The 57,671-nt window shown below is 30.2% G+C and carries 56 protein-coding genes (2 of these 56 cut by a window edge); 27 read left to right on the top strand and 29 right to left on the bottom strand.

Annotated features, from left to right (window positions below):
• The 3 genes in view from ACFSSB_RS04475 to ACFSSB_RS04465 are tightly spaced (at most 22 nt apart) and all read right to left on the bottom strand, a layout consistent with a single transcriptional unit that may run on beyond the window.
• Positions 1 to 623 carry the 5' portion of a polysaccharide biosynthesis/export family protein gene (locus tag ACFSSB_RS04475; protein ID WP_379901408.1) on the bottom strand. 166 nt of this gene lie to the left of the window's left edge, so only the first 623 of its 789 coding nucleotides appear in the window; the start codon lies at positions 621 to 623; its stop codon lies beyond the left edge, outside the window.
• A 22-nt stretch (positions 624 to 645) separates the two neighbouring features.
• Entirely contained in the window at positions 646 to 2,544 is a 1,899-nt protein-coding gene (locus tag ACFSSB_RS04470) for an SDR family NAD(P)-dependent oxidoreductase (protein ID WP_379901406.1), read from the bottom strand.
• Positions 2,531 to 3,679, bottom strand: a complete 1,149-nt coding sequence (locus tag ACFSSB_RS04465; protein ID WP_379901404.1) for an aminotransferase class I/II-fold pyridoxal phosphate-dependent enzyme — start codon at positions 3,677 to 3,679, stop codon at positions 2,531 to 2,533. Before ACFSSB_RS04465 ends, ACFSSB_RS04470 begins: the two co-directional genes overlap by 14 nt.
• 332 nt (positions 3,680 to 4,011) lie before the next feature.
• Here ACFSSB_RS04465 and ACFSSB_RS04460 point away from each other — a divergent pair, with 332 nt between their 5' ends.
• Complete coding sequence (locus ACFSSB_RS04460; protein WP_379901402.1) at positions 4,012 to 5,244, top strand: GNAT family N-acetyltransferase; 1,233 nt, start codon at positions 4,012 to 4,014, stop codon at positions 5,242 to 5,244.
• Here the strand turns inward: ACFSSB_RS04460 and ACFSSB_RS04455 are convergent.
• Genes ACFSSB_RS04455 through ACFSSB_RS04440 form a run of 4 tightly spaced genes read right to left on the bottom strand, consistent with a single transcriptional unit; the run spans position 5,241 to position 9,107 of the window.
• Positions 5,241 to 6,218 (bottom strand): polysaccharide deacetylase family protein, encoded by a 978-nt coding sequence (locus tag ACFSSB_RS04455; protein ID WP_379901400.1) that lies wholly within the window; start codon positions 6,216 to 6,218, stop codon positions 5,241 to 5,243. The two genes, ACFSSB_RS04460 and ACFSSB_RS04455, sit on opposite strands and share 4 nt — an antisense overlap.
• A complete protein-coding gene (locus ACFSSB_RS04450) occupies positions 6,215 to 6,805 on the bottom strand; it encodes a sugar transferase (protein ID WP_379901397.1) in 591 nt (196 codons plus the stop codon). Before ACFSSB_RS04450 ends, ACFSSB_RS04455 begins: the two co-directional genes overlap by 4 nt.
• On the bottom strand, positions 6,802 to 8,007 hold the full coding sequence (locus ACFSSB_RS04445; RefSeq protein WP_379901395.1) for a DegT/DnrJ/EryC1/StrS family aminotransferase: 1,206 nt from the start codon (positions 8,005 to 8,007) through the stop codon (positions 6,802 to 6,804). Before ACFSSB_RS04445 ends, ACFSSB_RS04450 begins: the two co-directional genes overlap by 4 nt.
• Before the next feature lie 5 nt (positions 8,008 to 8,012).
• Complete coding sequence (locus ACFSSB_RS04440; RefSeq protein ID WP_379901393.1) at positions 8,013 to 9,107, bottom strand: glycosyltransferase; 1,095 nt, start codon at positions 9,105 to 9,107, stop codon at positions 8,013 to 8,015.
• An 82-nt stretch (positions 9,108 to 9,189) separates the two neighbouring features.
• On the opposite strand from ACFSSB_RS04440, the gene ACFSSB_RS04435 reads away from it, so the two are divergent.
• Both ACFSSB_RS04435 and ACFSSB_RS04430 read left to right on the top strand, forming a co-directional pair.
• Positions 9,190 to 10,143: an ATP-grasp fold amidoligase family protein gene (locus ACFSSB_RS04435; protein WP_379901391.1), complete on the top strand. Its 954-nt coding sequence runs from the start codon at positions 9,190 to 9,192 to the stop codon at positions 10,141 to 10,143.
• A 2-nt stretch (positions 10,144 to 10,145) separates the two neighbouring features.
• Positions 10,146 to 11,072: an ATP-grasp fold amidoligase family protein gene (locus ACFSSB_RS04430; protein WP_379901389.1), complete on the top strand. Its 927-nt coding sequence runs from the start codon at positions 10,146 to 10,148 to the stop codon at positions 11,070 to 11,072.
• Here the strand turns inward: ACFSSB_RS04430 and asnB (ACFSSB_RS04425) are convergent.
• From asnB (ACFSSB_RS04425) to ACFSSB_RS04380, 10 genes are read right to left on the bottom strand one after another with little or no spacing between them, the layout of a single operon-like run.
• Complete coding sequence (gene asnB / locus ACFSSB_RS04425; protein WP_379901387.1) at positions 11,069 to 12,958, bottom strand: asparagine synthase (glutamine-hydrolyzing); 1,890 nt, start codon at positions 12,956 to 12,958, stop codon at positions 11,069 to 11,071. The genes ACFSSB_RS04430 and asnB (ACFSSB_RS04425) overlap by 4 nt on opposite strands.
• A complete protein-coding gene (locus ACFSSB_RS04420) occupies positions 12,946 to 14,097 on the bottom strand; it encodes a glycosyltransferase (RefSeq protein WP_379901385.1) in 1,152 nt (383 codons plus the stop codon). Before ACFSSB_RS04420 ends, asnB (ACFSSB_RS04425) begins: the two co-directional genes overlap by 13 nt.
• Positions 14,090 to 15,025, bottom strand: coding sequence for a hypothetical protein (locus ACFSSB_RS04415; RefSeq protein ID WP_379901383.1), 936 nt, complete (start codon positions 15,023 to 15,025; stop codon positions 14,090 to 14,092). Before ACFSSB_RS04415 ends, ACFSSB_RS04420 begins: the two co-directional genes overlap by 8 nt.
• Positions 15,026 to 15,030: 5 nt before the next feature.
• Positions 15,031 to 16,440 (bottom strand): MBOAT family O-acyltransferase, encoded by a 1,410-nt coding sequence (locus ACFSSB_RS04410; RefSeq protein WP_379901381.1) that lies wholly within the window; start codon positions 16,438 to 16,440, stop codon positions 15,031 to 15,033.
• On the bottom strand, positions 16,430 to 17,524 hold the full coding sequence (locus ACFSSB_RS04405; RefSeq protein ID WP_379901379.1) for a glycosyltransferase: 1,095 nt from the start codon (positions 17,522 to 17,524) through the stop codon (positions 16,430 to 16,432). Before ACFSSB_RS04405 ends, ACFSSB_RS04410 begins: the two co-directional genes overlap by 11 nt.
• Positions 17,524 to 19,368 carry an asparagine synthase (glutamine-hydrolyzing) gene (asnB, locus tag ACFSSB_RS04400; RefSeq protein ID WP_379901377.1) on the bottom strand — a complete coding sequence of 615 codons (1,845 nt, stop codon included), beginning with the start codon at positions 19,366 to 19,368 and terminating at the stop codon, positions 17,524 to 17,526. Before asnB (ACFSSB_RS04400) ends, ACFSSB_RS04405 begins: the two co-directional genes overlap by 1 nt.
• Before the next feature lie 2 nt (positions 19,369 to 19,370).
• Positions 19,371 to 20,486 (bottom strand): O-antigen ligase family protein, encoded by a 1,116-nt coding sequence (locus ACFSSB_RS04395; protein WP_379901375.1) that lies wholly within the window; start codon positions 20,484 to 20,486, stop codon positions 19,371 to 19,373.
• Positions 20,483 to 21,820 carry a murein biosynthesis integral membrane protein MurJ gene (gene murJ, locus ACFSSB_RS04390; protein WP_379901373.1) on the bottom strand — a complete coding sequence of 446 codons (1,338 nt, stop codon included), beginning with the start codon at positions 21,818 to 21,820 and terminating at the stop codon, positions 20,483 to 20,485. Before murJ ends, ACFSSB_RS04395 begins: the two co-directional genes overlap by 4 nt.
• 6 nt (positions 21,821 to 21,826) lie before the next feature.
• Positions 21,827 to 22,774, bottom strand: a complete 948-nt coding sequence (locus tag ACFSSB_RS04385; RefSeq protein ID WP_379901371.1) for a glycosyltransferase family 2 protein — start codon at positions 22,772 to 22,774, stop codon at positions 21,827 to 21,829.
• A gap of 4 nt (positions 22,775 to 22,778) precedes the next feature.
• Complete coding sequence (locus ACFSSB_RS04380; protein ID WP_379901369.1) at positions 22,779 to 23,870, bottom strand: glycosyltransferase family 4 protein; 1,092 nt, start codon at positions 23,868 to 23,870, stop codon at positions 22,779 to 22,781.
• 438 nt (positions 23,871 to 24,308) lie between these two features.
• Between ACFSSB_RS04380 and ACFSSB_RS04375 the strand changes: the two genes are divergently transcribed.
• Entirely contained in the window at positions 24,309 to 25,835 is a 1,527-nt protein-coding gene (locus tag ACFSSB_RS04375; RefSeq protein ID WP_379901366.1) for a T9SS type A sorting domain-containing protein, read from the top strand.
• Positions 25,836 to 25,888: 53 nt separating this feature from the next.
• Here the strand turns inward: ACFSSB_RS04375 and ACFSSB_RS04370 are convergent, their stop codons facing one another.
• The 6 genes from ACFSSB_RS04370 to porX form a co-directional block, all read right to left on the bottom strand.
• Positions 25,889 to 26,257 carry a hypothetical protein gene (locus ACFSSB_RS04370; protein WP_379901364.1) on the bottom strand — a complete coding sequence of 123 codons (369 nt, stop codon included), beginning with the start codon at positions 26,255 to 26,257 and terminating at the stop codon, positions 25,889 to 25,891.
• 2 nt (positions 26,258 to 26,259) lie between these two features.
• The gene (locus ACFSSB_RS04365; RefSeq protein WP_379902137.1) at positions 26,260 to 27,459 is read right to left on the bottom strand and encodes an alanine dehydrogenase; all 1,200 of its coding nucleotides are present in this window, start codon (positions 27,457 to 27,459) and stop codon (positions 26,260 to 26,262) included.
• A gap of 64 nt (positions 27,460 to 27,523) precedes the next feature.
• A complete protein-coding gene (locus ACFSSB_RS04360) occupies positions 27,524 to 28,018 on the bottom strand; it encodes a hypothetical protein (protein ID WP_379901361.1) in 495 nt (164 codons plus the stop codon).
• Entirely contained in the window at positions 28,011 to 28,154 is a 144-nt protein-coding gene (locus tag ACFSSB_RS04355; RefSeq protein ID WP_379901359.1) for a hypothetical protein, read from the bottom strand. Before ACFSSB_RS04355 ends, ACFSSB_RS04360 begins: the two co-directional genes overlap by 8 nt.
• Positions 28,155 to 28,353: 199 nt before the next feature.
• Complete coding sequence (gene tsaE / locus ACFSSB_RS04350; protein WP_379901356.1) at positions 28,354 to 28,758, bottom strand: tRNA (adenosine(37)-N6)-threonylcarbamoyltransferase complex ATPase subunit type 1 TsaE; 405 nt, start codon at positions 28,756 to 28,758, stop codon at positions 28,354 to 28,356.
• A gap of 96 nt (positions 28,759 to 28,854) precedes the next feature.
• A complete protein-coding gene (gene porX, locus ACFSSB_RS04345; protein WP_379901354.1) occupies positions 28,855 to 30,408 on the bottom strand; it encodes a T9SS response regulator signal transducer PorX in 1,554 nt (517 codons plus the stop codon).
• Between the two features lie 35 nt (positions 30,409 to 30,443).
• On the opposite strand from porX, the gene ACFSSB_RS04340 reads away from it, so the two are divergent.
• From ACFSSB_RS04340 to ACFSSB_RS04295, 10 genes are all read left to right on the top strand, one after another.
• Positions 30,444 to 31,673: an HD domain-containing protein gene (locus ACFSSB_RS04340; RefSeq protein ID WP_379901350.1), complete on the top strand. Its 1,230-nt coding sequence runs from the start codon at positions 30,444 to 30,446 to the stop codon at positions 31,671 to 31,673.
• A 60-nt stretch (positions 31,674 to 31,733) separates the two neighbouring features.
• Positions 31,734 to 32,762 (top strand): UDP-3-O-(3-hydroxymyristoyl)glucosamine N-acyltransferase, encoded by a 1,029-nt coding sequence (gene lpxD, locus ACFSSB_RS04335; RefSeq protein ID WP_379901348.1) that lies wholly within the window; start codon positions 31,734 to 31,736, stop codon positions 32,760 to 32,762.
• A complete protein-coding gene (locus ACFSSB_RS04330) occupies positions 32,749 to 34,155 on the top strand; it encodes a bifunctional UDP-3-O-[3-hydroxymyristoyl] N-acetylglucosamine deacetylase/3-hydroxyacyl-ACP dehydratase (protein WP_379901346.1) in 1,407 nt (468 codons plus the stop codon). The genes lpxD and ACFSSB_RS04330 overlap by 14 nt, the downstream gene beginning before the upstream one ends.
• 11 nt (positions 34,156 to 34,166) lie before the next feature.
• On the top strand, positions 34,167 to 34,952 hold the full coding sequence (lpxA, locus tag ACFSSB_RS04325) for an acyl-ACP--UDP-N-acetylglucosamine O-acyltransferase (protein ID WP_379901343.1): 786 nt from the start codon (positions 34,167 to 34,169) through the stop codon (positions 34,950 to 34,952).
• A 43-nt stretch (positions 34,953 to 34,995) separates the two neighbouring features.
• Entirely contained in the window at positions 34,996 to 35,562 is a 567-nt protein-coding gene (gene efp / locus ACFSSB_RS04320) for an elongation factor P (RefSeq protein ID WP_379901341.1), read from the top strand.
• Between the two features lie 81 nt (positions 35,563 to 35,643).
• Entirely contained in the window at positions 35,644 to 36,579 is a 936-nt protein-coding gene (locus tag ACFSSB_RS04315; protein ID WP_379901339.1) for a UDP-3-O-(3-hydroxymyristoyl)glucosamine N-acyltransferase, read from the top strand.
• 300 nt (positions 36,580 to 36,879) lie between these two features.
• Entirely contained in the window at positions 36,880 to 37,752 is an 873-nt protein-coding gene (sucD, locus tag ACFSSB_RS04310; protein ID WP_379901337.1) for a succinate--CoA ligase subunit alpha, read from the top strand.
• 155 nt (positions 37,753 to 37,907) lie between these two features.
• Entirely contained in the window at positions 37,908 to 38,654 is a 747-nt protein-coding gene (fabG, locus tag ACFSSB_RS04305; RefSeq protein ID WP_379901335.1) for a 3-oxoacyl-[acyl-carrier-protein] reductase, read from the top strand.
• 70 nt (positions 38,655 to 38,724) lie between these two features.
• Complete coding sequence (locus ACFSSB_RS04300) at positions 38,725 to 40,758, top strand: VWA domain-containing protein (RefSeq protein ID WP_379901333.1); 2,034 nt, start codon at positions 38,725 to 38,727, stop codon at positions 40,756 to 40,758.
• Between the two features lie 9 nt (positions 40,759 to 40,767).
• On the top strand, positions 40,768 to 41,580 hold the full coding sequence (locus ACFSSB_RS04295) for a prohibitin family protein (protein ID WP_379901331.1): 813 nt from the start codon (positions 40,768 to 40,770) through the stop codon (positions 41,578 to 41,580).
• 72 nt (positions 41,581 to 41,652) lie between these two features.
• On the opposite strand, the gene ACFSSB_RS04290 is transcribed toward ACFSSB_RS04295, so the two are convergent.
• Positions 41,653 to 42,069, bottom strand: coding sequence for a hypothetical protein (locus tag ACFSSB_RS04290; protein ID WP_379901330.1), 417 nt, complete (start codon positions 42,067 to 42,069; stop codon positions 41,653 to 41,655).
• A gap of 100 nt (positions 42,070 to 42,169) precedes the next feature.
• Between ACFSSB_RS04290 and ACFSSB_RS04285 the strand changes: the two genes are divergently transcribed.
• From ACFSSB_RS04285 to ACFSSB_RS04250, 8 genes are all read left to right on the top strand, one after another.
• Entirely contained in the window at positions 42,170 to 42,952 is a 783-nt protein-coding gene (locus ACFSSB_RS04285) for a tRNA pseudouridine synthase A (protein WP_379901329.1), read from the top strand.
• 33 nt (positions 42,953 to 42,985) lie between these two features.
• On the top strand, positions 42,986 to 44,071 hold the full coding sequence (gene corA / locus ACFSSB_RS04280) for a magnesium/cobalt transporter CorA (RefSeq protein WP_379901327.1): 1,086 nt from the start codon (positions 42,986 to 42,988) through the stop codon (positions 44,069 to 44,071).
• 123 nt (positions 44,072 to 44,194) lie between these two features.
• Positions 44,195 to 44,695, top strand: coding sequence for a Dps family protein (locus tag ACFSSB_RS04275; protein ID WP_379901324.1), 501 nt, complete (start codon positions 44,195 to 44,197; stop codon positions 44,693 to 44,695).
• A 61-nt stretch (positions 44,696 to 44,756) separates the two neighbouring features.
• On the top strand, positions 44,757 to 45,662 hold the full coding sequence (locus ACFSSB_RS04270) for a mechanosensitive ion channel family protein (RefSeq protein ID WP_379901322.1): 906 nt from the start codon (positions 44,757 to 44,759) through the stop codon (positions 45,660 to 45,662).
• Between the two features lie 60 nt (positions 45,663 to 45,722).
• Entirely contained in the window at positions 45,723 to 45,887 is a 165-nt protein-coding gene (locus tag ACFSSB_RS04265; protein WP_379901320.1) for a DUF1328 domain-containing protein, read from the top strand.
• A 55-nt stretch (positions 45,888 to 45,942) separates the two neighbouring features.
• Complete coding sequence (locus ACFSSB_RS04260) at positions 45,943 to 46,143, top strand: hypothetical protein (RefSeq protein WP_379901318.1); 201 nt, start codon at positions 45,943 to 45,945, stop codon at positions 46,141 to 46,143.
• Positions 46,144 to 46,194: 51 nt separating this feature from the next.
• A complete protein-coding gene (locus tag ACFSSB_RS04255; protein ID WP_379901316.1) occupies positions 46,195 to 46,746 on the top strand; it encodes a hypothetical protein in 552 nt (183 codons plus the stop codon).
• A gap of 113 nt (positions 46,747 to 46,859) precedes the next feature.
• Positions 46,860 to 47,537 (top strand): DUF2461 domain-containing protein, encoded by a 678-nt coding sequence (locus tag ACFSSB_RS04250; RefSeq protein ID WP_379901313.1) that lies wholly within the window; start codon positions 46,860 to 46,862, stop codon positions 47,535 to 47,537.
• On the opposite strand, the gene ACFSSB_RS04245 is transcribed toward ACFSSB_RS04250, so the two are convergent.
• Positions 47,534 to 47,950, bottom strand: coding sequence for a glyoxalase (locus ACFSSB_RS04245; protein WP_379901311.1), 417 nt, complete (start codon positions 47,948 to 47,950; stop codon positions 47,534 to 47,536). The genes ACFSSB_RS04250 and ACFSSB_RS04245 overlap by 4 nt on opposite strands.
• A gap of 129 nt (positions 47,951 to 48,079) precedes the next feature.
• On the opposite strand from ACFSSB_RS04245, the gene ACFSSB_RS04240 reads away from it, so the two are divergent.
• From ACFSSB_RS04240 to ACFSSB_RS04230, 3 genes are all read left to right on the top strand, one after another.
• Complete coding sequence (locus ACFSSB_RS04240) at positions 48,080 to 48,967, top strand: DUF72 domain-containing protein (RefSeq protein WP_379901309.1); 888 nt, start codon at positions 48,080 to 48,082, stop codon at positions 48,965 to 48,967.
• A gap of 3 nt (positions 48,968 to 48,970) precedes the next feature.
• Entirely contained in the window at positions 48,971 to 49,360 is a 390-nt protein-coding gene (locus tag ACFSSB_RS04235) for an acyl-CoA thioesterase (protein ID WP_379901307.1), read from the top strand.
• 190 nt (positions 49,361 to 49,550) lie between these two features.
• Positions 49,551 to 50,846 (top strand): T9SS type A sorting domain-containing protein, encoded by a 1,296-nt coding sequence (locus tag ACFSSB_RS04230; RefSeq protein WP_379901305.1) that lies wholly within the window; start codon positions 49,551 to 49,553, stop codon positions 50,844 to 50,846.
• Positions 50,847 to 50,848: 2 nt separating this feature from the next.
• Here ACFSSB_RS04230 and ACFSSB_RS04225 read toward each other — a convergent pair whose 3' ends face one another.
• Together ACFSSB_RS04225 and ACFSSB_RS04220 are read right to left on the bottom strand one after the other, a co-directional pair.
• Entirely contained in the window at positions 50,849 to 52,021 is a 1,173-nt protein-coding gene (locus ACFSSB_RS04225; protein ID WP_379901303.1) for a thioredoxin-like domain-containing protein, read from the bottom strand.
• A 28-nt stretch (positions 52,022 to 52,049) separates the two neighbouring features.
• Complete coding sequence (locus ACFSSB_RS04220; RefSeq protein ID WP_379901301.1) at positions 52,050 to 52,337, bottom strand: DUF3817 domain-containing protein; 288 nt, start codon at positions 52,335 to 52,337, stop codon at positions 52,050 to 52,052.
• Positions 52,338 to 52,420: 83 nt separating this feature from the next.
• On the opposite strand from ACFSSB_RS04220, the gene ACFSSB_RS04215 reads away from it, so the two are divergent.
• Positions 52,421 to 55,264, top strand: coding sequence for a M16 family metallopeptidase (locus ACFSSB_RS04215; protein WP_379901299.1), 2,844 nt, complete (start codon positions 52,421 to 52,423; stop codon positions 55,262 to 55,264).
• 79 nt (positions 55,265 to 55,343) lie between these two features.
• Here ACFSSB_RS04215 and ACFSSB_RS04210 read toward each other — a convergent pair whose 3' ends face one another.
• A complete protein-coding gene (locus ACFSSB_RS04210) occupies positions 55,344 to 56,198 on the bottom strand; it encodes an OmpA/MotB family protein (RefSeq protein ID WP_379901297.1) in 855 nt (284 codons plus the stop codon).
• Between the two features lie 140 nt (positions 56,199 to 56,338).
• Positions 56,339 to 56,635, bottom strand: coding sequence for a hypothetical protein (locus ACFSSB_RS04205; RefSeq protein ID WP_379901295.1), 297 nt, complete (start codon positions 56,633 to 56,635; stop codon positions 56,339 to 56,341).
• Between the two features lie 144 nt (positions 56,636 to 56,779).
• Between ACFSSB_RS04205 and ACFSSB_RS04200 the strand changes: the two genes are divergently transcribed.
• Positions 56,780 to 57,671, top strand: the 5' portion of a protein-coding gene (locus tag ACFSSB_RS04200) for a class I SAM-dependent rRNA methyltransferase (protein ID WP_379901293.1). Its footprint extends 335 nt past the window's final position; only the first 892 of its 1,227 coding nucleotides appear in the window; it begins with the start codon at positions 56,780 to 56,782; its stop codon lies beyond the right edge, outside the window.

Raw genomic sequence — 57,671 nt, 5'->3', positions numbered from 1 at the left:
GAGGTTAGGTCAAACTGTGCATATTGTTTTTTACCATTATTATCTCTAATAAGTAAAACGTTGTCTCTTCTTCCGTGAATAGTTAAATCTCCTGCGTAACCTAAGGCTTCTGGTAAAGATATTTTTTCATCTTCAAGAACAAATGTTCCAGGATTACGTACTTCACCCAGTATAGTAACTGTAAAGTTTATAAGTCTAATATTAACAATTGGGTCTTTTAGGTATTCTTTTAGTCTTTCTTTTATGAGTTGTGTAGCTTCTGTTCTGCTTAAACCTCCAACTTTTAGTTGTCCAAGAACAGGAAACTCAATGTTTCCAAACTTGTCTACTAAATAGGTTTGCATTTTAGTACTTCCTTGGGTAACAATAGCAGATTGTCCTTCAGAAATTGTTGGTAAATTAAAAGGTCTTGCAGCTTCAGGATCTATAGAAGACACAATAATAGAGAGTTTATCATTGGTTTTGTAGATAACATCTGTGTTAAAATCTACTTCTTCAAAGTTGTCTAGTGGTTCGTCTTGAAAGTAGGCAATATCTTGTCTTGTAGCACAAGATGTAACTAGTAAAAATACAATACATGCTGCAAGTAAGCTGCTTTTTGGTTGGTTAAAAATTGGTTTCATGATTAATAGCGTTTTTTAAATTTTATTTTACGTTTAAAACATCGTATTTAGTGTTATTAGGGTTGTATTCTGGTACTATTTCTTTTATTAAGGAAACGATTTCAATATTAGAGGATGTAGAATCGTGCATTAATAATTTTTTAATTTTTTCTAGTTGGTCATGGGTTACGTCTTTACATTTTGCGATCATTATTTTTTCATTATAGGTAGGTTTTGTGTTTTCTCCATCAATTAAAAGTTCTTCAAATATTTTTTCTCCAGGTCTTAGTCCTGTTATTTTAATATCAATATCTTCAGGATAGTTTAAGCCAGAAAGCGCGATCATGTTTTTTGCTAGGTCTATTATTTTTATAGGTTTTCCCATATCAAAAACAAATATTTCTTCACCTGTTCCCATAGCAGCAGCTTCTAGTACTAGTTGGCTGGCTTCAGGAATTGTCATAAAAAAGCGAATAATGTCTTTGTGTGTAACGGTTAAAGGTCCGCCTGTTTCTATTTGTTTTTTAAATAGAGGGATTACAGAGCCGTTAGAACCTAATACATTACCAAATCTAGTGATGATGAATTTGGTTTTTCCTTTCACTATTTTTTTCTGACAGAATATGCTTATTTCTGCAATTCGTTTTGTGGCACCCATTACATTTGTTGGGTTTACAGCCTTGTCTGTTGAAATTAATATAAATTTATCTGCACCATGTTTCATGGCTAATTCTGCAACATTATAGGTACCAAATACATTTACACTAACAGCTTCAAACGGATTTTTCTCCATTAAAGGAACGTGTTTGTAGGCTGCTGCATGAAATATAATTTCAGGTTTGTAGGTGTTAAAAACTTGATCTAATCGTTGTTTGTTTCTAACGTCTGCAATAATGGTTTCAATATTGGTAATTTTGTTTCTTTTAAGTTCTTGTTGTAAATCGTATAAAGCAGATTCCGAATTATCAATAATTACTAATTTTTTAAATTTATAATGGCTTAGTTTTCTAACTAACTCGCTACCAATAGATCCTGCAGCTCCTGTTACTAAAAGCACTTTGTTGTTGTACTCGTCTATTAGTAAAGGGTTGTTAATGCGTATAGGTTCTCTTCCTAAAAGATCTTCAATTTTAATGTCTTTTATTTGTCCTATACTTAAATCGCCATCAATCCAATGTTGTACGTCTGGTACAATTTTTACTTTTAAGTTTAAGGCGAAAAAAGATCCGGAAATTTCTAGTAACCTATTAGAGTTTATGTTTTGAATAGAGATGATTACTTCGTCTATTTTGTTTTTTTCTACAAACTCTTTATCTATTTTTTTAGGATTATAAACATCAAGCATGTTTATTTTTTTTCCAATTTTTCCTTCTTTATCGTCTAAGAATCCAAAAACTTTAATATTGCTTTTGGCATCGTTTGTAATGGCGTCATAGGTGACCATTCCAGAGTTTCCTGCTCCATAAATAAGTACTGTTTTAAATTTATCAAAATCATGAAACAGGCTTCTATACATAGATTTAATGAAAAATTTTGTTCCTATTATAAAGAAGATGTTTAGTAGCAAATGAATGTAAATAATAGAACCAGGAATATCAAAAACAGTATCAAAATTATATTTTCTACTTACGTAGGTAGAGATAATTAAAATAGTTGCTAGAATGTTTAAGCCAATAACAACGTTTACAACATCTTTAACTCCTGTAAATCGTACCACACCTTTGTGTGAGTTTACAATTAAGAAACTAATAATGGTAGCAATAAATACAAAAGGCAGTTGTTTTAAAAACGTGTAAAAATTAAAATCTATTTCAAAATTATACCTAATTATATAGGCAATAAAGAAAGTGAAAATTACAATACAAGAATCAAACAAAAGCACAAGCCATTTGGATGCGTATCTCTCGGTTAATTTTCTTAATATGTCATTATAATTTATCAAAGTACGATATAATTAGTTTTGTTATTCTGTTTAGGTCTGTTTCGGTTAGGCTTGAGCCACTAGGTAGGCAAAGGCCTTTGTTATAAATGTTTTCTGAGACTTGGTTTAAGTACGCAGGAGCATCTTTAAATAATGGTTGTAAATGCATGGGTTTCCAAGATGGTCTGGCTTCTATGTTATTTTTGTTTAACCATTGAAGTAAGTTGTCTCGTGTTTGCTTTGTATCTAGTAAAATACAGGTTAACCATCTGTTAGAGGTGTAGCCTTCTGGTTCTTCTAGAAAACGAATGGCTTTAATTTTTTTTAAGTGTTTGTAATAGTGGTTGTAGTTTCTTCTTCTTAAAGCTACGTAATTGTCTAATACTTTTATTTGTCCTCTACCAATTCCAGCTATAATGTTAGACATTCTATAGTTGTAGCCAGTGGTTTTGTGTGTATATGTTATTCCGTCTTCTTTAGCTTGAGTGGCTAAAAAAATGGCTTTTTTCTTTAAAGCTTCGGTTTTACAAATTAATGCACCACCACCAGAAGTGGTTATTATTTTGTTTCCATTAAACGAAAGAACAGAGAAATCGCCAAAAGTACCGCATTTTTGTCCGTTAACCTCACTACCAAATGCTTCTGCGCTATCTTCAATTACAGGAATACTGTATTTGTTAGATATGGCATGTATTTGTTTTACGTTATATGGCATTCCGTATAAATTAATGGTTATAATTGCTTTTGGTTTTTTTCCTTTACTAATTCTATCTTTTATTGTTTTTTCTAATAAAACAGGGCATATATTCCATGTTTCTTCTTCGCTATCTACTAAAATAGGTGTTGCTCCTAAGTATACCACAGGATTTACAGATGCTACAAACGTTTTTGTTTGGCATATAACTTCATCCTCTTGTTTAACACCTAAAAGTATTAAAGCAAGATGTATTGCTGCTGTACCTGAACTTAAGGCTGCTGCGTAAGTGTTTTGTTTTAGATATGTTTCTATATCCTTTTCAAAACCGTTTACGTTTGGTCCTAAAGGTGCAATCCAATTTAATTTAAATGCTTCTGTTATGAATTCTTGTTCGTGTCCACTCATGTGTGGTGGAGATAACCAGATTTTAGAATTCAGTTTAGATTCATTAATAGCCATATAAATATTATTGTTTTTAAAGTATAAATCAAAAAAATACGACAAAGAACTTATTTAAACGTTCTTTGATTTAAATATTAAAGGTATTAAGTTTTATCTAGATTTATGTATGCTTTTAACTTAATTAATTTATATAACAATAATATGGTTTTGTAATTGCATTTTGTTTAATCAATATGTTGTTAGGAGGAGTGCGTAATAGTCTGTTGCTCTTATGCTTAAATATACAAAATTATAAGATTAAAGCTACGTTATTTTTTTGGTTTAATATTGTATTGGGTTAGGATATGTACTTAATAAGTAATAATTTAGTACAAGCTATTAATTTATTTATGAAAAATAACCCGTTTGTTTCAAAGACCTTTACTACTATTTGGTCTACGTTTTTTAATGCTTCAAAACCAGGTTTAAACTTTAAATTTATTAAGGATGTTGCCTTTGTAAAAAGCAAATGGCTTCCTTTATATTATAATGTTGGTAAAAATATTACCAATGGTATGTCTTATGTTTTAGATCTTGAAGAAAAAGATTTTAAAGGAAAAGTATTTTTATTGCATGATGTTCCTTCTTATTTTAATTTAGAAGCACCAGATTCTTCAAGATTAAAAGGTTTTAAAGTAAAACAGTATAAAGGTTTTTTAGCAAAGCTAGATGCTTTTGAAAGTTATGATGCTTTTGCTAAAAACCAATTTAAATCGAATACAAGATATAAGTTTAGACGTAATCAAGAACGATTAGAAGCTTGTTTTAATATTAGCTATTCCATTTATAATGAAAGCATAGAAAAAGACAAGTATATTACTATCATGAAGGGTTTTAAAACCTTGTTAACAAAGCGATTTAATGAATTACAAAAGGATAATGATATACTAGATACTTGGGATTATTATTATGAATTAATCTTTAAAATGCTTCAAGAAAAACGAGCATTATTAATAACTATTTGTAATAATGATAAACCCATTGGTGTTTCTTTAAGTTTTTTGTCTGATACTACTATGTTTTATGCAATTACCTCTTTTGATACGGATTATTATAGGTTTAACTTGGGGCATACAACCATTATTAAGCTTTTTAATTGGTGTTTTGATAATGGATATACTATTTATGATTTTTCAAAAGGTGAATATGAATATAAAAATAGATGGACTAATATGGATTATGTTTATGAAAACCATATTCTGTATGATTCTAAAAGCGTAGTAGCTTCTGCTGTAGCCAAAATGGTAAAGTCTAAATATGCCTTGAAGCAGTATTTAAGAGATAAAAACATGAATGAAAAGTATGTAAAATTTAAGTTTTTATTAAAAGGAAAAAAAGCAAAAGTTGTACCTAGAAGAAAATATACAATTGAAAAATGCAAAGAAAAAGAAATGCTAGATGCTAAGGATTTAATTGATTTAAATCATAAAAATTATTCTTTTTTAAAACCCATTATTTTTGATGAATTATATAGAAACCCGGAAGCTATTTCAGGATTAAATATATATGCAATTAAAAATTTAGATAAAGAAGTGTATTATGTAGTAGGAGAGAAGAATAACTATAAAATAATTCTAGATTAACTAGTGCAGTTTTCTGCTAATTCTTTCATGGTTTTACATTGAAAGTTATAGGTGTTTTTTAACGCGTTATAATGTATAAAAAGAGTTTCTAAAGCTTTAAAGTTTTCTTCTGTATTACTACCAAAATTATGAGGATGCCACCATAAATGATATACTTGTTTATGTTTTGCGGCAAAGGTCATTCCTCTTTTAATTCTTTGAATTTTTAAGTTTTCTAAAAAACGTAATTTAGTACTATATCCTCTTAAAAATCTACTAGAAGCAATATTTACTACACCATGCTGCATTTCAGGAATGTGTGTGTTAAATCCAGAAATATTAAGGTAAGCATCTAGTAATCTATAAATTCTATTTTTGGTCTTGCCTAATTTTTTTGTGTTTTCAGTATTGTACATCCAATGGTTTTCTGTTCCTCTATAGCTTAAAACACCATGTTTTGCACAAATTCTTAAATAGTTTTGGTTTATTTGGTTTCTAGGAAAAACAATACTTTTTATTGCAATACCATGTTTTTTAGCAATTTTTATGTTTGCTACTAAATCTGCTTCAAACTCTTCTGCTGTTTGGCCTACTTCGTTACAGAAATAATGGCAAAAAGTATGGCTTCCTATTTCGTGATTTCCGTTTTGTTTTATTTGTGTAATTAACGATGCAGCGTAATGATAAGGATCTTCGGTTTCATTATTGCCAATAGAATCAATTAATCTATAAGGACTAAAATTAGCATTTGTATAACTAGGTTTCTTTTTGGGAATATACTGTCGTAATTCTTCTTTGGTATTTGCTAGTAAAAAGCCAACAGTAGCAAAAGTTAGTTTTATGTTGTATTGGTCGCTAAGTTGTAGTAGTCTAGGTACTACTTCAGAGACTTTTTTAAGATTTTTCTTATAACTTTCTATAGTACGTACATCAAAAATTCCCCAATACAACTCGAAGTCTAAAGAAATTACAAAATGTCCTTGCTCTAGTTTCATTTTACAATACTTAAAAAGGTTTTGAAAATAATTTTAATATCTATAAATACTGAAGGATTAGCAATATACTTCTTGTTTAAAGCTATTTTTTTTGGCATTATATCTTCAATATACAACTTTTCAGGATTAGTAGTGTCTTTTAAAAGTTCGGCTTCGTTTCTAAAAGCAATAGAAGCGTAGTCTGTAATACCTGGTTTTACTTGTAGTATTTGCAGGTCATCATTAGTATAAAAATCTACATATTTTCTTACTTCAGGTCTTGGACCAACAAAACTCATCGAGCCTTGTAATACGTTAATTAGTTGTGGCATTTCGTCTAATTTGTATTTACGTAAAAAGTAACCCACTTTTGTAACTCTAGAGTCTTTATCGCCTAATGTTAATAGGCCTTTTTTGTCAGATCCTACAAACATGGTTCTAAACTTAAAGATTTTAAAATCTTGATTTTTTATACCAACTCGTGTTTGTCTGTAAAATATAGAGCCTTTAGATTCTAGTTTTATCAGTATGGCAATAATTAATAATACAGGAAATAGAATTATTAAGCCTAACAAGGAAAAAAATATGTCGAATACTCTTTTTATCATAGTGTGTTTTCTACTGCTTTTGTAATTGTGCTCACAATATACTGTAATTGTTCTTGGGTTAACTGCGGATAAATAGGTAAAGATATTTCTGCTTTGTAATTATTAAAAGCATTTGGGTAATCTTCAATTTTGTAACCATAAGATTTAAAAAGACTTAATAGAGGTAAAGGCTGAAAATGTACATTAACCGCAACACCATTTTTAGCTATTTCATCAATAATAGCATCTCGTTGTGCCTCTGTAGCATCTTTAATACGTAAAGCGTATAAATGACATGAAGATATTTTTTTATCGTTTTTAAAAGGAGGTAAGATAGCCCAGCTTTTAGTTGCGAAGTATTCTTGGTAATATGAAAAAATTTCTTTTCGTTTATCTAAAATGTTTTCAAAATACTCTGGTAATTGTGCTACACCAACAGCAGCAAGTAAATCTGGAAGATTCATTTTTAAACCAGGATATATAATATCGTACCTCCAGCCACCAGCTTTAGATTTAGTAAAAGCATCTTTAGTTTGACCATTTAAAGAAAAGCAGCGTAAAAAATTATATTCCTCTTGGTTGTTAAAAGGTGCTGGTAAGTTTAAGCAAATGGCTCCGCCTTCTGCAGTAGTTACATTTTTTACGGCATGAAAAGAAAATACAGTTATGTCTGTAGTAGTGCCAATAAATTTATTGTTGTACTGTGCGCCAATAGCATGTGCAGCATCTGCTATAACTACAATTCTTCCTAGTTTTTCTTGATTTGGGTGTGTAGCATGAAAGAGATCTCTAGTGTTATTTGCTAAACTATTTATAGCATCATAATCACAAGGCCAACCTGCTATATCTACAGGTATTATTGCTTTTGTATCTTCTGTTATCGCTTTTTTAATACCTTTTAATGAGATGTTAAAATCATCTTCTGTATCTACCATTATTGGTGTTGCGCCAACATGAATAACCGCTAAAGCAGTGGCAGCATAGGTGTAAGCAGGTATAATTACTTCGTCTCCTTCGCCAATGCCATACCATTTTAATGCTAGCATGAGTCCTGAGGTTGCAGAGTTTACGCCAAGAGCATTGGGTGTTTTTGTGTACTTACAAACCAGTTCTTCTAGTTTTTTTACTTTAGGACCAGTAGTAATCCATCCAGATTCTAAGGCGTCAGTAACTTCTTTAATAACATTGTTGTTAATAAAAGGAGGAGAAAATGGAATTTTCATCTTCGTTAAGTTTTATGATTAATAGCTTGGTTAAAGATATTAATATATTGCTTAGAAATGTTTTCTAAACTAAACTTTTCAACGTGTTTTAATGCATTTTGAGCTAATTCATTAGCTAAATTCTTGTCTGTAGCCAATCTTATCATGGCATTTGCTAATGCTTCAGAGTTTTTTACCTCTACTAGTAAAGCTTCTTTTTCATGTCTGGCAAATTCTCTAACTCCTGTAACATTGGTAGCAACCATTGGTAAGCCAACTGCTGCAGCTTCTAATAAAACTCTAGCAAAACCTTCTCTAAAGGTTGGTAGTATAAAAGCATCTGAAGATAATAATAGATCATACACATCATTTCTACTTCCTAAAATGTCTACAATATCTTGGTATTGGTTTAGTATTTCTTGGTTTAAGCGTTTGCTGTTTTCTTCTAAAGGGCCAACAAGCAAAATTTTAAAATCATGGCCTTTATCTTTACAAATTCTAGCTGCTTCTAAAAGGTTTATAATTCCTTTTTCATACACTAATCGTGCTACACATATAAAGGTAAAAGGAGTGTTGTTGCGTTTTGCTGTTTTAGTAATGTTCTTTAATTCTATTCCGCTACTAAAAATAAGCTTGTAGTTTTTATTGGTTATAAGATGGTGTGATTTGTATAAATCTTTATCGTCAAAATTTTGAAAAATGGTACTAAAAACGCGATGTTTTATGCTTCTATGAAGCGTGTAATACACCTTTCTTAATGTGTAACTGTATAGGCTGTTAGACATGAAAATAGTACCTAGTCCTGTTATGGTTCTTGTAATTGGTGTTTTTGTATTTTTTAAAGCTATTGGTAATAAAAAAGCAGGTTTGGTATCAAAGGTATGAATGACATCAAATTCATTTTTAGAAAAATAATCTTTGTACCATTTAAGTGTTTTCGCATCCGAAACAGGAGAGAAGTTTCTTACTAAGTTGTAAGGCACATAGTTAATGTAATCTGGAAACTTATGCGAGCTGGTTCCAAGTATGGTTACTTGAAAACCTGCATCTTTAAGATAGCTAGACAAGGAAATGCGCTTATGCACATCTTCACCACCAACAAGACAGATTCTTTTATTCATGAAATAAATTTACAACTAAAATAAGATAAGTTTTTAGTTTACTAAAATTTGTTCTACATTAGAATTGACAAAAAAGCTATTTATGTTAAAGATTGCTAGGTATTTATACCATAATACTTGGGTTGCTAAAACTGTAATTGATGCTGTATTACAAGTGCAGCAATATTACAGAACGCATTATATTGATGATGCTACTTTTTTAAAGCAAAATTTTAAAAAACGCTTCGGAAGAACCTTAGATTTAAACAATCCTAAAACTTTAAATGAAAAGCTTAATTGGTTAAAGCTTCATGATAGAACGCCTTTACATACCATTTGTGCAGATAAGTTTGAGGTGCGAAAGTATGTTGAAGAAACTATTGGCGAAAAATATTTAATTCCGTTAGTGTTTCAAAGTTATAATACGCAAGATGTTAAAGCTTCTAATTTTCCTGATTTCCCGTTTATAATTAAAGCAAACCATGATAGTTCTGGCGGAATAATTGTTAGAGATAAAACCACTATAGATTGGCAAAAAACACAAAAACACTTTAAAAAATTACTAAAAAAAAATTATTATTATTCTGGCAAAGAGTGGCAATATAAAAATATAAAACCTTGTGTTATAGCCGAAAAACTTTTGGTAAATGAAGCAGGAGATATTCCTTTTGATTATAAAATACATTGTTTTCATGGCAAAGTAGAAGTCATACAAGTAGATATTGATAGATATACCAACCATAAACGTAATTTATATGATGCCAATTGGAATTTATTGCCATTTACTTGGTCTTTATGGAAAGATAATCAACCCCTTTGGGATAACGGAAGAGATTTAGAGAAACCAAAGAATTTAAACGAAATGCTTACTGTTGCAGCAAAACTATCTACACCTTTTTGCTATGCAAGAATAGATGTGTATGATTTTGAAGGTAACGTGTATTTTGGAGAAGTTACTTTTCATCATGGAAGTGGCTTAGAAACCATTTATCCTGAGAAGTATGATTTAGAATTAGGAAACCTATTAGATGTAAGTACAATAAAAACAAAAGCGTAATTATGAAGCAATTAATATCTAACTTTTACCATAATACCAGATTTGGGCTTGCTGTTATTCAGCCATTTAAAAATGTATACGAATACTTACGCTATGCCTTAGTACCTGATAAAACAGTTATTGAAAAAGAGTTTAAAACCAATTTAGGGTACACGCCAAACTTTGAAAATCCGCAAACTTTTAATGAAAAACTACAATGGTTAAAATTAAATGACAGAACACCTTTACATACTATTTGTGCAGATAAATACAAGGTTAGAGATTATGTTAAAGAAAAAATAGGCGAGGAGTACCTAATTCCTTTAGTGTTAGAAACTAAAGATGTACGTGATATTGTACCAGAAAATTTACCAGATTATCCTTTTATTATAAAAACCAATCATGATAGTTCTGGCGGAATTATTGTTAGAGATAAAAGCAAGCATAATTGGATAAACGTACAAAACACACTCGCTAAGTTTTTAAATATAAACTACTACTACAGATATAAAGAATGGCAATATAAAAATATTGAACGTAGAGTAGTAGTAGAAAAATTATTGATGGATGAAAATGGAGGAATTCCGTTTGACTATAAAATGCATTATTTTAATGGAAAACTTGTTTTTACGCAAGTAGATATTGATAGACAAATAGATCACAGACGTAATTTGTATGATGCCAATTGGAATTTACTAGATATTCAATGGATTTACAAAACTGGTCGTGATGTAGAAAAACCAAAGTTGTATGACAAAATGGTTGCTTTAGGCGAAACTTTTGCAAAAGACTTTTGTTATATACGTGTAGATTTTTACCATGTAAATGATAAAATATATTTTGGTGAATTAACGTTTCATGCAGAATCTGGTTGTGGTGCTTTTACTCCAGAACATTATGATGCAGATTTCGGAAAATTATTGAAGCTACACAAAACTGTGGTTAGTTAATTTATATACAAATTGACATACCATTTTTGAAACGTATAAAACGTCCACACCTTATAACTATTGTCTTCTTTACCTGTTAAATGGTTTTTTACTAACTGTTGAATGTAATCTATATTAAAGAGGTTTTGCTTTTCTAATAAAGCAGTTTCTATATAGCTTTCTAGTTCTTTTTTTAATCCAGAACGCAACCAATCACCAACAGGAACAACAAATCCTTTTTTAGATTTTTCTAAAAAACCTTCAGGAAACTCCTCTTTAAACGCTTCTTTTAAAATGTGCTTTTTACTAAACCCTTTTAGCAAATAATCTTCTGGTAAGCTGTTGGCAAATTCCCAAAGCGATTTGTTTAAAAAAGGCGCTCTGCACTCTAGTGAGTTTAGCATGCTTGTTCTATCTACCTTTACTAGCATATCACCTTCAAGACTCATCAATCTATCAATTTCTCGATATTCATGAACTGTTTTAGGTTGTGTAATGTTAGACTTTTCTTTGTAATAGCTAAAAACACTTGTTTGTATGCTATTGGTTTTTAAAAGTTTTTCGATATCGTTAGAAAATCCTAAGGAAATAATGTTCCAATAATGTTCGTTGTTATAGTTTATTGCATTAACAAACTTTTTTAGCTTAAAACGTTTTCCTCTATTGTCATCTTTGGTAGTTAGCAGTTTATTTAAAACACGCTTTGAAGCATGATGTATAAAGGCAGGAACAATGTTTGTGTACTTGCTGTTTAGTTTGCCAATATAGTATTTGTTGTAACCACCAAAAACCTCATCACCACCATCACCTGTTAAGGCAACTTTTACAAAATCTCTTGTTTTATTAGCTACTAAATAAGTTGGTAAAGCAGAAGAATCTGCAAAGGGTTCATCAAAATTTAAAAGAATTTCATGAATGTTTTTTTCGATGTCTTTTTCTGAAATAATAAACTCATGGTGGTTACTATTAATCAGTTTTGCTACTAGTTTTGATTTGTCTGTTTCGTCAAACGAAGCTTTATCAAAACCAATAGAAAAGGTTTCTATTTTTTGATGGTTCATTTGTGATAAACCCAAACTTACAATAGAAGAATCTACACCACCAGAAAGAAAGGTGCCAAGCGGAACATCACTAATAGAACGACTTTCAATACTTTGAAGCATTCGGTTTTTTAGTTCCTTTTTTGCTTCCGCGAAAGCGATATTTTGTTTTTCCTTTTTAATAGTATTTATTTTATGTACTTGAAAACTGTGGCTATTTACATCATAATCGATATAATGATTGGCTTCTAGCTTAAAAATATTTTTATAAATAGTAAAAGGAGCAGGAGTGTAGGTGAGCCTAAAATATAGGTTTAAACCTTGTTTAGAAATTTCTGGCTTGTTGTCAAGATTGTTAATGATGGATTTTAGCTCAGAAGCCCAAAAGAAATTTTCGTCATTTTTATAGTAGTACAAGGGTTTTTCGCCAAAAAAATCACGACTTATAAAAACTTTGTTTCGGTTTTTGTCATAAATGCTAAAAGCAAACATACCATCTAAATCTGCAAAGCTGCTTTCTCCTTCTGCTTCGTAGAGTTTTAAAATTACTTCTGTATCTGATTTTGTTTTAAAAGTAACCCCTTTGTTTTCTAATTGTTTTTTTAAGATTTGGTAATTGTAAATTTCACCATTAAAAACAATAACAATGCTTTTATCGTGATTGTAAATTGGTTGTTTCCCTGTGCTTAAGTCAATAATAGAAAGTCTTCGCATAGCCATAGCTATAGTGGCTTTGTCATGATTTTCTATACAAAAACCATCTTCATCTGGTCCACGATGATAGATTAGCTGATTCATTTTTTTTAACGAATTGCTAATCTCTTCAGGAGTACTACTCTTGCTTATTATGCCGTTTATTCCACACATAAATGCGTATCTATTAGTTGTTTTAGTTGTGTACCTATTACAGAAATATCAAACTGTTTTGCTTTATTAAAACTTAGCTCGCTATATTTTTTTCTTACTTCTTCGTTGTTTTTATAGTAGGTAACTGCTTTTGCTATACCTTCCTCATCATCTACATTTACTAGTAATCCGTATTTTGCTTTAAAAAAGCCACCAGTTTCAATTTCTACTTTTTTATTGTCGTTTAATAGCTCTAAAGGACCAGATTTGCAATTAGTAGCTATTACAGGAACTCCTAAAGACATGGCTTCCAGGATTACGTTAGGAAATCCTTCAGAAAGAGAGGTTAATACTAGGCAATGGTGTTTTAGTATTTCATGATCTATAGTGTCACTGTTTCCTTTAAAAGTAACGGTTTTATTAAGGTTTAACGTGCTTGTGAGTGTTTTTAATTCTTCTTCAAGAGAACCAATTCCGTAAATATTTAAAGCTACGGTTTGGTCAATAAGAGCAATACTTTTTATTAAACTTTTTTGGTTTTTTACAGGATTTAACCTTCCTACAGCTACAATTTTAAAAGGTTTTTCAGTATTAGAATATTCTAAAAAACTAGGTTTTTCTTTGCGTGTATAAATAGGGTTGTAAACAACATGTTTAGGGATTTTTACATCAAAATTGTTTTCTAAATCATGATTTATATGTACAGAATTTGAAAAAAGACTTGTGTTTTTGTTGTAAAAATAACTAACCAATAGCTTGCCAAACTTACCATATGTTTTTGAAGGGAAACAACGTTCGCTAATAATGGTTTTTAGTTTTGGTTGAAACATTTTAGTAAGCCCATTAATAGTATTTTGCTTGATTAAAAAGGAAATACTTACTTCTATTTTGTGTTGCTTAATTATTTTAGGATATTTATATGCACTAGTTAAAAAGGTGTTTAATTTAAATAAGGAAGAATTATCATATCGTTCTTGTTTGTTAGATAAACAAATAATTTCCACCTCTTTATGTATAGGTAAATCTATATTGTTGTACATAAGTACCAAAGTAACATTGTAGTATTTTATAAGTTCATTGCAAAGCCTAGAAACTACACGTTCTGTGCCACCATAACCTATGGATGCTACAAATAGGGAAATGTTTTTTTTGTTAGTCATTAATAGATATGTCTTTACTTAAAGCTTCTGAAAATATTTCAGCACCAACGTCAGACATGTGTGCTATGTCTATCCAGTAATCTGTACTGTTATTGTCTTTAAAAAAATTACTATAGTCATGATATTCAATATTTAAATCTTCTAATACTTTGCGCAAAGCATTATTATCTTCAGGGCATTTATCAATATACAATGGAGTAGTAATTGTTATTAATTTTTTATTGTTATTAGTGCAAAAAGTTTCTATTTCTTTTAAATAGCTATTAAATAAAGGGTTTAGCTTTAAATTGGTTTTACACTCAATACTATCATTACGAGCTAGTATTTTTTCAAATATTTCTTTTTGCGTACTATGTACTTCCATTGGGTCATAACCATAATAATGTTCTAAGTCATATTTAGGAAATACAGCATTTTTTAAAATACCTAATACCAATCCGTTATAATCTATACACCAATAAAAATTTTGTAGAGGGTTTGTTAATTCTGCTCTATCTAATTCTTCTTTAATAACAGCATTAGTATGGTATTTTACCATTAAGGTTTTAGTTTCTTCTCTGTTGTAATATTCTCTATAAGCAACATTAGGATCTACATGTAGAATGACAGTTTGTTTAAGGTCTTTAGGAAGCAATTTTATTAAGGTAGCACTGTAAGCAATAAACTTACCATCTACTCCCATATTATAACTAGAGGCATTTAGTTTTTTAACATCTATATGGTGATTTGCTCTAGAACTACCAAAAACAATAAGTTTTGTAGTGTCTTTTATAGCTAAGTAATGGTTTAATTTACCAATAGCTTGACCAGAGTAAACGGTATCACTAATTTTAGTTATTGTGAAGTATGCTATTTTATCTATAATAAAAGATACAACAACAATAAAGCCTATTAATTTAAGTGTATTTATGATTTGTTTTTTGTTCATAACATTTAAAATTGAAAATAAATAAAGTTATTAGATGTTGAGTAAAACAAGCTTATAAGCAGTATGATTACAGAAATAACAGCACCAAGTTTTATTGGTGTAAGTCTACGACCTAAAGTTTCTAGTTCTTGCTTTGATCTGTATAAATATAAATCTAAAGACATACCAATTATTAGCATAGATAAACCAGTAACAATGGCGTTAGTATCACCAATAAACGGAATTTTAAAATCGAAGAAAATTAGTTTTTTAATAATAACTCCTGCAGCTTCAAAATCTTTAGCTCTAAAAAATACCCAGGAGAGGAGTACTACCCAAAAAGGATATACGTAACCAAACCAACCAGCATTTTTAATTTTTAAGGCCGAGAATATAATTTTTTCACCTACAAGTAATAAACCATGAATGGCTCCCCAAATGGCGAAATTCCATGTGTTTCCATGCCAAAGACCTCCTAATATCATGGTGAGCATTAAGTTTCTAAAGGTAAAAAGTGCTGTACCACGACTTCCGCCTAAAGAGTAATATAAATAGTCACGTAACCAAGAAGAAAGTGATATATGCCATCGTTGCCAAATATCTGATATAGAATTTGAAAAATAAGGAAGGTTAAAGTTTTGATTAAATCTGAAGCCTAATAGTTTGGCACTACCAATGGCAATATCTGAATAACCTGCAAAATCAAAATATATTTGATACGAATAAAATATGGTAGCTAGAAGCAGTGTACTCGAGTTGTGTACGTCTGGACTAGCATAAATAGAATCTACATATACTCCTAAATTATCTGCAATTACTACTTTTCTAAATAAACCTACAGCAATTTGAAAAACACCATCATGAAACCATTTTTGTTTAAACTTTCGTACGCTCTCAATTTGCGGCATTAAGTTAGAAGCTCTTTCTATTGGTCCTGCAACTAACTGCGGAAACAAGCTTACAAATGTAAAAAAGGCAACAATGTTTTTTGTTGGTTTTAGTTTATCTCTATAAATATCTATAGTATAACTTAAGGTTTGAAAGGTATAAAAACTAATACCTACAGGAAGTATAATATTTAAGGTTACATGATCTACTTGCCAACCAAAAAGCAGCATCATTTCTGCAAAACTTTCGGTAAAAAAGTTGAAATATTTAAAAGCAGCTAAGAGGCCTAAATTAGAAAATAAACTTAAGCGTAGCCAGTTCTTTTTTGCTTTTGCAGAATTGGTTTCATAGATTTTAATTCCTATATAATAGTCTATAAAAGAGCTGTATATAATTAAAGAAAGAAAGGTCCAATCCCAATAGGCATAGAAGACATAGCTAGCAATTAGTAAAAGTAAATTCTGCTTTTTAAGGTCTTTATTAAGCAGCCAATACAGTATAAAAACTGTAGGTAGGAATATTAAGTATTCAATGGAGTTAAATAGCATAAGTTGTGGTTAGTTTAATAAAAAGTTCTTCATATTGATTAATAATTTTTTCACTATTAAAGTTGCTAACAACTATTTGGTTTACTGTTTTAGGAGAAAATGTATAGTGTTTGTTAAGTTTGGTTAGTTCCTTAACACATTCTTCTACTGTATTTACAATAAAACCGTTTTTACCAGTTACAATAATTTCATTTATTCCGCCAGGAGCATTAAATGCAATAATGGGTGTGCCAACAACGCAGCTTTCTATTAGAGCATTTGGGAAACCTTCAGAATAAGAACCAAGTAAAAACACATCACTCTTTCTTAAATACTCTTCTACATTTTTAGTGTAATCGATCTGAGTTACCTGATTTTCAATTCCTTTGGTGCGAATTAAATTTACAATATTTTCTTTTTCATTTCCATTTCCTATCATAAAATATTGAAAAGGAAATGCTAATTGCGACAATACTTCAATAATTCTGTCATGGCCTTTTTCTTTACTTAGCCTACCAACAGTAATGATTTGAAGCGGTTTGCTAGTGTCTCTTCCTTGCGTTTTAGGCGTTGTATTTGTTGTTATTGGGTTGTTAATTAAGGCTGTTTTGCTCTTTAAAACTCCGTAATTAGCAATCATATCTTCTTGCATGTCTTTAGATTGACATATTAAACAGTCTACTAATTGGTATGCTTTTACAATTAGTTTTTTAGACAAATTAAGTCGGTTACCTCTGTCATGTTGTGCTAATACACTTAAAACATTAGCCTCTCTAGCAACAAATTTTATTTTAGGAAATGCTATAGATATATATGCAATAATGGTGTTTAAATGAAATATAGAGCTTACTACCACATCTGGCTTTTGTTTTTTTAAATGTTTAGTAATGGCCAATACAGCTTTTAACACTCTTGCTTTATTTAAATAAACTACATGTAAATCATCGACTTGGTATACTGTATCTTTTTCAAAACCAACCACTAAAAGTGTCGCTTCAAAATTTTCTTTATTTAAATTTTTGGCTACAAAAGACAAAATACGCTCTGCACCACCAGCAGCTAGTGAGGGAATTACAAATGTTATTTTAATCTTTTTTTTGCTCATTATTGTATAGAAAAAGTGTTTCCGTTTTTATCTAACCATTGTTTAAGTACTAGTAATTTCCAGATTAGTGGATATCTATTCCATGTACCTTGCATGTGTTGGTTTATGCGTAATTGTACTTCTTTTACGTTTATATTTGGTATTTGTTTTAGGGTGTCTTCGGTTAAAGTATCTAGTACAAAATCTTTAAGATCTGCTCTAAACCAATTGGCAAAAGGCATTGTAAAACCAGCTTTTGGTCTGTTAAATATTTCTTTAGGTACATGCTCATAAAGCACATCTTTTAAAATGCGTTTTTGGTTGTTTTTTTGGTACTTAAACTCTGTAGGTAAGGATCGTGCAAACTCTACAATTCTATAATCTAAAAGAGGCGCTCTTGCTTCTAGAGAATAAGCCATTGTTGCTCGGTCTACTTTGGTGTTAATATCCCAATTTAAATAGGTTTTTAAGTCGAAATCTGAAATACGTTCGACTAAGTTTTTATTCGATTCTTTTAAGTATTTTACTTCGGAAACATTGGTGTAATCATTGGTGTTTTGTAACCAAGAATTATCAATTCCGCTACTAATAGCCAAGTATAAATCGTTTAACGAATCCTTTTGAAGCCCTTGCGCAATCATCTTTAATTTATAATACGGAAGACTTCCAATAAGCGTAGCTGCAAATTTTCTTAATCCGGAAGGAATAGCATAAAGTGCTTCTACTTGTTTCATCCATTTATAACGTGTGTAACCAATAAAACTTTCGTCTCCACCATCACCAGAAAGTGCTACTGTAACTTGTTTTCTAGTGTGCTTAGCTAATAACATTGATGGTATTGCAGAAGCATCAGCAAAAGGCTCATCATAATAATGACTAAAATTGTCTATTAAATCTAATCCTTCCGAATAATTACAATGTATCACGTGATGTTCTGTTTGTAAATGATCTGCTACTTGTTTTGCATATTTGCTTTCGTCAAATCCTTTTTCATCGAATTTTACAGAAAACGTTTTTATTTTACTATTTGTGCTTTTAGATGCTAAAGCAGCAATAGCAGAAGAATCTATTCCGCCAGAAAGAAATACACCAACTGGAACATCTGCAAATAAACGTATACTAGATGCGTCTTTAATTAAATAGGAGAGTTCTTGTTTTGCTTCTTCATAAGAGCCTGTAAATAGGCTGTTGTTGTTTTTTGAAATATCCCAATATTGTGATTTGCTAAAGGTGTTACTTGTTAAGTCTAAAGTAAAAGAGTAACCTGCTTCTAGTTTTTTTATTTGGTTAAATATAGAAAGCGGATCAGGTATATTTCCCCAAGTTAAATACTGTGAAATTGCTTTGCTAGATATGGATAAATTCTGGTGATGTAATTGAATAGATGAAATCTGACTTGCAAATTCAAAACCATTTTTGCCTAAATAGTAATAAAAAGGTTTTTGACCCATTCTGTCTCTAGCGCCAAATAAAAGTTGTTTTTTTTCGTCATAAATAACAAAGGCAAACATGCCATTTAGTTGTTTTATAAAATCCTGGCCATATTCAAGATAAGCAGCACAGATTACTTCTGTATCACTAGTTGTGTTGAAGGCATATCCTTGGTTTTGTAATTGTTTTTTTATTTCTAAAAAATTATAAATCTCGCCATTAAAAACAATATGTATGTGTTTGTAAATAAACGGTTGGTTAGATCTTGGATCTAGATCTATTATAGACAATCTATTATGGCCAAAAATGATGCTTTCGTTTTTACCAATAAAAGTAAAACGTGTAGCATCTGGACCTCTAAAAGAGGTTCTGGCAAGTTTTTCTTTTACTTGCTGAGGATTATATTTTATTGTTGAACCGTATATACCACACATAGTTATTCTGTTATTAAGTTTTCTTCATTTTCAGTATCCATACTAAGCCTTGTGTACAGCCATATGGTGAAAAATAGAATGATATAGTTGTAAAAATAATTATGCGAAACCATTAAATACGAAGCCATTATTAATGACATGTATAGGTATTCTGGATTGGTAGAAAAATGCCTCAGGCTTTTAAAAACCATACTAGTGTAAAATATAAACAATAGTAAAAAAGGAAGTATTCCAGCTTCGCCTAATACCATTAAATAAGTGTTATGTACACCAACTTTAATACCAACAGTATCTCCTTGATGTCCTTGCATAGATCCATAACCATTACCAATTAATGCATTGTTTAATATAGCGTCTGTATAAAGAGCCCAGGTTTCTTGTCTAGATTCTCTAGTTATGGTTGTGGTTTTTACTTCGCCTTCGCTAAAAAAACTTTCAAGCGCATTAAACCTATCTTTATTAAGTTGAAAAGCAGGAGTGTTTATAATAATAACAATACCTACTGCACCAACCAATAAGCCAATAATATTTTTTTTGTTGGCAAATAACGAGGTTATATTTACCAATAATAAAAGCAGTAAGAAATAACGAGAAAGTGTAGCAATACCTGCTAATGTGAATATTAATTGCGCAATTAATTTAAGCTTTTTGTTGGCTAATCTATAGGTAAAAGCAAAGCCTAAAATACAGACTAATCCTGCGCGATTAGGATTTATATAAAAACCAGCATATCTACCATATTCGTCAGAAAACACCAATGCGTTTAATATTACGCTCATAGCACCTATTACTAAATAAAAACAAGCTTGGGCATTTGTAGTGTTTTTAGCAACTTCTGTAACCGATAAAATAAATAAAAAGTACCTGAAAATATCTTTAATAAACATTTCTAATTCGCCTGTAAAGCTAAACCCAGAAATAGAGTAGTAGAGTATTCCTATTATTAGTAATGCAATTAATGGTTTACTTTTTTTAATGAAAAAATAGTACAATGCTAAAGAAACCAAAGAAAGTGCAGCTGCTAAAGAACCTAATGCAGGATTAAAGGATATTAAACCAAATGTAGGTAGGTTTAATATGGTTAATGCAAGTATGCTATGTTTTAGTATTTCTTTCATGTAGCTAAAACTTTTTGCTGATTTGTAGTGTACTTTAAATATACTAAACTTCTAAACATTTGTAATAAGGCTGTACATAATGCAATACCAAACACACCATAGTATTTCATTAAAACAATATCTAAAATGATGTTTAAGATGACTGTTACAAATGAAATGTAAGCCATAAAAGCGTTTTTATTAATACTGGTTAAAAATCTAACAATAATGTTTCCGCAGATAGTAAAAGGCAGGCCTATTAAAAACATACGTTGAATGTTTGCTACTATTTTGGTGTCTTCTGATGAAAATTCATTTCGTTCAAAAAATAATTCTACAATAAAATCTGAAAGAAGAATAAGCACTACGCTTACTACAATTAAGCCAAGAAATAAACGCTTTAAGATATAGTAGAGCTTTTTAAATGCTTCGTCTTTATTGCTTAAAGATAGTTTTGAAAAATAGGGAAGTAGCACGTTACCTAAAGCCATTACAATTATTGCCGTAAAAAATGCAGGAATACGTAATCCGTAATTTAAAGCAGTAATAGAACCTATAATTAGTTGTGCTGCAAAAAACTGATCTGTAACAGAAATTAATCCTGTTAAAAAGCCAGAAGATACTTTTGCAGGAACCTGCTTAAACATGGTTTGTGTATGCAAGCCTAAAAAATCGGGTTTAGAAATTTTTATAATTTGTTTGTGAATAGCTACTATTAGTAAAAAAATAAATTGTGCTATACTACCTATAAGCATACCAACAGCAAGTACTTTTTCTTGTAATTGTTCTTTAAAAAAAAGAAGACAAATTATCATGGCTATTGAAGTAAGTACAGGATATATAGATGCGAATTTAAACTCATCATAAATATTTAATAAGCCACTTAGTAAGGAGGCAAATCCCCAAAAAAGTATACAAGGTAAAAGATAGTATAACTGTGTTGTAATTAAAGCGTAGTATTCTGAGGTATGCCCTTTAAAAAAAGTTTCTAAAAAAACATCTGTAAATAAATACGATATAATAATAAATACACCTGCAACACTAAGTGTTATAATAAAACTAGCAGACTGAAAAGCGCCAAGATTGTTTGTAGATTTTTTTTCGGCTATATAATTGGGTATAAACACTGCTTTAAAAGCGTTTAAGAAAACCTCATTAATAAATCCTGGAAGCAGTGCAGCTATAAAAAAAGTGTCTAATAACTCAGACAAGCCAAAAGAACCAGCAACAATAATTTCTTTATAGAATCCTAGTCCTTTTACTAAAATACTAATTACAGCTACAGTAATAACATTAATTACAGTAGGATTTTTTATTGCCTTTTTAAAGGATGGTATGTAGTTGGTTATTTTCAATGAAATTTATAATAGTTTTTTTAAGGGCCAGCCAATGGTGAAAATGGTTTTTAATAACTTGCTTTTAATAGCTTTTTGATAGTCTTTTAATTTAAATTCTAAATATTGTGATGCTCTTAATAAGGTGTATACACGTTTTAAAAAGAGTAGTGGTTTTTTGTATAAATAGTCTTGATAATACCAGTTTAAAATAGATAAGGAATATATAGCCATACCAAAAGCGTCTTTTTCGTGATTTTGAATAGAAATAGCATTTTCAGTATCTAAATAATAGGTTCTTAGTGTTGTGTTTATGTATTTGGTTTCAAAGCCTTGTTTGGCAATGAGTTCCCAAATAACACCTTCAGGTATATAACCACGAGAAAAAATATTACTGTTAACCTGAATATTTTTTAGAACTTCAGTTTTAGTAAATCCCCATTTTTCTGAAGCATTGGGTTGCTCCATTTGTTGCTTAAAGGTGTTACTGTAATACGGAGAAGTTTTAAAAGGCTCACCAACTAAATTACCAAATTGATCATTACATAAACAAGTAACACCACTTATGGTTTTTTGTCTTTCTTTAGGTATAGCATCATATTCGTCTTTAAATACTTGTAAGGCATCTGCAGTACATTCATCATCCGAATCAAAAGGTAAAATAAAAGCTCCTTTAGCAATTTGTATAGCTTGCATAAAACAAGCCATTTTATGTTTATTAATGCTGTTGTTTATATAGTTTACAGGAAACGTGGCTGTTTTTATTAATTCTAAAGCTACTTCATGAGAGTTGTCTTTAGAGCCATCATTAATTAATACCAATTCAAAATCTTTAAAAGTTTGTGCATTTAAAGATTTAAAAACACGCGCTAGCGTATTTGCTCTATTGTAAATAGGAGTAAATATGGTAAACGTATAACTAAAGTTATGTTTTTCGTGTTCTTTATATGTAGGTAATAAATTAGTTAACTGCATTTTATTATAAAAATTTAGAAATTAACTCTTTCCATGTATTTGCTATAGATGGAGCTTCAAACGGTTTTGTGCTACGCATTGCTTTTTTACTAAATTGAGTTTGTAAATTGTTATTATTTATTAGTGTTGAAAGCTTTTGCTCTAATGTTAATTGATCTTTTACAGGAATTAAAAACCCGTTTTCACCATCATTAATAATTTCTGAAGGACCAGAAGGACAATTTGTAGCTATACAAGAAAGCCCAAAATACATAGCTTCAATTAACGCATTAGGAAAACCTTCGTAGTTAGACGGTAATACAAATATTTTAGCACTGTTATAATAAGCCGAAACATCTTTTACATTACCAATAAAGACTACGCTGTCGTTGATTTTTAAATCATCTACAAGTTGTTTGTAAGCTTCTTTTTTATTGCCTTCACCTATAAGTAAAAGTTTCCAGTCACCTCTTTTAATGTTTGCAAAAGCACGTATTAAAAGTTCTTGGTTTTTTTGCTCTGTTAATCTGCCAACACAAATTATATGGTTTGATTTTATAGTTTGTATATTTCTTTGTGCTACTAACTCTTCGGCTAATGGGTTATTAATAATTTTAACCTTTTCTTCTTGTACGTATTTAGTAAAAAAGTCTTTTATCTCTTTAGTTTGTATAACAAGTGCATTCGTTTTTGGATAAATAATCTTTCGCACTTTTACCCAAAAATTACTAATACTACCAAATTGCGGATGAATGCGTTCACTAATAATAGAAGGCACCTTGATTTGCTTGGCTATTAGTACACTATATATATTGGCTATGGTTGTAAAACCAATAATAATATCTGCCTTTTCTTTTAATATTACTTTTTTACAGGTGTTTTTTAATGCTAGATGATTAGCTATAGACTGAAAAAAAGAAGGAGTACTATTATATGTTTCTTTACAGAATACAACTTGTATTTCTGGGTTTAAATGGTAAAAAGGTTTACAAGCGTATAAAACCACAATAACTATATCAAAATCAAGTATTAGTTGATTAGTTAATGTAGAAACAACGCGTTCTGCACCTCCAGCTTTTAGGCTAGGTATTATAAAGGCAAGTTTTTTTCTTTTCAAAAAATTCTTGGTTGTACGATTAGGTACAAAGAGTAGTACATAATCTTGATTAATAGCTCAATAAATGTAATGTATTTTTAGATTTTAAAACAGTTAGTTAGTAGATATTAGATGAAATACCTCTTTTGTATATAAACTGTATTGTTATTTTTTCTTACACGTAGATTATCAGGTAATTAGCTTTTTTTATTTTTTTTTCAATAAAAAAATCTATTTTGCAATTACTTGCGTATATATACTTTGTTTGTGTACGTAAATTAGCTCGTAACAGATTGATTAAAAATCGATTAAGAGTGAATAAATGCCTACAAAATGCATAAAAAGTAATTCAATACTTACAAATAGAGTGTATTTCATCGAATAATTAGAATGTTTAAATTTTTTTATTTTCTTAAATTTTAGTTTAGCACCTGATTAATAGCAATATCCCTTAACAAAATGAATAAAAATTTAACGAAAAAGTTTCTGCCAAACAGAAAATTAAAAAAGGCATTATTATTTACTTTATTATCAAGTGTTACAGTTTTAAAAGCCCAAAATTATCCCGAACAAGAATTACTTTCTACAGTAAACTACGATTCTTACGAAGCACCTACAGGAGCATTCCCTGATTATTTAGAATCTTTTACCGAAAACTTATCTGGAAGTACAATTACCAGAATAAGCGATAAAAACGTTTTTGGTACCACTTCTATTAGAGTTAGACATAACTACGCTAAAGACCAAACATGGAATTCTGATGGGTCTTTAATTAAATTAGCAGGTTATCCAGCAGCAATTTTAGATGGAGAAACTTTTGAGTTTTTATACTGGAGAGATATACCATCTTATGGTAGATGGGCAAATACAGAACCTAATTATATGTATGGTACGCCTGGAAACCAGTTTGTTAAATTTAATGTGCTTAACAATACTAGAGTAACTTTAAGAACTTTTAGTGAATATTCTAGTTTAGATTTTGGTTACGGAGAAGGAAACCAGTCTAATGATGATAAATATGTTGGTTTAATTGGTCAAAACGGAAGCGATAGAACGCTAATAGTATATGATATTGAAGAAGATCAAATTGTTGGAACAAAAAATATAGGTTCTAGTGGTGATTTAGATTGGTTTTCTGTTTCACAATTAGGAAACTTTGCTGTTGTTTCTTGGAGAACAGATGGTTCTGGAGCTACTGCAGGTTTAAAATCTTACGATTTAAATTTTCAAAACGAAAGACATATATATGATATTACAGCGCATGGAGATTTAGGAATTGATGCATACGGAAACGATGTTATGGTTGCTTATGAAGGTCCTGATGGTTGGAGTAATGATTCTTACGTGTATTGTGCTCGATTAGATGGTCAAGGAGTAACTCCTTTATTTCAATACCCTGGAGGAATTTGGGGAGGACATATTAGTTGTAGAAACACAGATAGACCAGGTTGGGCTTATGTAAGTGAACAATGTTGTACTAGTCACGATGTTGCTTCTAGAGAAATTTTTGCCATTAAATTGGATGATTCAGGAATTATAGAGCGTTATACAAAACACAATAATGATGTTTCTCCAGGAAACGGACACTCTACTATGGCTGTTCCAAATAGAGATGGTACAAAAATTCTTTTTGCAAGTAATTGGGATGATAGTAGTATCATGCAAGATCCTAATCCTCCTGCTTGGGTTTTAGAATATCCACAATCGCTTTTAAGTACAAATGATAATGAAATAGAAGAAACTAGTAATGTGCTTTCTGTATTTCCTAACCCTACAAATAACGTAGTAACGGTTAAAGTGTCAGGACAAAACAATACAGTTTCTGCAATACAATTACACGATTTTTTAGGAAGAACCTTAATAAATAAGGTAGTTAATAATGAAAACACATTAACAGTAGATTTATCTTCTTATCCAACAGGTGTTTATTTATTATCTGTTGAGATTAACGGAAAAAAAGAAACAAAGAAAATTATTAGAAATTAGTCTTTCTAAACCACTAAAAAAAAAGCTTCATAAATATTTATGAAGCTTTTTTTTTACCATTTAATATTTTTTAAAGTAGCAATGCTATCACAATTTTCTACTGTAAGTATTACTTCTTCATCATCGATATAGCTTTCAATAGCATAAATACCACATGGTTTTTGTCTTGTATTACTCATACTAAAATCTACATCTCCTTTTAATAGTGCTTTTTTAATGGTAGCACTATCTAATTTTTTTTCAGAAATAACAGAGTATATAGAGTCACTATACACCAGTTTTTTAGTGTTTATGTTTTTTATAACTCTGGCTTCAGGACCATAAGCACAAGATGTTTTTTTTCCGTTTAAGAAAAAAGCTAAAAGTACTAATCCTATAGAGAAACCTCCTAGGTAATAACCTATACGTTGTATTAATTGCACAATTAAAAAATAAGTAAGTTAATATCGCTATGTTTTAAATCGAACCATTCACCAACAGATTTGTTAGTTAATATTCCGTGGTAAAAGTACAACCCATTTTTTAAACCTTTATCAAATCTTAAAGAATTTTCTAGTCCACCATCTTCTGCAATTTTTAAAAGATAAGGTGTAAACATATTACTAATTGAAATAGAGGCAGTTCTAGCATATCTTGCAGGAATATTTGGTACACAATAATGTATCACACCATGTTTCACAAAAGTAGGGTGTTTATGTGTTGTAACTTCACTAGTTTCAATACATCCTCCCATATCAATACTTACATCTATAATAACAGCACCTGTTTTCATATTGCTTACCATGCCTTCGGTTACCACAATTGGCGCTCTGTTTTTTCCTCTAATAGCACCAATGGCTACATCGCATCTTTTTAAGGCTTTTGCTAAATTTTTAGGTTGTAAGGTAGAAGTATAAATGGTCATACCTAAATTGGTTTGCATTCTTCTAAGTTTGGTAATAGAGTTATCAAACACCTTAACGTTAGCACCAAGACCAATAGAGCTTCTAGCAGCAAATTCACCAACAGTTCCAGCTCCAATAATAACCACTTCTATAGGAGGAACACCACTAATATTACCAAACATTAGTCCGTTACCTTCATTAACATTACTTAATAATTCTGAAGCAATTAAAACAGCAGAAGTTCCTGCAATTTCACTTAAAGAGCGTACAGCAGGATAAGAGCCAACTTCATCTCTAATAAATTCAAAAGCAAGAGCAGTAATGCGCTTATTGGCTAAAGTTTCAAAATATTTTTTTGATTGTGTTTTTAATTGTAATGCAGAAATTAAGATACTCTGCGGATTTATTAAGTTGATTTGCTCTGGAGTAGGAGGTTCAACTTTTAAAACTATGGGACAACCAAATACTTTTGCAGTATCATTGGTTATTTCTGCGCCAGCTTCACTATAATTTTTATCACTAAATTTTGCTCCTTCACCAGCACCTGTTTCCATTAAAACTCTATGTCCATTGCTAACAAGTGCAGAAACAGCGTCAGGAGTTAGGCATACACGTTTTTCTTGAAATGCGGTTTCTTTAGGTATACCTATAAAAAGATTTCCTTTTTGCTTAAAAACCTCAAGAGTTTCTTCTTGAGGTATTAATTGTTGTTTAGTAAAAGGGGATAATGGTTTAGACATATATTGACTAATTAGTTTATTAGTCAAATTACGAATATTTTTTTTAAATTTTAATAGCTAATTTCTAAAAATACTGTTTTACTTTTCCCCAAACATTTCTTGGGCGAACAGTAAACTCTTCTTCTAGATCTTCTAAAGTTTTATCTGCAGTATTAATTTTATCAAACATTTTAGCTCTTATAAGGTAAATAGACGGTATTACAATGGCCATAATTGGTACTAAATGTAATAACTGAAATTTATCTATATAAGTAATGTCTTCATTAATAATGGAAAATATTTGAAATATATACATGGCTATTGGTACTAATAAGGCATGATACCACCAATGGCGACAAGTAAAAAACCAAATTGTTATTAAAAATAAAGGAACAACCTTACCTGTTAAAGTCCAAGCTAAAACTAGAATATTTTGATAATAGTTACTATGGTAGGTAAAAAAGTAAGTGTCCCAGACTTTTATTTCTGGAACACTTTCATATAAATTAAATAATAGAGGAGTAGAAGCAATAATTGTAGCAATTATACTTCCAAGAATAACTCCATCTCGTTTACCCATTCGATGGGACTTTAATCTTCCATTTTTCAATTTTTGTTGTTGTTTGTCCATCAATGTCTAATAAATTTGTTGCTTGAGCTGTAAAGAACATACCTCCAAATAGTGCGAATGCGATTAAATACTTTTTTGTTTTCATAATTATAAGGGATTTTTAATTAATTAATACCCTAAAATTATATAAACATGCTTTTTCGAACTGAACGCAAATGTTAAAATTATGTTAAAAACAGTGTTTTCCAAATTTTCGGTTACGGTTTTACCATAAAAAATGACTTTTATACCGAAATATTGTAGGAAAATTATTTCAAATACTCATTTTTGACTTTTATTTCGGTCTAATTTATTATAATTTTTCTAGTATTATCCTCATTTATTTCTAAAAATATATTGGTTGTATTTTCAGGAAAGAATTCTGAAGCCAATTCTGGCCATTCTATAAAAACCCAAACGTCTTCTTGTAAGTATTCCTCAAAACCCATATTGTATAATTCCTCAACAGACTCCACTCTATATAAATCAAAGTGATAAATTTTGGTGTTTGTAGCATTGTACTCATTTACTAAAGAGTAGGTTGGGCTTTGTACTTCATCTGCACTTCCAATTGTTTTTACAAGAGATTTTATGAGTGTTGTTTTGCCAACACCCATAGAACCATGAAATAATATGATTTTACTTGTACTACTATTTAAAAGTGTATTAACAACCTTATCAAGGTCATTTATTGTATAGTTTAATTCCAATTTTTTAATATTTATTAAACAAAATTATACATATATATAAATAATAAAAACGAACCTAGATGTTTTTTATAGGTAATACGTTTATAAGAAAAAATACTATTTAGGATTTAAAACAACAAAAGGTATAATCATTTCTTCTAAAGAAACGCCTCCATGCTGGTAAGTGTTTCTGTAATAGCTTACATAATGGTTGTAATTATTTGGGTAAGCAAAAAACAAATCGTTTTTAGCAAAAATAAATGAACTATTCATAGATATAGATGGTAAATGAATGCTTTTTGGGTTTTTTGCTACTAATACGTCTTTGGCTTCATAAGATAAGCTTCTACCTGTTTTGTATCTTAGGTTTAAGCTAGTGTCTCTGTCTCCTATAACTTTTGAAGGATTTTTTACATTAATTGTACCATGATCTGTAGTTAATATTAGTTTAAAACCTAATTGTTGTGCTTGCTGAACCATTTCTAATAACGGAGAGTTTTTAAACCAACTTTGTGTTAAAGATCGGTAGGCTTTGTCATTAGAAGCCAATTCTTTTACTACATCCATTTCTGTTTTAGAGTGAGAAAGCATGTCTACAAAATTGTAAACCACAACTGTAAGATCGTTTTCTTTTAAGCTTTTAAAATTATCAACTAGTTTTTTACCATTTTTTAAATTGGTAATTTTATAGTATTCGTGCTTAAGGTTTGATAAGCCTAAACGCTTTAGTTGTTCTCTTAAAAAATCTTCTTCGTGTAAATTTTTACCACCTTCATCTGTATCGTTTTTCCAATATTCAGGATGCAGTCTTTCCATATCACTAGGCATTAATCCAGAAAAGATAGCGTTTCTAGCATATTGTGTGGCTGTAGGTAGTATGCTGTAAAAAGGAATCTCTTTTTCCTTCTTATAATAATTATTTATAATTGGCTCAAATGCTTTCCATTGGTCATAGCGTAAATTATCAATAACTACTAAAAGCGTAGGTTGCTCTTTACTAATTTCTGGAGCTATTTTATCTTTAAATAATGTGTGAGACATGGTAGGAGCATCTGTATGTGCTTCAAACCAAGAAGGGTAGTTTTTGTCTATAAATTTACCAAACTGTGTGTTGGCTTCATTTTTTTGAGACTCTAATATTTCAAACATTCCTATGTCTTCAATGTTTTCTAGTTGCAGTTCCCAATACACTAGTTTTTGGTATAATGCAGCCCATTCTTCAAAAGTGTTTACCATAGATAAATCCATAGCAATCTTTCTAAACTCTTGTTGGTAGTTGGATGTTGTTTTTTCAGATACTAATCTAGAATGGTCTAAGTTCTTTTTTAAACTTAATAATATTTGATTTGGATTTACTGGTTTAATAAGGTAATCTGCTATTTTGTTTCCTATAGCTTCTTCCATTATATATTCTTCTTCACTTTTGGTAATCATAACAATAGGAAGCGTGTCTTTTCTTTCTTTAATTTCGTTTAAAGTTTCTAGACCACTAAGTCCTGGCATGTTTTCGTCTAAAAAAACAATATCAAAATTAATATCGTCTAAAATTTCTAATGCTTCAGTACCACTTTTACAGGTAGTTACCTTATAATTTTTTTGTTCCAGAAAGATAATATGAGGTTTTAATAAATCTATTTCATCGTCAACCCAAAGAATATTTATATTGTTCATGTATATTTGTTTAGAAAATTGTAAAAAAATAAAGCTTGCATACTAATAACAAACTTAAAATATTAAACGACCCAATTTACGGATTTATTACTATACCAAATTCGTTAATTTTCGATTTAATTGAACATAAATATTTTCAAAGGTTACGCAGGATTACCCAAATGGGAATGTCTTACCTAGTATATCCTGGTGCACATCATACGCGTTTTCATCATGCTATTGGTTGTATGCATTTAATGCAAAAAACAGTGCAAGTGCTACGTTTTAAAGGGGTTGAAGTTTCTTTAGAAGAAGAAAACGCATTGCTTATTGCTATTTTATTACATGATATTGGTCATGGACCATTCTCTCATGCTATGGAGCATAGTATTGTAAATAATGTGTCTCATGAGGAAATTTCACTGCTTTTCATGGAAACTTTAAACACAGAGTTTAACGGAAGTTTAACGTTAGCCATTAAAATTTTTAAAGGAGAGTACCCTAGAAAATTCATGTGTCAGCTAATATCTAGTCAAATTGATATGGATAGAGCAGATTATTTAAAACGCGATAGTTTTTATACAGGAGTTGCAGAAGGTAATATTAATAGTGAGCGTTTAATTACCATGCTTAATGTGGTTGATGATAGTCTTGTTGTAGAAGATAAAGGTATTTATAGCGTTGAAAAGTTTTTGGTAGCCAGACGTTTAATGTATTGGCAAGTATACTTACATAAAACAAGTTTAGTAGCAGAACAATTATTAATAAGAGTTTTAAAAAGAGCTAAAGAATTAACATTTAAAGGTGTAAAATTAGAAGCAAGTAAACCGTTGCAGTACTTTTTAGAAAATGAAATTTCTTTAAATAATTTTAATGCTAAAACACTAAACACCTTTGCAATGCTTGATGATTATGATATTGTTTCGGCAATGAAAGCATGGCAATTTCATGAAGATTTTGTGTTGCGTAATTTATGCGAGATGATAATTAATAGAGATTTGCTAAAGGTGAAGTTAAAAAAGAAAAAAATTAAATCTCAAATACTAGAACAACACACTCAAAAGCTTATGCAAGCGCATAATATTTCACAAGAAGAAGCAGATTATTTTGTGTTTACAGGAGAGATTTCTAACCAAGCTTATGAGCAAAAAAAGCAAAAAATTAATATTTTACATAAAAACGGAAAAATAGAGGATATAGTAAAAGCATCAGACCAATTAAACCTTAAAGCCCTTTCAAAACCAGTAACTAAACACTATATATGCTATCCAAAGCTAAAACTATAACGTTGTTAACTACATTTTTCTTATTTTTGCTAGAATTACAAAAAAACTAAACAAATAATTGTGAAATTCACAGCAGAACAAATTGCCGGAATTTTAGAAGGAGACATTGTTGGTAACCCAGATGTTGAAGTCTCTAAACTTTCAAAAATAGAAGAAGGAACAGAAGGATCGCTTACGTTTCTTGCAAACCCTAAATACACGCCTTTTATATACTCTACAAGAGCATCTATAACTATAGTAAATAAAACTTTTGAACCAGAAAACAGCATTGAAACTACTTTAATTAAAGTAGAAGATGCCTATAAATCTTTTTCTAAATTATTAGAATATTATAATTTGGTAAAAACCAATAAAGTAGGTGTAGAGCAACCCTCATTTATATCAGAATCTGCAACGTATACAGATACTGCATATATAGGTGCTTTTTCATACATTGGTGAAAATGTAACTATAGCCGAAAATGTAAAAATATACCCAAATGTATATATAGGTGACAATGTTACCATAGGTGAAAATACCATTATTTTTGCAGGAGCAAAGGTATATTCAGAATGTGTTATAGGTCAAAATTGTGTGGTCAACTCTGGAGCAATTATTGGTGCAGATGGCTTTGGTTTTGCTCCTAATGAAAAAGGAGAATTCTCTAAAGTACCACAAACAGGAAATGTTATTCTAGAAGATTATGTAGATGTAGGAGCAGGAACAACAATAGATAGAGCTACTCTAGGTTCTACCTTAATTAAAAAAGGTGTTAAACTAGATAACCAAATACAAATTGCACACAATGTAGAAATTGGTAAAAACACAGTAATAGCTGCACAAACAGGAATTGCTGGTTCTACAAAAATTGGTGAAAACTGTATGATTGGTGGTCAAGTAGGTATTGTAGGACATATTACTATTGGTAATAATGTGAAAATTCAAGCGCAATCAGGTATTGGAAGAAACATAAAAGACAACCAAGTTTTACAAGGTTCTCCAGCGTTATCATATGCAGATTATAATAAATCTTATGTGCACTTTAAAAACCTACCAACAATTGTTAAAAATATTAATGAAATTGAAAAAAAAATAGATGGCAATAGTTAATACTAATATTAGACAAAAGACAATTAAAAATGAAATGTCTTTAATAGGTGTTGGTTTACATACAGGAAAAAATGTAAAATTAACATTCAAACCAGCTTCAGAAAATTTTGGATTCCGTTTTAAAAGAATTGATTTAGAAGGCGAACCAATTATTGAAGCAGATGCAAATTATGTTACTAGCACACAACGTGGAACTTGTTTAGAAAAAAACGGCGTAACTATCCAAACTTGTGAGCATGTACTAGCTGCTTTAATAGGTTTAGATATTGATAATATTCTTATTGAATTAGATGCCTCAGAACCACCAATTATGGATGGTTCTTCAAAATTCTTTATTGAGTCTTTAGAAAAAGCTGAAATTGTAGAACAAGATGCTACAAGACAAGAATATGTTGTAAATGATGTTATTAGCTATACCGATGAAGAGTCAGGAAGTGAAATTCTTGTAATGCCTGCAAAAGAATACCAAATAACTACTATGGTAGATTTTGGTACTAAGGTATTAGGAACTCAAAATGCTACACTTAACCAAATTTCAGATTTTAAAAATCAAATTGCAAATGCTAGAACTTTTAGCTTTTTGCACGAAATAGAAATGCTTTTAGAGCATGGTTTAATAAAAGGAGGGGACTTAAATAATGCTATAGTTTATGTAGATAAAGAATTATCTGCAGAAACAATGGAAAAACTAAAAGTAGCATTTAATAAAGAATCTATTGCTGTAAAATCTAATGGTATTTTAGATAACTTAACTTTACACCATCCAAACGAAGCGGCAAGACATAAATTGTTAGATGTTATTGGTGATTTAGCTCTAGTTGGTACAAGAATTAGAGGTAAAATTATAGCAAATAAACCTGGGCACTTTGTGAATACACAATTTGCTAAAAAATTATCTAAAATAATTAAAAACGAAAAACGTAATTACGTTCCTGATGTAGATTTAAATCAAAAACCATTAATGGACGTGAATCAAATAATGGATATGTTGCCACATAGACAACCTTTTTTGTTATTAGATAAAGTTTTTGAATTAAGTGACTCTCATGTACTTGGTATGAAAAACGTTACCATGAACGAAGAGTTTTTTAAAGGTCACTTTCCTGGTGCTCCAGTAATGCCTGGCGTTTTAATAGTAGAAGCTATGGCGCAAACAGGAGGTATATTGGTATTAAGTACAGTACCAGATCCAGAAAACTATCTAACTTTCTTTATGAAAATAGATAAAGTTAAATTCAAACAAAAAGTAGTTCCTGGAGATACTTTAATCTTTAAATGCGATTTAATTACGCCAATACGTAGAGGTATTTGTCACATGCAAGGTTATGCTTATGCAAACGGAAAATTATGTGCAGAAGCAGAACTAATGGCACAAATATCTAAAGTAAAATAATAAATAAAAAAATGAATCAACCTTTAGCTTACGTACATCCTGGCGCAAAAATTGCAAAAAATGTAGTTATAGATCCTTTTACAACCATACATAACAATGTTATTATTGGTGAGGGAACATGGATTGGTAGTAATGTTACTATCATGGAAGGTGCTCGAATAGGTAAAAATTGTAATATTTTTCCTGGAGCAGTAATTTCTGGTGTGCCTCAAGATTTAAAATATAAAGATGAAGATACACTTACCATTATTGGTGATAATGTTACCATTAGAGAATGTGTAACTATTAATCGTGGTACTACAGACAAAATGAAAACCGTAATTGGTGACAATTGTTTAATTATGGCATATTGCCATATTGCGCATGATTGCGTGGTAGGAAATAATTGTATATTCTCAAACAATAGTACTCTAGCAGGACATATAACTGTAGGAGATTATGTAGTATTAGCAGGTATGACTGCTGTACATCAATTTTGTTCTATTGGTAATCATGCCTTTGTAACAGGAGGATCTTTAGTACGAAAAGATGTGCCTCCTTTTGTAAAAGCGGCTCGTGAACCTCTATCTTATGTAGGAATCAATTCTGTTGGTTTAAGAAGAAGAGGCTTTGCAACCGAAAAAATAAGAGAAATTCAAGATATATACAGAATTTTATATCAAAAAAATTATAATAACACACAAGCTTCAGATTTAATTGAAGCAGAAATGGAAGCAACTCATGAACGTGATGAAATTCTTCAATTTATTAGGAATTCGCATCGTGGTATTATGAAAGGTTACTTCAAATCAAACTAATAATAAAATAAATTAAAAGATACCCACTTTCTTGGGGATTACTATGGCAACAACTTCAGATATTAGAAACGGACTTTGTATAAGATATAACAACGATATTTATAAAATTGTTGAATTTTTACACGTAAAACCTGGTAAAGGACCTGCTTTTGTTAGAACAAAAATGAAAAGCGTAACTACTGGTAAAGTATTAGATAATACTTTTTCTGCAGGTCATAAATTAGAAGATGTACGTGTAGAAACACATAAGTTTCAATTCTTATACAATGATGGTGATTTTTATCATTTTATGAATGAAGCAGATTATACGCAAATTCAATTAACAGAAGCTGCTCTAGACAAACCAGAATTAATGAAAGAAGGTGAAGTGGTAACAGTTATCATTAATACAGAAGATAATGCACCTTTATCTGTAGAAATGCCTGCAAGTGTAATTCTTGAAGTAACAGCTACAGAACCAGGAGTTAAAGGAAATACTGCAACAAACGCTACAAAACCAGCAACTGTTGAAACAGGAGCTACTGTAAATGTACCTTTATTTATTAATGAAGGAGACAGAATTAAAGTAGAAACAGAAAAAGGAACGTACAAAGAGCGTGTTAAAGATTAATAAATAAGTTAGCAGCAAGCAATCTTTACTAGGTACCAAAGCTAACTAATAGATTGCTTGCAAATAACTGTACACTTAAATATGAAATTTCCAAAACCACATACGCTTCAACAAATTGCAGATTTAATAGATTGTAAATATGTTGGAGATGCTAATTTTCAAGTTCTTGGTATTAATGAAATTCATGTAGTAGAAGCTGGTGACGTTGTATTTGTAGACCATCCTAAATACTATGATAAAGCATTACAATCTGCAGCAACTATAGTATTAATAAACAAAGAAGTAGCATGTCCAGAAGGTAAAGCACTACTTATAAGTGACGATCCTTTTAGAGATTTTAATAAAATCACACAGCATTTTAAGCCATTTCAAGCTTCAAATGTAGCTATATCACCTTCAGCAACCATAGGTGAAAATACCATTATACAACCCAATTGTTTTATTGGTAATAATGTAACTATAGGAGATAACTGCGTTGTTCATTCTAATGTAAGTATTTATGATGATACTGTAATTGGTAACCATGTAACCATTCAAGCTGGAACTGTTTTAGGTGCATCTGCATTTTATTATAAAAACAGACCAGAAGGTTTTGATCCTTTAATTTCTGGAGGAAGAGTCGTTATTAAAGACCATGTAGATATAGGTGCACTTTGTACTATAGATAAAGGGGTTACAGGAGATACCACTATAGGTGAAGGTTCAAAACTAGATAACCAAATTCAAGTAGGTCATGATACTGTAATAGGTAAAAAATGCTTAATAGCATCACAAACAGGTATTGCTGGTTGTTGTGTTATTGGTGATGAAGTTACTATTTGGGGACAAGTAGGAACAACTAGCGGAATTAGCATTGGCGAAAAAGCTGTAATCTTAGGGCAAACAGGAGTTACTAAATCTGTAGAAGGAGGTAAGTCTTATTTTGGTACACCTATAGAAGAATCTAGAGTAAAACTTAAAGATTTAGCATACGTGAAAAAAATACCAGAAATCATTAAGCAATTAAAAAACAAATAGTTAGTCGCTTTAAAGGAGTTTTGTTATAAGAATTACATCCGGAAATTAAATGGTATTGCATTAAAAATAAATTATAGAAAAACTATAGTTTTTTAATACTTACTTAAAAGACAAAATACTTAAAATTAGATAAACTATTTTAAAGCATTGGACTAGCAGGTAGTAGGTATAAAAATAAAATTCTTTTTAGTAAATAAATAGACAAATCACTTTATAATTTCTTTTCAAAAACTTACTTTTGCAATAAGAATTCTAAAGAATATCTTAATTAAACATTAAACAATTTTAATCTAAATATAAATGAGCGTTTTAGTAAATAAAAATTCAAAAATAATAGTTCAAGGATTTACTGGTAGTGAAGGTACTTTTCACGCTGGTCAAATGATTGAATACGGAACAAATGTTGTTGGTGGAGTTACTCCAGGAAAAGGTGGTCAAACACATTTAGATAAACCTGTTTTTAATACTGTTTCTGAAGCAGTAGAAAAAGTAGGAGCAGATACAACCATTATTTTTGTACCACCAGCTTTTGCTGCTGATGCTATTATGGAAGCTGCTGATGCAGGAATTAAAGTAATTATTACTATTACTGAAGGTATTCCAGTTGCAGATATGATTAAAGCTGCTGCATATATTCAAGATAAAGATTGTAGATTAATAGGGCCTAACTGTCCAGGAGTTATTACTCCAGGTGAAGCAAAAGTTGGTATTATGCCAGGATTTGTATTCAAACAAGGAAAAGTTGGTATTGTATCTAAATCAGGTACATTAACGTATGAAGCTGCAGACCAAGTGGTAAAACAAGGTTTAGGTATTACTACTGCTATTGGTATTGGAGGAGATCCTATCATTGGTACTACAACTAAAGAAGCTGTGGAGTTATTAATTAACGATCCAGAAACAGAAGCTGTAGTTATGATTGGTGAAATTGGAGGTCAATTAGAAGCAGATGCTGCTAACTGGTATAAAGCTAGTGGAAGTAAAAAACCAGTTGTAGGTTTTATTGCTGGTGAAACTGCTCCTGCAGGACGTACAATGGGTCACGCTGGTGCTATTGTTGGTGGTAGTGATGATACTGCTCAAGCTAAAAAAGCTATTATGAGAGAATGTGGTATTCACGTAGTAGATTCTCCTGCTGAAATTGGTAAAAAAGTTGCTGAAGTTTTAGGATAAGCAATCACATAAATATGTTAAAAACCTCACATTTTTTTGTGAGGTTTTTTTATTTGAAGCAAATTGTATTTGTTATATTTGAATTTAATAAATAGCCATACCTATTTTATTAGAATATTAAGATATTCGTGAAATAGAGGCAAAAAAGTAAGTAAATGAAATTATTAGAAGGAAAAACAGCCATTATTACTGGTGCAAGTAGAGGTATTGGTAAAGGTATAGCTCAAGTTTTTGCACAACAAGGTGCAAATGTGGCTTTTACATATAGTTCATCTGTTGAAGCTGCTAATGCACTTGAAAAAGAATTAAATGCTTTAGGTATTAAAGCAAAAGGATACAAAAGTAATGCAGCAAATTTTGAAGAAGCGCAAAAACTTGCAAGTGATGTAGTTGCAGAATTTGGTAGTATAGATATACTTATCAATAATGCAGGAATCACTAAAGACAATCTATTAATGCGTATTAGCGAAGAAGATTTTGATAAGGTGATTGAAGTAAACTTAAAGTCTGTTTTTAATATGACCAAAGCGGTACAACGTACTATGTTGAAGCAACGTAAAGGTTCTATTATTAATATGAGTTCTGTTGTTGGTGTAAAAGGAAACGCAGGACAAACTAACTATGCTGCTTCAAAAGCAGGAATTATAGGGTTTTCTAAATCGGTAGCCTTAGAGCTTGGTTCTAGAAACATTAGAAGCAACGTGATTGCTCCTGGTTTTATTGAAACCGAAATGACAGCAAAACTAGACGAAGAAACCGTTAAAGGATGGAGAAATGCTATTCCTTTAAAACGTGGTGGTACTCCTGAAGATATTGCAAACGTTTGTGTTTTTCTAGCAAGTGATATGTCTGCTTACGTTACAGGGCAAACCTTAAACGTTGATGGAGGAATGTTAACCTAATTCATTTCTACTTAGGTGGAAGTTTAACTCATTTAAATAGTATCATTCTGAGCTTGTCGAAGAATCATTTATGCAAACAGAAACAATTTTATACATAATACTATCTGGAATTATAGCGCTATTATTAGCGCTTTTTCAGTATAAATCTAAAAAGAAAAGCATGTCTAAAAACAACATGCTTTTTTCTTTTTTAAGGTTTATAAGTATCTTTTCATTGTTACTGCTTTTAATAAATCCTAAATTCGAAAAAGTAAGCTACTATACAGAAAAACCAAACTTAGTAGTTGCTGTAGATAACTCTAGCTCGATTACGCATTTAAATCAGAAAGAAAATGTACAGCAATTAGTAGCAGCAATTAAAAATAATGCAGCGCTTTCAGAAAGATTTAATCTAGATTTTTTCTCCTTTGCAAACACGTTAAAAACAACAGATTCTTTAAGTTTTTCAGAGAAACAAACCAATATTGATAGGGCTTTTAGTGATTTTTCTCAAATTTATAAAAACACAACTTCACCAATACTTTTAGTAACCGATGGTAACCAAACCTTTGGTAATGATTATGTGTTTTCTGCAGAAAAAGTAAAGCAACCAATATTTACCGTAATTTTAGGAGATACCATTAGTTATACCGATTTAAAATTGCAACAACTTAATGTAAATAAGTATGCTTTCTTAAAAAATAAGTTTCCTGTAGAGGCTATTGTTACCTATAACGGAAACCATGCTGTGAATTCTAAGTTTGTAGTTACTTCTGGAAAAGCTACAGTATATTCTCAAAATCTAAGCTTCAGTAAAACGGTAAATTCAAAAATTTTAAACTTTACTTTACCTGCAAATCGAGTAGGAGTGCAATCGTATAAAGCACAAATTATTCCTATTGAAAGTGAAAAAAATACGATTAATAATTACACTAATTTTGCTGTTGAAGTTATAGATCAAAAAACAAATGTTGCTATAGTTAGTGATTTTATGCATCCAGATTTAGGTGCTTTTAAAAAGAGTATTGAAAGCAATGAACAACGCGAAGTTTCTATTGTTACTCCTAATGAATATTTATTGCAAAAAAATGATTTTCAATTAGTTATATTGTATCAGCCAAACAATAACTTTAACTCTGTTTTTAAAAGTTTAAAGCAAGATAATGCGAATAAATTTTTAGTTTTAGGAGGTAAAACAGACTATGCTTTTGTAAATGCAAACACTTTAGATTTTAAACAAGACATCACCAATCAAACCGAAGATTATCAAGCAAGTCTAAACACAAATTATAACACTTTTATTATAGACGATTTAGATTTTGAATCGTTTCCGCCTTTGCAATCTTCTTTTGGTTCTGTTACTTTTTCTATTCCTGTAGAAACTATTTTAAACAAAAATATACGAAGCATAGATACACAACAACCTTTGCTTGCCACTTTTGAAACCAATAGCAGGAGAGAGGCTGTTCTTTTTGGTGAAAATATCTGGAAATGGAGAGCACAGAGTTTTTTAAACACAAAGTCCTTTAATAGTTTTGATAACTTTTTAGGCAAATTGGTGCAGTATTTAGCTTCTACCAAAAGAAAAGACAGGTTAAATGTAGATTATGAATCTTTTTATCCTGGCAACGCTAATGTAGTTGTTAAGGCGCAAGTTTTTAATAAAAACTATGAGTTTGATGCAAAAGAGTCTCTAAATATTATAGTACAAAATAAAGAAACTAAAATTTCTAGTACGTTTCCATTTATTTTAAAAGGAAATAATTATCAAGTAGATTTAAGTAGTCTAGCAGCTGGAAACTATAGTTTTACGGTTAAATCTAGCAATGAAAACATATCTAAATCTGGTGCTTTTCAGATTTTAGAATATAATATGGAGCAACAATTTTTAAACGCCAATGTAACAAAACTACAGCGAGTGGCTACTAATACAAATGCAGATAGTTATTTTATTGCAAATACAGATGGATTATTAAGCAAATTGTTAGATGATGATCGCTTTGTTAGTATACAAAAAAGCAGTAAAAATGTTGTACCTTTAATTGATTTTAATTACTTGCTAGCTTTACTTATTTTAAGCTTAGCATTAGAATGGTTTATAAGAAAATATAACGGATTAATATAAAAAACAAATATGGATAAATTACCTAAAATAGCAGTGCCTTTTATTATTACACTAGTATTCTTAATTATTTTAATTTCTAAATCAGCAGTGACTATTGGTCCTGGTGAAGGAGGTGTATTATTTGAGCGCTTTGGCGATGGTATTAATACAGAACACACTTATGGCGAAGGTTTTCATATAGTAGCACCTTGGAATGATATGTTGGTACATAGAGTGCGTCAGCAATCGGTTTCTGATGAAATGAATGTGCTTTCAGTAAATGGATTAGAAGTAAAAGTAAACGGAACCATTTGGTACGAGCCAGAGTTTTCTAACCTTGGTAAACTTATTAAAACCAAAGGAGCAGATTATGAAAGAGAACTTCTAGATCCTGCAGTTAACGCTGCAGCAAGAAGTGTAGTTGGTCGTTACACACCAGAACAACTATACTCTAGTAAAAGAGATGTTATAGAACAAGAAATTTTAGAAGAAGTAACTAACTTATTAGATGGTCAATATTTAACGGTTAAAAAAGTGTTGGTAGAAGATGTAAAATTACCACCAACAATTAAAGATGCTATTGAGCGTAAACTAAAACAAGAACAAGAATCATTAGAGTATGAGTTTCGTTTAGTAACAGCAGATAAAGAAGCGCAAAAACAACGTATTGAAGCACAAGGTAAAGCAGATGCAAATAAAATTTTAAGTGCATCTCTTACAGATAAGATTTTACAAGATAAAGGTATTGAAGCTACCATTAAATTATCTGAATCTTCAAATAGTAAAGTAATTGTTATTGGTTCTGGAGACTCTGGAATGCCTATTATTTTAGGAAATCAATAAAACTTTAAAATACATTATTAAAAAAGGCATCTAAATTTTAGATGCCTTTTTTGTTTTATTATAGGTTTCAAATTACTGTAACCAACCTTTTTTATTGGCATGTTTTGTATACCAAATTAAAGCAATAGCCACAATAATAATTAGTATTGTCATCACATTAGCCATTTTTAAAGACAAAACTACGTAAGCCATTTGTATACAAACAGCAATGGCTCCAACTAAAAATATAGGATAAGCCCATTTTTTTCGTAATAATAAAGCAATACAACCTAAAGTACCAGCAAATACAGCAATACCAAAAACTGCAGTATACCACATAGGTAAGTTTTCATACATGGCAAGTTCGGCTTCTGTTAAAGAAGCATGCGTTTCTTCATCCATATAAACTTGCATTAGATATGCTGAAACACCTAAAAGATTCCATATTAGTGCAGTAACAGTGATAATCCAAAACCAAATAGGAGGTTTATTAGTTGTAGTAGTAGTCATGTTTAAGAGTTTTTTGTTAGTTAATTATAATACAATTTATAAAAATTTTGTTAGATGCATTAAAATAGGTTACTTGCTAGCTCTAACACTTTTGTAAAATATGTTTAATAAACGTTATTATTATTTAATTACTATTCAATATTTAGGCTATCGTTTTCATGGTTGGCAAAAACAACCAAACGTAAAAACAGTACACTTGATGATTGATAGAACTTTTAAATTTATTTTAGAAGGAAAGCGTTTTAAAACCTTGGCTTCTGGTAGAACAGATGCTATGGTTTCTGCCAATGCCTCTGCTTTTGAATTGTTTTTATATGAACCTATTGAAGACAAAGATGCTTTTCTTGCACTGTTTAATCACAATTTACCTCAAGATATTCGTGCTTTAGCAATAGAAGAAGTAGACGCTACATTTAATGTAATACAGCATTCTAAAACAAAAGAGTATTTATATCTTTTTACGCATGGCGAAAAATGCCATCCGTTTTGCGCTCCAATTTTAACAACAATTCTAGATAGGTTAGATATAGAAGCCATGCAAAAAGGAGCAGCGCTTTTTCAAGGCACGCATAATTTTAAAACCTATTGCTACAAAGCTTCTAATGAAGGTTTGTATACCAGAGAAATTTCTACTTGTGAACTAGTAGAAAATACGGTTTTTAGTGCCAATTTCTTCCCAGAAAAAACATATATGCTTCGCGTAAAAGGAAAAGGATTTGGTAGAAATCAAATTCGGTTAATGATGGGAGCACTTATAAAATTAGGTAGAGCAGAAATTACTTTAGATTATATTAAAGCTACTTTACAGCCAGAAAGTAAGGAGGTTATGGATTATATTGCTCCAGCTTCTGGTTTAATATTGAATAGTATTGAATTTGAATAAACTTTAGTATTTTTATAGATATATACAAACTACATGGCTCAAAAAAAACGTAAAATAATTAAACGTAAAAAGTCTTACAAAACAATAAATACAGCTCCTGGAACTGTAGCTTATGTTGGCGAAAAACAATTTCTTGAAACCAAAGTAGATATTGTTAATTACAATAGAGAAAATTGCGATTTTAATAAATCGGATAAAGTAGAAGATGCGTTCAATTTTAAAGGCCAAGAGCATGTTACCTGGATTAATATTAACGGTTTAAACAACACTACAGAAATTGAAAAATTAGGATTGCATTATAACTTGCATCCATTAGTGTTAGAAGATATTGTTACCACTAACCAACGTGCTAAACTAGAAGAATATGAAGAGTATCTTTTTATTGTTTTTAAAATGCTACATTTTAAAAATGAAGATGAAATTGTTTACGAGCATATGAGTATGGTTGTTGGCGAAAACTATGTACTTACTTTTCAAGAAGCAGATGGTGATGTTTTTGATGATTTAAGAGATAGAATTAGAAATGCCAAAGGAAGAATTAGAAATGCTAAAGCAGATTACTTAATGTACACTATTTTAGATGCTGTTGTAGATAATTATTTTACGGTTATTGAAGCAGAAGGTGATAAAATAGAAGATTTAGAAGAAACGCTTTTTATTGAAGAGTCTAACTCAAATACCACTACCACAAGTATTCAAAACCAAAAACGCGAAATTTTAAAAATTCGTAGAACCGTTTTTCCTTTTCGAGAAGTAGTAAACAAACTTGAAAAATCTGAAATTGAATTTATTGAGGATAAAACAAAAAACTACCTACGCAATCTATATGACCATATGATTCAAGTAAATGAGAGCATTGACTTATATCGTGAAATGATTTGGGGACTTATGGATTTGTACATGACTAATATTAGCAATAAAATGAATGAAGTCATGAAAGTACTAACCATTATTGCTACTATTTTTATTCCGTTAACCTTTATTGCAGGAATATATGGAATGAACTTTTCTAACATGCCAGAACTTACAAACCCTTATGGTTACTATATTGTTTGGGCAGTAATGATTGTGATACTTATTATTATGTTAATTTATTTTAGAAAGAAAAGATGGCTTTAACATAATTTATGTTAATAAAAACCTAAAACTGTTAAAACCTGTTAAAGGGCTTGACAAAAGTGAGATTTCCCATAGTTTATATAGTGTTCGAACAAACAAACCGTTTAACACAAAAATATAATTATGAGTTATTTGAATATGAGAGATGAGAAATTATTACCTGTAGTTGTAGAATTAAATACACTACTTGCAGATTACCATATTTATTATCAAAAACTAAGAAACTTTCACTGGAACATTCTAGGAGAAAACTTCTTTGACCTTCACAATAAATTTGAAGAGTTGTACAAAGATGCACAACTAAAAATCGATGAAATTGCAGAACGTATTCTTACACTAAGATTTCATCCTATGAGTAAATACAGTAACTATTTAAAAATATCTTCGGTAGAAGAAGCAAAGTCTTTAAAATCTGATAAATACATGGTTTCAGAAATTTTAAAAGACCACAAAATTATACTAGGGCAAATGTCTGCTATAATTGAAAAAGCAGAAGAAGCCTCAGATGAAGGTACCATTGATCTTATTGGTAGCTATATTCGTCAATTAGAAAAAGCAAGCTGGATGTTAGAAGCTTGGACTAAAAAAACTTCCGATAAGTTGCAGAGTGTTATGGTTGATTAAGTTCTTAGTTTTTTACTAAAACAAAAAATCAATGTATAAACTCTAAAAACTTATTAAAAAAATGAAAGCGCAATTACAAACTGCTGTAGAATCTCTTATTGAAAAACTAGAAGGATGGTTTACTACAACAGTAGAAATGATACCAAATTTATTACTTGCAATTTTGGTAATGATAGTAGCCTATTTTACTGCAAAATATGTAAGAAAATTTGTTACTAAAATAGCTTCAAAAAAAATTTCACAAGATTCCATTAGTATTATTATTGGTAAAGTTGCTGCAATAGCTGTAGTAGCTGCAGGACTATTTTTAGCCTTAGGAATTTTAGATCTTGGTAAAACATTAACCTCTTTATTGGCAGGTGCTGGTGTTGTAGGTTTAGCCGTAGGTTTAGCATTACAAGGTACATTATCTAATACTTTTGCTGGTTTAGTACTCTCTTTTAAAAAGAAAATTGAAATTGGTCATTGGGTAGAAACCATGGGGTTTTCTGGTGAAGTTATAGATATTAATTTAAAAGATTTTACACTAAAAGAAGCAGATAATAATATGGTTATAATTCCTAACAGAACCATATTAGAAAATCCATTAAAAAACTACTCGCTTACTACTAAAATGCGAGTTATGCTAGAGTGTGGTGTTGGTTATGAGTCTGATCTTGAAAAAGTAGAACAACTTACCAAACAAACTATAGCAAATAATTTTGATCAAGTAAAAGATCCAAACAACGTCGAGTTTTATTACACCGAGTTTGGCGGAAGCTCTATTAACTATTTATGCAGATTCTGGATCGATGCTGAAAATGCATTAGAAAAACTAAAATCAAAAAGTAGAGCAATTATTGAAATTAAAAAAGCATACGATAAAGAAGGAATTAACATTCCATTCCCTATCAGAACCCTTCAATTTGATTCCAATTTATCTGTTGAAAATGCAGATAAGTTTCAAGAAGAATTCTCTAATAACTAGAGTAGGAGTATACCATTTTCAAGTATAGTCTATTACACTAAAATTTTAAAACCAAAAGATATGTTACGTTGGACAATCACATTTATTATAATCGCATTTATTGCTGGAATACTAGGATTTAGTGGTATTGCAGGAGCTTCTGCAGGAATAGCAAAAATACTATTCTTTATCTTCATAGTGTTATTTGTTTTATCACTAATAAGAGATATAATACGTAAAGCTTAAAATAAATACCAACATAAAACCAATTATAACAATTAACCATTTAAATAAAATAATTATGAAAAAAATAATAATAGCATTAGTACTTATGTTTTCCATTTCAACAGTATTTACAAGTTGTAGAGAAGAAAAGAAAACCACAGGTGAAAAAATAGAAGAAGCTGTAGATAATACAGGTGACGCTATTGAAGATGCTGCAGATGATGTAGGAGATGAAGTAGAAGACGTTAAAGATGAAATTGAAGATCAAGTGAAATAATTTTTTATCAAAACGTCAAAAAAATGTTTAACCAAAAATTATAAAATAAAAATGAAAAATTTAATATATATATGTAGTTTGTTAATAGGTTTAGGTGCTTATGCACAAAACAATAATCCTGTTGATGTTACTGAAGAAACCACTGTAAAAACCGTTAAAGAAAAAGTAAACGGAAAAATAGTAGAGAAAAAAATAAAGGTAAAAACGCTACAAACCCAAGAGGTAAAAATAGATCCTAAATATCGATATGACCTTAACGGAAAACGTATGGATACACCTATTAAAGTAACAAAAACCATACAAGTAGATAAAGATAATGATGTAGCATACGATACTAAAACAAAAGTTACTTACTATAAATTTAAGGATAAAGATTATTCTTTTATTCCTGATGAACAAGGTTTTGTAGTGTCTGTTAAAGAAGGAGATAAAGATGTAACTTTTGGTACAGCTAGATACTCTGCCAAAAACATGAGTTATATTTTTACCACAGACACGTATACAGGAGTTGGTTATTTTGATAAAAATAAAACCTTTGTTATTGAGTATTTTGATGGTAAAAGTGACGGGTTAGTAACCAAAGAATTTAAAATTGCTAAATAATAAACCCGTTATTAGTACATTTTTTAATCCTAAATGTACTGTGTATTAATAGCAGAAAAGCCTCGGTAAAACCGAGGCTTTTTGTATTTTTAAACCTATTTAAAATTTGTATCATGAACAAAACAATACCACAAGAAGCTTTTGACTTTTTTAAACGATTAGAAAAAAATAACAATCGTGATTGGTTTAATGAAAATAAAAAAGAATTTAAAGAAATTGAAAAAGAGGTTAAGCAAGCATATACGCAGCTTTTTGAAATGCTTAGTGCACATGATGAAATAGATAAAATGAAAATGTTTCGTATATATAGAGATGTTCGTTTTTCTAAAAACAAATTGCCTTATAAAACCCATTTTGGTGGCTCTTTTAGTAGAGTAAAACCAAACTTAAGAGGTGGTTACTATGTACATATTCAACCAAATAATGAAAGTTTTATAGCGACTGGTTTTTGGGAACCTAATAAAGAAGATTTGCTTCGTATTAGAAAAGAATTTGAGCAAGACGACGACGAAATTAGAGAAATAATAGACAATAAAAAGTTTAAAAGTATTTGGGGAGAATTGGTTGGAGACCAAGTAAAAACAGCACCTAGAGGCTTTGATAAAGAACACAAAGCTATAGACTTAATTAAGAAAAAGCAGTTTATATTCACCAAAAAATATACAGATAAAGAAGTGACTTCACCAGAATTTTTAAGCCAAGTAGATACTGCATTTAAAGCAATAAGACCTTATTTTAATTATATGAGTGATGTGTTAACCACAGATTTAAATGGCGTTTCATTAATTTAAACAGCAGCCAAAAACTCTGGTTTTTCTAACAATTGTATATTACCAAGTAATTGATCTTTAACAATAGACATCATACGTTTGTTTAATGCCGAAGAATTTTTAATGTAAACAAGATATTCTTCTGTAGTAAATAAACCTATAACCATTCCTTTTAAAGAATTTCTAAGTTTCATGTCTTTTTGTACAGCATTTTCAATGTAACAAATACGTTTTTCAATAGATAATTCATAAAATACGTTTTTATGCTTTTTAGCATAATTTTTAAAAACCTCAATAAATAATGGCACTTGTAATTTAGCTATAGGTCTAAGTACAAGGTTTTGAAAACGTTCATCTGCTGTCATGTCATCATTAATAATAATAGATGCAATTTCAGGTCGTACTTGTTTTAAATTTAAGTCTCTAGTATTCATAGTTATAAGTTTTTATTAAAGTTAGAGATAATATAAAGCACAAAATTACAACTGCATTTTACTTGTTAACTAGTTTATTAACAAGCTATATTTTGGTATCTTTACACTAAGTTTTTCAATAAAAATAATATGAAATTTGGAAGCGTAACACATCCAGAAATAATAGATTTCACTTTACCTCAAGACCATAAAGACACACGTCGTGTTTTAAATACAACACAGAGAAAAGAGAATCCAGAAATTTATGTTGGTTGTGCTAAGTGGAATCGAGCAGACTTAAAAGGATTTTATCCTAGAGGTACAAAAGATGAATTGGTCTATTATTCCAGTCAATTTAATGCTATAGAACTTAACGCTACTTTTTATAGAATTTTTTCAGCAGATCAATTTGCTACTTGGTATGATAAAACACCTAACGGATTTAAATTTTTCCCGAAGCTTAACCAAGATATTAGTCATTGGAAACGTTTAAACGGAGTAGAAGAGGTGGTTAATAATTACCTTAATAATGCTGTTAATCTGAAAGAAAAATTAGGAACTATCTTTTTGCAAATGCATAGTAATTTTGCGCCAAAAGATTTTAATAGAGTGGTAGACTTTGTAGAATCTTGGCCAAAAGAAATTTCGTTAGCTATAGAGTTTAGACATACTAATTGGTATAATGATGCTGTAGTTGCAGAAGACCTTTATCAATTATTAGAAGAAAATAATATATCTAATATTATTGTAGATACAGCAGGAAGAAGAGATTTAATGCATATGCGACTCACAAATGCTACAGCGTTTGTACGTTATGTTGGTGCAAACCACGAAAGTGATTATGCAAGATTAGACGATTGGATAGAAAGGTTAAAAGTATGGAACGACCAAGGAGTAAAAGAAATTAATTTTTTTATTCATCAAAATATAGAAAAAGAATCCCCTTTGCTTTCGGCATATTTTATTGAAAAATTAAATAAAGTATTAAACAGTAATCTTAAAATACCAAATCAAGATTTACAACAAAAATTATTATAACATATGAGATTTCACACAAGAAAATGGATAAAACCAGAAGATTTAAACCCAAATGGAACTTTATTTGGTGGTAGACTTTTAGAATGGATAGATGAAGAAGCTGCTCTTTACGCAGTAGTTCAACTAGAAAACCAACATGTAGTAACAAAATTAATGACCGAAATTGACTTTAAAAGCTCTGCTAGTCAGGGAGATATTATTGAAATTGGTATTGATGCTGTAAAATTTGGAAAGTCTTCTTTAACCTTGCGTTGCGAAGTTAGAAACATGATGACTAGAGAAACTATTATTACTATTGAAAAAATTGTAATGGTAAATTTAGATAAACAAGGTAATGCTGTTCCTCATAACAAAACAGAGATAGAATTTGTAGGAGATAGACTAAACGCTTAGTAATTAAACGAGTAAAGAAACATAATAACGATAATTAGAGGTAGTTACAGAAATAGTTGTGATATTGTAGTATATATAAGTTGTTAGTAATACACTTTCAATACGTAAAGAAAGAAAAAATATGCTATTAATCCCTTTTCGTAATGTAGTGTTGAACTGTTTTTTAAGTTGTAAGCTCCACATACTTTTATTGCTTATTTTAATTAATAGTACAAACCTACATTCTCAGACCACTTTAATACCTGACTCAAATTTTGAGCAAGCCCTTATATCTTTAAATATAGATACTAATGGTTTAAATGGTAATATTCTAAACAGTGATGCTTTTGCTGTAACTAGCTTGTTTATTGGTAATATTGGCGTAAATGATTTAACAGGTATTGAAGCCTTTAAAAGTTTAGTTCATTTATTTGCTTACAACAATCAATTAACTTCTATAGATTTAAGTTATAACCCTTATTTAGAAGTTTTAGACTTAGATAACAATAATTTATCTTCTTTAAATCTTGATGTAAACACTGCTTTAAAAAGTGTTTATATAAGTAATAACAATTTAAGTACTTTAGATGTAAGTAATAATTTACAGTTAGAATTTCTATCTTGTAACCTAAATACTATTAGTGCTTTAGATCTTTCAGCAAATACCGCTTTAAAAGATTTAAGATGCTATGATAATAACTTATCTGCTATAGATTTTTCTAGTAATACTAATTTAGAATATCTGTTTATATCACAAAATAACTTATCTGCATTAGATGTGTCATCTAATACTGCTTTAAGAACAATTACATGTGATAATAATAACCTAAACAATCTAGATGTTTCTAATAATGTTGCCTTACGTTATTTTAGTTGTTCTAATAATAATTTAAGCAACTTAGATCTTAGTAGTAATTCTAGTATGAAGTATTTACTTTGTAATAATAACAATCTTACTAGTTTAGATGTGAACAATTTAGGGGATTTGTTTTTGTTTTACACACAAAACAATCAAATTCAAGATATAGATATTTCTAATAATCCAGATGTTAAATATGTTAGAGCAGAACACAATTTGCTAAACACTATAGATGTTAGAAACGGAAATAACCATCGTATAAATGAGTTTGTAGTTACAAACAATGAAAACTTAAACTGTGTTTTTGTAGATAATACTTCTGCTAGTTATTTAAATGATTGGGAGGTAGGAAGCTCTTGTAATTTTGTTGCAGATGAAAACGAATGCCAAACCTTAAGTGCACAAGATTTTTTAGAGGTAGATTTTGCAATGTATCCTAATCCAGTCACTGCATCGCAAGTAACTGTAAATTTAAATGCTCCTAAAGCAAGTATTTCTTTATATACTGTAAATGGTCAGTTTCTTCTTAAAAAAGATTTAGAGCAAGGAAATAACACCATAGACATCTCTAGACTAAGTACAGGACTATATATTGCTGCAATAAAAACAGAAGATAGCACAATCACCAAAAAGTTAGTAATACAATAGAGTTACTCGCGCAGTAACTCTTTAATTCTATTTTCTAATTTTTTACCAGAAATTTTGCCACTTGCAATTCTTCCTTGTTTATCTATAAGTATTTTGTAAGGTATAGACTCTACACCATATCTAAATGCTATAGTTTTATTTTTGTCTAAAATATGTGTATCCCAACTTAAATGATCGGTTTGAATAGCGCTTAACCATTCTGGTTCAGCTTTATCTTCACTAACACTTAAAATAACAAAATCTTCATTCTTGTACTGCTTATACAATTGTACCAAATTAGGGTTTGTAGCTCTGCAAGGAGCACACCAACTTGCCCAGAAATCTATGAGTACTACTTTTCCTTTTAAAGCAGCTAAAGATATGGTTTGTCCCTTAGTATTTGGTCCGCTTAAAGCATAAGCAATAGGTCTGTATTCTGTAGATTTTATGTTTTGTTTAGCTTCTTTTTCTTCCAGCTTAACAATGTCGTTATTTAGTGATTGTACAGCAGGTAACTGTTTTATGTTGGCTGTTAACGTATCATGCAGCTTTCTTAAGCTTTTAGCAGAAAAACTATGGTAGTTTTCTTTAAATACAAAAGGAATAAAGTTAGAGCTGTTGTTAGATTCTATAAACTGTTTCACAAAAGCAATTTTTTCAATTTGTAAATTCTCTAAATCCGAATTTAATATTGAAGTTCTTTTACGTACTGTTTGAGGAGATTTATATTTTAAAAATAATTCACGCTCTTTATAATCAAAAGCATCCATTTTAGATTTATAATCAAAATATACTTTTTGCGTTTCAGAATTTGAAGAAGTAGATGAAAGAAATAAGTTAGTATGCAAAAACATATTAATTTCTGAAGCATCTACAAGAAATTTATACATTACATCACTTTCATCTACTTTAATAGCGTAATATTCTGGTTGAGGAGCAATACCTTTAAAAATAAACCCTTTTTCTTTAATATAAATAGTATCCATTAAAGTAAGAGTATCTTGTTCTACTTTATAGATATATGCTGTATTTAAATTGTTACTAAAGGTGGTTCCGCGTAAAATAAACTCGTTTTCTACTAATGGCTCTTCGGCCTTAGTAGTTTGATTAGCTTTAATAGTTTTTTCCTTTGTGCAGCTTGTTAAAGCAATTAGAATAAAAGAAAGAACTAGAAAATGAGAGCATTTATTTCGCATTTTATAGAATATTTAATATGCTATAATACTAAATATTTTTCAGATATTTCTTTTCTACATAAAAAGTAGCAAATGGTAATACAGAGGCAATTAGCACAATAAACATGGTTTTTGTGTTCCATTTTTTCTCCATACCAACTATAATTGCTAGAGCTACATAACCAACAAACAGCAATCCATGAGGCATACCTAGTAGCTTTACAAAATAATCACTACCATTTGGTGAGCGTTTATATATAGCAGCAGCCATTAGTAATAAGTAAGAAACACCTTCTAATAATGCTACTAAACGGAAAATATTTTTTAAAGAAAACATACATTTTATTATTAAGTTGCAAATATAATTATAGTTTTTTAACGTATCTTTAAAAATCAAGTTATTAATCAAACCAATTACAAATGAGAGTACCTTCACTAATGGTAGTGCTTTTTGCGCTTACCTACAATTCCTGTAAAAAAGAACCTGAACCAATTGCACAAGAAACCACAGAATTTAAGATAGATTATGAAAAATTTGTTTTAGATAATGGACTTGAAGTCATTTTACATGAAGACCATAGCGACCCAATTGTTGCTGTTGCTACTATGATGCATGTTGGCTCTAATAGAGAAAAACCTGGTAAAACAGGATTTGCACACTTTTTTGAACACATGAGTTTTAACGATTCTGAAAATGTACCTGTTGGTGCTAATAGAAAAATGATTCCAGAATGGGGAGGAAGTAGAAACGGAGGAACTTGGAGTGATGGTACTGTGTATTATGAAGTAGTACCAAAAGATGCCTTTGAAAAAATACTATGGATAGATTCTGACCGCTTTGGCTATATGATAAATACCGTTACTAAAGAAGCCCTAGAACGAGAAAAACAAGTAGTGAAAAATGAAAAAAGACAACGTGTAGATAATGCTGCTTATGGGTATACAGATGAAATTATTAGAAAATATCTATATCCAGAAGGACATCCTTATAGTTGGACAGTTATAGGCGCGCTTCCAGATTTGCAAGCAGCAACTATTGAAGATGTAAAAGAATTTTATAATCAATATTACGGAGCAAGTAACGCTTCTTTAGTTATAGCTGGAGATATTGATATAGAAGAAACAAAGGGATTAGTAGAAAAATGGTTTGGCGAAATACCTAGCGGACCAGAAGTAGAAAAACTACAAGTAGATCCTGTGGTTCTTGAAGAAACAAAATCGCTATATTTTGAAGACAATTTTGCTAAACTACCAGAAATGAGAATGGTATTTCCAACAGTAGAAGAATACCATCAAGATGTGTATGCTTTAGAAATCTTAGGAAAACTTTTAAGCGGAAGTAAAAATGCTCCTCTTTATAATGCCATTGTACAAGAACAAAAACTAGCACCAAATGTAGGTACGTACCAATCGAGTAATGAATTAGCAGGTGAGTTTATTTTTAGAGTTCGTGCCAATGCAGGAACAGATTTAGATAGTGTTAAAATAGCCATTGAAAAAGGACTGACAATGTTTGAAACCAATGGTGTTAATGAAAAAGATTTAAAACGTATTAAAGCAGAATTAGAAACAGATTTATATCAAGGTGTTAGTACGGTTTTAAACAAAGCTTTTCAGTTAGTACAAGATAATGAGTTTAAAGGAGATCCTGGTTTTATAGTAGAAAGTGCAAAACTTACAGAAGCAGTAACTGCAGCAGATGTTATGCGAGTATATAACCAATATATAAAAGATAAAAACTACGTAATGACTAGCGTTGTACCTAAAGGACAATTAGATTTAGCAGTTACAAACGCTATGCCTGCAACCGTTTGGCAAGAAAGAGTACGTTATAATGTTGCAAACGAAGAAGTAGGTCAAGGTGCAGAGGCTGTTTATGAAAAAACACCAACGAAACACGATAGAAGTGAGCCAGCATTTGGAGAGTTACCTTTGTTTAAATCTCCAGAAATATGGAGAGGAACTCTTGAAAACGGATTAACATTATATGGTATTGAAAACCACGAAGTACCTTTAGTACAATTTGATATCACTATTCCTGGAGGACAATTGCTAGATCCTATAGGAAAAGAAGGTGTTTCTAGTTTGTTAAGCGATTTAATGTTAGAAGGTACAGCAACCAAAACACCTGCAGAGTTAGAAGAAGCCTTAGGTTTGTTAGGAGCCACAGTACGCATGTATAGTGATAAAGAAGATTTTCATATTACAGGTTCTTGTTTAACCAAAAACTTTGAAGGTACCATGTCTTTGGTAAAGGAAATAATACTAGAACCTCGTTGGGATTTTAAAGAGTTTGAACGTTTAAAATTAGCTTTAAAAACCAACTTAAAAGGCAGAGAAGCAAATCCTAATACTATTGGTTTTAATGCTTTTAATAGGTTAGTTTACGGAGAAAACCATCGTTTTGGTACACCTAGTTCAGGAACTCTAGAAAGTATCAAAGAGATAACCATAAAAGATTTAAAATCATACTACAATAATTTATCGCCAAAAGAAGCTAAATTTCATATTGCTGGTGCAATTACCAAAGAACAAACAGAACATATAGTTAGTGTATTAAATACATGGAATGGATATAAAATTGCAGTTCCACATTATAATTTACCTATTGCTAATAGAAAAGGAAACCTTTATTTTATTGATGTTCCAGATGCCAAACAATCGGTAATTTACATTGGTAAATTAGTTGTTTCTGCTAAAGATGAAAATGCCGATAAATTAGAATTTGCTAATGAAATTTTAGGAGGTGGTTCTAGTGGTAGATTGTTTCAAACTTTACGTATAGAAAAAGGATATACCTATGGTGCGTATTCTGGGTTTTCAAAAAGTAATGAAGTAGCTCCTTTTGCAGTAAGAACCAGTGTTAGAGCTAATGCTACTTTAAAATCTTTAGAAATTATTAAAGAAATGCTAGAAAATTACCAATCTAGTTTTACTAATGACGAAGTGAAATTGACAAAAAATAAAATTTTAAAAAGCAATACTAGAGCTTTTGAAAGTTTAAGAGCGCAATTAAGTATTTTAAAAAATATAAGTAAATACAATAAGCCAGATACGTATATTGAAGACACGCAAGATGCATTGACGAAAATGACTTTAAACGATTATAGAACCACAATTAATAATTATTTAAACGAAGAGGAAATGATTTATGTGGTTGTTGGTGATAAAAAACTACTACTACATGAACTAAATAAATTAGAGAAACCTATTATAGAACTTGATATTCACGGAAATGTAATAGATGTTCCTGCTTTTTATTAAGTATCATAACTAATAAAAACAAAAACGCAACCTAAGTATAAACTAGGTTGCGTTTTTTTTATATTATAAATAAAAGCTCTTAATTTTCTGCAGACATTAAAGCAAAAAACTTATCAATATTTGGTAAAATAATAATTCTTGTTCTTCTGTTTCTAGCTCTGTCTTCACTAGTTTCATTACCAACTAAAGGTTGGTAGCTACTACGTCCTGAAGCAATTAATTTTTCTGGAGCTACATTGTATTGGTGTTGTAATTTTCTAACTACAGAAGTTGCACGTAATACACTTAAATCCCAGTTGTCTTGTATTTTATCTGTACTAATGCTTCTAGAATCTGTATGCCCTTCAACCATAACATCAATACTTGACTCAGAGTTAATGACATCAGCTAATTTTTGTAAAATATTATCTGCTTTATTGCTTACTCTATAGCTTCCTGTATTAAATAACATTTTATCAGAAATAGAAATCATTACCACAGTTTCATCAATACTAACAGCAATATCATCATCTTCGTTAAAAGTAGAAGTATCCATTTTTTTCTTCAAATTATATGAAACAGCTAAGTCCATAGAATCTTTTAATGTTTTTGCTTCACTTACTAAAGCAGGATCTACTTTAGCTAAAGTTTCACGCATTTTAGTTTTTGTATCGTTAGAAATTACTGCTACACCAGCAACATTTTCCATTTTGCTATTATTTTCTTCGTTTAAAGAAGTATTTAAAGAGGCTAATGTGTTAATTTTAGTATTGTATTGATCTACACGTTCTTGAATAGCAGCAAATTTTCCTTCAAGGTCTTCTTTTTCTACTTTAGTTTTTGTTAGTTCACTTTTAATTTCACCATTTTCATTCTCTAAAGCAAGGTATTTCTTTTTAGATACACATGAAGTTAAAACTATTGCTACAAGTAACAGTATTGAAATTTTTTTCATAATAAATTTAAAGTTTTTGTTTTCCTTATCTACGCATAAAAAGCAGTAATGGTTTTCTTAATTCTTGTTTTTTTTAAATTCTCAAAAAACAGAATCTAATAAAATGCTGCCTTTCAATAATTTGCTGCAAGAAAATATTTCTATAAAATTTGTAAATTTTCAATAATTAAAACCTCTATTTGGTCATCCATATTATCTGAAATCGTTTCTGTAGAGTAGGTAATTTTAAATGTTTTCCCAATAAATTTACTGTTGGTTAAATCAAATTTTCCTGAAGCTTTATCAGAAATTCTATCAAAAGCATGTGTAGTCTTTGCTTCATCACTAAAATAATAAACTTCATTTTCCATTCCGTCAAACGTAGCATAAATAGTTTCGTTGTCTTGAAGCGTAATAAAAGTGCTTATTGTAAAAAAGGCAATTAGTAGCGTTTTCATATGTTATGTTTTAAAATTACTCTTAATATACGCATTTTCAGGGGCTTTCTACTTATATAAAAATGATAATCTTTAAATTCTAATCTATTTGAAATTACAAGCAAACACTAGCAGCATATTTCTTACTTTTACAAAAATATTTTTATGCATTTTACAAGAACTTTTTCTACCATAAATACTAGGCAACGTATTGCAGTTAAACTAAACGCAAAAGGAGAGAGGTCTGTAATACAAAAACATCCTTGGGTTTTTTCAGATAGTATAATAAAAACAAATAAAGATCCACAAACAGGAGACTTGGCTATTATTTTTGGAAAAAACAAAAACAAAATTATAGCTTTTGGTTTGTTTGATTTGGCTTCTCCTATTCGAATAAAAATGATTCATCATGGGGATGCTATTGCTATTGATGCTAGTTTTTTTAATCAGAAAATTAAAGAAGCTTATAATAAAAGAAGTACTTTATTAAAAACAAACACCAATAGTTACCGACTGCTTTTTGGTGAGAATGATGGTTTTCCAGGTTTAATTGCAGATGTATATGCTAGTGTTTTGGTGGTGAAATTGTATTCAGAAATTTGGCTACTAGATTTACAGAGTATTCTTGAAGCTTTAATAAAAACAAGTAAATGTAAAACCGTTGTTATACGTTTAAGCAGAGGGTTAGAGCAAAGTAAGACGCATGATTTAAATGATGGAGAAGTAGTTTATGGTGTTTTAAAAAACGAAGTAGTACAGTTTGTAGAGCATGGTGTACGCTTTTCGGCCAATGTAATTCATGGACATAAAACAGGATATTTTTTAGACCATAGATTAAACCGTAAGCAAGTAGGTGAGTGGAGTCGTGGTAAAACCGTTTTAGATGTATTTAGTTATGCTGGCGGATTTTCGGTACATGCATTAGCAAATCAAGCAAAAGAAGTTACTAGTTTAGATATAAGTAAGCAAGCTTTAGAAATAGCTGTTGCTAACGGAAAATTAAACGATTATTCTGGTGTGCATAAAACGATTGCTGGTGATGCCTTTGCTGCTATGA

The organism is Lacinutrix gracilariae, from assembly GCF_042684485.1.
GTDB classification, from domain to species: domain Bacteria; phylum Bacteroidota; class Bacteroidia; order Flavobacteriales; family Flavobacteriaceae; genus Oceanihabitans; species Oceanihabitans gracilariae.
Note: the sequence above shows the minus strand (reverse complement) of the source record. Positions and strands in the feature narration are given on the sequence as shown.

Coding starts and splice junctions, on each gene's coding strand:
- ACFSSB_RS04465 (WP_379901404.1), bottom strand. CDS start 3,679: ATGGCTATTAATGAATCTAAACTGAATTCTAAAATCTGGTTATCTCCA.
- ACFSSB_RS04460 (WP_379901402.1), top strand. CDS start 4,012: ATGAAAAATAACCCGTTTGTTTCAAAGACCTTTACTACTATTTGGTCT.
- ACFSSB_RS04455 (WP_379901400.1), bottom strand. CDS start 6,218: ATGAAACTAGAGCAAGGACATTTTGTAATTTCTTTAGACTTCGAGTTG.
- ACFSSB_RS04450 (WP_379901397.1), bottom strand. CDS start 6,805: ATGATAAAAAGAGTATTCGACATATTTTTTTCCTTGTTAGGCTTAATA.
- ACFSSB_RS04445 (WP_379901395.1), bottom strand. CDS start 8,007: ATGAAAATTCCATTTTCTCCTCCTTTTATTAACAACAATGTTATTAAA.
- ACFSSB_RS04440 (WP_379901393.1), bottom strand. CDS start 9,107: ATGAATAAAAGAATCTGTCTTGTTGGTGGTGAAGATGTGCATAAGCGC.
- ACFSSB_RS04435 (WP_379901391.1), top strand. CDS start 9,190: ATGTTAAAGATTGCTAGGTATTTATACCATAATACTTGGGTTGCTAAA.
- ACFSSB_RS04430 (WP_379901389.1), top strand. CDS start 10,146: ATGAAGCAATTAATATCTAACTTTTACCATAATACCAGATTTGGGCTT.
- asnB (WP_379901387.1), bottom strand. CDS start 12,958: ATGTGTGGAATAAACGGCATAATAAGCAAGAGTAGTACTCCTGAAGAG.
- ACFSSB_RS04420 (WP_379901385.1), bottom strand. CDS start 14,097: ATGACTAACAAAAAAAACATTTCCCTATTTGTAGCATCCATAGGTTAT.
- ACFSSB_RS04415 (WP_379901383.1), bottom strand. CDS start 15,025: ATGAACAAAAAACAAATCATAAATACACTTAAATTAATAGGCTTTATT.
- ACFSSB_RS04410 (WP_379901381.1), bottom strand. CDS start 16,440: ATGCTATTTAACTCCATTGAATACTTAATATTCCTACCTACAGTTTTT.
- ACFSSB_RS04405 (WP_379901379.1), bottom strand. CDS start 17,524: ATGAGCAAAAAAAAGATTAAAATAACATTTGTAATTCCCTCACTAGCT.
- asnB (WP_379901377.1), bottom strand. CDS start 19,368: ATGTGTGGTATATACGGTTCAACAATAAAATATAATCCTCAGCAAGTA.
- ACFSSB_RS04395 (WP_379901375.1), bottom strand. CDS start 20,486: ATGAAAGAAATACTAAAACATAGCATACTTGCATTAACCATATTAAAC.
- ACFSSB_RS04385 (WP_379901371.1), bottom strand. CDS start 22,774: ATGCAGTTAACTAATTTATTACCTACATATAAAGAACACGAAAAACAT.
- ACFSSB_RS04375 (WP_379901366.1), top strand. CDS start 24,309: ATGAATAAAAATTTAACGAAAAAGTTTCTGCCAAACAGAAAATTAAAA.
- ACFSSB_RS04365 (WP_379902137.1), bottom strand. CDS start 27,459: ATGTCTAAACCATTATCCCCTTTTACTAAACAACAATTAATACCTCAA.
- ACFSSB_RS04360 (WP_379901361.1), bottom strand. CDS start 28,018: ATGGGTAAACGAGATGGAGTTATTCTTGGAAGTATAATTGCTACAATT.
- ACFSSB_RS04355 (WP_379901359.1), bottom strand. CDS start 28,154: ATGAAAACAAAAAAGTATTTAATCGCATTCGCACTATTTGGAGGTATG.
- porX (WP_379901354.1), bottom strand. CDS start 30,408: ATGAACAATATAAATATTCTTTGGGTTGACGATGAAATAGATTTATTA.
- ACFSSB_RS04330 (WP_379901346.1), top strand. CDS start 32,749: ATGGCAATAGTTAATACTAATATTAGACAAAAGACAATTAAAAATGAA.
- lpxA (WP_379901343.1), top strand. CDS start 34,167: ATGAATCAACCTTTAGCTTACGTACATCCTGGCGCAAAAATTGCAAAA.
- efp (WP_379901341.1), top strand. CDS start 34,996: ATGGCAACAACTTCAGATATTAGAAACGGACTTTGTATAAGATATAAC.
- ACFSSB_RS04315 (WP_379901339.1), top strand. CDS start 35,644: ATGAAATTTCCAAAACCACATACGCTTCAACAAATTGCAGATTTAATA.
- sucD (WP_379901337.1), top strand. CDS start 36,880: ATGAGCGTTTTAGTAAATAAAAATTCAAAAATAATAGTTCAAGGATTT.
- fabG (WP_379901335.1), top strand. CDS start 37,908: ATGAAATTATTAGAAGGAAAAACAGCCATTATTACTGGTGCAAGTAGA.
- ACFSSB_RS04300 (WP_379901333.1), top strand. CDS start 38,725: ATGCAAACAGAAACAATTTTATACATAATACTATCTGGAATTATAGCG.
- ACFSSB_RS04295 (WP_379901331.1), top strand. CDS start 40,768: ATGGATAAATTACCTAAAATAGCAGTGCCTTTTATTATTACACTAGTA.
- ACFSSB_RS04290 (WP_379901330.1), bottom strand. CDS start 42,069: ATGACTACTACTACAACTAATAAACCTCCTATTTGGTTTTGGATTATC.
- ACFSSB_RS04285 (WP_379901329.1), top strand. CDS start 42,170: ATGTTTAATAAACGTTATTATTATTTAATTACTATTCAATATTTAGGC.
- corA (WP_379901327.1), top strand. CDS start 42,986: ATGGCTCAAAAAAAACGTAAAATAATTAAACGTAAAAAGTCTTACAAA.
- ACFSSB_RS04275 (WP_379901324.1), top strand. CDS start 44,195: ATGAGTTATTTGAATATGAGAGATGAGAAATTATTACCTGTAGTTGTA.
- ACFSSB_RS04270 (WP_379901322.1), top strand. CDS start 44,757: ATGAAAGCGCAATTACAAACTGCTGTAGAATCTCTTATTGAAAAACTA.
- ACFSSB_RS04265 (WP_379901320.1), top strand. CDS start 45,723: ATGTTACGTTGGACAATCACATTTATTATAATCGCATTTATTGCTGGA.
- ACFSSB_RS04260 (WP_379901318.1), top strand. CDS start 45,943: ATGAAAAAAATAATAATAGCATTAGTACTTATGTTTTCCATTTCAACA.
- ACFSSB_RS04255 (WP_379901316.1), top strand. CDS start 46,195: ATGAAAAATTTAATATATATATGTAGTTTGTTAATAGGTTTAGGTGCT.
- ACFSSB_RS04250 (WP_379901313.1), top strand. CDS start 46,860: ATGAACAAAACAATACCACAAGAAGCTTTTGACTTTTTTAAACGATTA.
- ACFSSB_RS04245 (WP_379901311.1), bottom strand. CDS start 47,950: ATGAATACTAGAGACTTAAATTTAAAACAAGTACGACCTGAAATTGCA.
- ACFSSB_RS04240 (WP_379901309.1), top strand. CDS start 48,080: ATGAAATTTGGAAGCGTAACACATCCAGAAATAATAGATTTCACTTTA.
- ACFSSB_RS04235 (WP_379901307.1), top strand. CDS start 48,971: ATGAGATTTCACACAAGAAAATGGATAAAACCAGAAGATTTAAACCCA.
- ACFSSB_RS04225 (WP_379901303.1), bottom strand. CDS start 52,021: ATGCGAAATAAATGCTCTCATTTTCTAGTTCTTTCTTTTATTCTAATT.
- ACFSSB_RS04220 (WP_379901301.1), bottom strand. CDS start 52,337: ATGTTTTCTTTAAAAAATATTTTCCGTTTAGTAGCATTATTAGAAGGT.
- ACFSSB_RS04215 (WP_379901299.1), top strand. CDS start 52,421: ATGAGAGTACCTTCACTAATGGTAGTGCTTTTTGCGCTTACCTACAAT.
- ACFSSB_RS04210 (WP_379901297.1), bottom strand. CDS start 56,198: ATGAAAAAAATTTCAATACTGTTACTTGTAGCAATAGTTTTAACTTCA.
- ACFSSB_RS04205 (WP_379901295.1), bottom strand. CDS start 56,635: ATGAAAACGCTACTAATTGCCTTTTTTACAATAAGCACTTTTATTACG.